Genomic DNA, 57671 nt, shown 5'->3' with positions numbered 1-57671 from the left:
GAAAAATTCGGGGATGAGGTTAAGGATAATATACTAGTAAAAGACCTGCTTTGTTTTGAAGGTAACGCGCAAGCCATTAGACTTCTACATAGTTTGCAAGACTTAAACCTATCTTTTTCACAAGTAGCCTGTCTAATCAAATATACCCGACCTGCTTACGAACCAAAGCCTACTGATAAAAGTGATCGTTATTACTATCGAAAGAAAAAGCCCGGTTATTACTACTCTGAAGAAAAGTACGTTAAAGCGCTTCAAAATAACTTAAATATTAAATCTGGCAATAGATTCCCGCTGACATACATTATGGAAGCTGCTGATGATATTTCTTACTGTATTGCAGATCTTGATGATGCGTTAGATAAAGGCATTTTAAATGTAGATCAGCTTCATAAAGCTATAAACGATATATGGGATTCTTATTTAGATGATGAAGAAGTTGATAACGAAGTAGTCAAAAAAAGATATTTGCCAAATCTTGCTGAAAAGGCATACAAGAGATATGAGTCAGAGTCTCACAATAAGAACCATTCATACATTCTTACGTTAAGAACTATCTTGGTTAATGAATTAGCTAATTATGCATCTGACAGATATATTGAAAATCATGAAGCTGTGTTCGATGGGACGCTTGATGAGTCTTTGTTAGATGGCAATGATGAATTTCACTTAGCAACAGAAGTTTTGAAAGATGTTGCTTCTAAATATGTTTTTTCTGCTAAAGAAGTAGAGCGTTTAGAGTTACAAGGCCATACGATAATATCAGGATTACTTGATGCTTATATGCCACTTCTTAAGTTAGATTATGAAAAATTTAAGTCCCTTTCCAAAACCGAGTTTTTGAAACCATGTCCTATTGAGACAAGGTTGTATCATGATTTGTCCAACAAACATAAACGCCATTACAGCGACAGCGTGAAAAGCATACACGAACAAGAAACCGTTTCTGATGAAGATAAAATTTTAGAGTTGTATTACAGATCTCGATTATTAATCGATTACATTAGTGGTATGACGGATCGGTTTGCGTTTGAAGAGTATAGAAGCTTAAAGGCTATTGATTGACGGAAATTGAAGTGGTTTGAATGTATTGGATTAAGTTGATGAGCTTGAATAAGTTTTGTCTGTTCATTTGATTAAATATAGGTCTTGTATTTTTATTCGTAATACCACCTAATATCATACTAAATATAGAAAAAAGTATCTTATCGAGTTACCGGATTCAGTTTCTCATTCAGGAATCGCGATGAGTAAAAATTAATTAAAGGGAGTTGATGTCATGAGTGAAGATAAGAAATTTGCGAAAGACTACCTTATATTCAGACAAGGTCAGGAGAGTTTGTTTGGCGAAAATGATAGTGTTGCAGATGGTATAGAAAAAATCAGGAGTAAACTTTCTGATCTTACCAACATAAAAAATCTTCACTTTTTATTGGGTGCTGGTGCAAGTTCTGATGCCATACCTGCAATGGCACCACTAATTGGTAAAGTAACTGAAAAAGTAGAAGCTACACAAACTATGACCCAGTTAGCTTTTCTTCCAGAAAACCCATCGCATGATGAGTTAAAAAAACGGTTCAAATCTGCGAAAGATGTTTCTCCAAAGAACCTAGAAAACATACTTGGTACACTGTACTCAAAGCGTGAATACCTAAAAGGTGTCGGTCAATCTGATAGCCTCAATGACTTCCTAATTAACCTTATAGAGACTGAGATCTATTCATCTATAAATATAGATTGCACCTCAGCGCAGGCAGAGCTTTCTCTCGATTTATATAAAAAACTTTATCAAAAACTAGCTCTAAGAAACAAAGATTTAGCTAGGGTTAATGTATTTACGACAAACAATGATTTGTTAAGTGAAACAGCGTTGGGTTTTCTCAACATTAACTACAATAATGGTTTTAGTAGTGGCTTGTCGCGCACGTTTAATCCTGCACGTTTCTCCTTTACCTTTTCCAGAAAAGTTGATCCTAGCGTTGAAAAGTATGAGCCATTAGAAAACATGGTATATCTTTACAAGCTACATGGCTCGATTAGTTGGATAGAGTCGGATGACAATTCGTTTTTTAATATCAAAGAAGTTGACGTTATTCCGAATCAAGAACCTAATGGTAAAAATGTACTGATCTACCCCACACCATTGAAACAAAACAAGAGCTTAGGTTCACCCTATGCAGATCTCATCAGAGAATTTCAAAACAAATTGTTACTCCAGCATGGTGTATTAATAGTAATTGGATATAGCTTTAGTGATGAACATATCAACAATGCTATCTATGCAGCACTCGCAGCAAACTCCAGCCTTAGTGTGGTTATTTTTGGTAATTATCATCCGTCTGAAAATCTTACAAGACTGACAGACCGACGTATTTATCAAATATCAGGAGAGGTAGAAGTTCCTATTGATGAAAACTCAGATCCTAAAAAAGAAAAAATTCATTATTTCAATTACATTGTGAATAATTTCATTCCCGATTTAGACCGTAGTAAGGATAGCGAAATACTAGAAGAGTTTATAAAGTCAATGAAGGCGGTCGGGGATAAAAAATGAAAATTGGAAAGATCACTTCAGTAAACTTCAACCAGTTCCGAGTCAAAATTTCTTCAGACATTAGAGGTAATTCTATAAACCTCGCTGGTGTGGTCTATTATTTTGGCAACATTGGTAGCTATCTAAAAACAACAAACTCAGTTGGTGAGCAGTTAATATGTGAAGTTGTGTCAATTTTTGATAGCGATATGAAATTAGACTCTGCCGCTTACGACATTGATAGCAATAGGGAACTGTTGTTAAAACCTGTCGGCACTATCACAAGAACTGGAAAATTTAATCTTGGTGTAGGAATTTTCCCCGGTATTTACAGCGAGGTAACTGTAGTTACGTTTGAAGATATGGAACTTATTCTTCATACAACTAAAGACAAGGAATTGAACGCGTCGATTCACCAAAGTTTCTATCTAGGTGAGAGTAAAAACTTAATCAACTACCCAATAAACATATCAGTCAATGCATTTTTCAATATTCATTCGGCAGTGTTGGGCAACTCTGGCAGTGGTAAGTCAAATACAATAGCGCACATCATCCAAGACATTCACAAGAAAAAAGATAACTCTGCCATTGGTTCGCGGATATTGATTTTTGATGTGAATGGAGAATATAAGAATGCCTTTACTGGACATGAAATAGGCCCCAATTTACAAGTAAGGCTTCTCAAACCCAACATTAATGAAGCAGAAGAAGGCTTTGAGCCGTTTTATCTTCCCCACTTTCTCATGAACATTGATGAGTGGAGTGCATTTCTGATGGCGACGGATGCGACCCAACGTCCTTTCTGGGACAAAGTGCTTCAGGAAAGCTATAAATTTTATATGATCTCAACTCGTGATGGAGAGCAGAGGCAAAAGTTAATTAACTATCTTAGATTTAAGATCTGCAACCTGCTCCATACTCTGCATGCACAGGGAGATAGCGAAACAGCAATCATCACTGCTGCAAAAAGTATCATTTATGGGATTGTGAACCTTATTAAGCTTGATGCAAACCTGAATAGAGCCTGCACGGATGAAGGAATACTGACCGACTTAGAAAACCTGTATTCCAGTTGCACAATCAGTTTTGGTGAAAATAAAGACAAGCTGAAGAAGGCTTTACAGGGAGTGAGAAATAAAGTTGACGATGCTACTCTTCGAGAGGTTATGGATTTCAGAGCATCGGGTGAAGAATATTTTGATTATCGCTTTTTGAAGCAGGCCGCAAATTTAACATTGCTGGAAGAAGATGCTAGAGGTAATGGGCGAGTAAGGGAATATACCTCTACGATGATGACAAGATTAGATTTTTTCTTAGACAACCCAGATTGTGCTTTTATGCGGCAAGCACCAATAGAGACTACCAATATCAATAATTATCTTGATTGGCTGTGGCAATCAAATCTAGCCGTACCAGCTCAAACCAACATGGTAATTATCGATACCAGCGAGTTGTCTAAAGATGCTCTGGAGACATTAACTTCTGTAACATCAAGAATAAACTTTTCTTCAAGAAGAAAACTAAAAGGTAATGCACGACGTGAAAGACCTATACATCTCGTACTAGACGAGGCTCACCGTTATATTAAAAAAGATTCGAAATACCTTCTCCGAGAAAATATTTTCGAACAGATAGCTCGTGAAGGCAGAAAATACGCATTGTATTTGCTGATATCTTCTCAACGTCCGTCAGAATTATCTGAGACAGTTTTATCACAATGCTCAAATTTCATAATTCACCGAATACAGAATGAAATAGATATGAAGTACGTCTATGCCATCCTTCCGTATTTTTCAGATGACTTCGCAAATAAGATCAAGCAATCTGTTCCGGGTGAGGCCCTAATATTTGGTAATTGTGTATCGATGCCGCTTCACGTTAGAGTAAAACAGGCATTCCCAGAGCCAAACAGCGAAAACTGCAAAGTTCATGAGGAATGGTTTAAACCATTTCCACCACCTCCTGTGCTGCCTGTTAAATGAAGTTTAGTCTATCACCTAAACATTAAGATCAGATATGAGCTACTACAACTTAATATTCATTGCATGGTTATGTTGCTGATTTCTGACTTTTATTGTTACTTAGCTCTATGTAATAATGGTCCTAGGCTTTCCAGAGACGCCCGATCTGCCACCGTGGACCAAATGGATATACTCTGTAGAAGAATTTAATTTCCCAATAAAACTCAATGCTAGTGCGGTGGGCTGGTATTTGTTGTGTTTGGTTGATTAATGACTACAGCGAATAGTGAACAATTAGATAACGTAAAAAGACAAGCTAAAAGACTTTCAAAAGTTATATCTCTTCCTCTGAAGCAGGCTCAGCAAGTACTATCTGAAGTTGTTTATGATTGTTCAAATTGGCAAGAACTAAAGCTACGCATAAAAGTACAGAGCAATGACGATTTAATTCTATTAACCAACCTTCATCCAAAAGCTGATACAAAATATATGGCAGTATTTGATAAGTATAAAGAAGCTATCTTAAGCCGGATGGATGACCACCCATCGTTTGTAAATGGACAAAATTCAAAAATTTTATTAAGTATTTTTTCACTTTAACTTATTGATTAATAGAACTTTCATTCTTTCATTTCTTCCTGTTATACATATTTGAAGTATTGACTTAAAATGACCTCTAAATTAGCCTAAATGAGGCTGTTCGGACAGCCTGTGCCTAGCATTTATTTTTGTTAAAAATAAAATACGGCAAAGCGGAGCATCCGAAAAAAATATTGTAACCACTGCAAGAACTGGCGTGCTGGGCCATCGTTCTGCTTTACGTTTGGAGCAATATTTTGATCACATATATTCACTTAGATCTCAAATTAGAAAGACAAGCAACATTACTTTCAACCTCTTTAAATCTTCCTATAGAAATTGCGAAGGACGCACTTGCCAGAGCTATTTATTGCGAAACTGACTATAAAGCACTTGAATCCTCGCTATATGAAAATATTAACTCGCTCAAAAGCAAGCACGCCATGCTACTGAATTGGCTAAAGTATTTGCTCATTGGAGAAGGAGTAAACGACAAAAGATTAATCATTGAATTACAAAAAAGTATTGATCACATGGCTAATCGACTTGCCAATATGGTTGTTATAAACATCAGTAAGTTGCAGCTTATCTCTAAAATATTTCTTTTGTTCGGTCTTGATGATGAAGCGAAATATATTTTCAATGCTAATTTCGGATTAATTTGGAAACCCATTTTTTCTGTCCTGAATAGAGATTACGAGGCACTTTACTCAACTATTAAGTTGGGAGAATTTCCATTTCGCTTGTTTGCAATAAGATACTTTGAAGAAAAGTACGATCAATTCTCAGTAAACAACAATTTTAAGAAAGCATTATTGTATTCGACGCCAAGTGAAGAAGAATTGTTAGATGAGGCAAATAAAGTTGAATTGTTGAAGCTTTGGTTTTTGAGTACACACTCTGTATTGAATAGTCAGACAATGTTTAAAGAAGAAAATCAACCACATGTATTTAATATCAAGAACAAGAGATATCTTGTTTATGGGTTTCCTTTAAGCAATAAAGCTTGTGAAGATCTAGATGAATCAACGCCATTACTAGATCTTCGAGTTAGAAATATTCGTGAAAAACAAACATTCATAATTAAGTTTGGGAAGCAAAAGCTAACATTGTTAGCTGAGAAATTAGATGATTCACCCGTTATTGATCATGTTAATTATTGTGAGTTTACTTACGCGCTCAAAGAAAGCTTACTAACTCACAAGGACGCTCGAAAATCTCCATGCCCTAAGTATGATTCTCTATTTAGTCTTGCATTGAGACCGTATAAAGATGCGGATTTGATTAATAATACTGTTTAAGTATTGAAAATTATGTTCAAAATTTATCTACAGGAAGCTTCAATAGTGACGGTAATTGATTTCAGCGAAGCCAAGAATGAGTATCTTGGAGAAGTACTGTTTGGAGTAGTCAAAGAAGATGAATCATTCAGGTATCGCCCGTTTGAGCAAATTACAACTTCTATGATAGTTGATAAGCTGGAGGTTGATGATAAATTGGAAATTAGAACTAGAAATGGAAGTCGTTACGTTGTTGATAAAAATCTCGGCTTTTATGAGATTTCAGTTAAAGAGCTAGCCATCATGAGAACAGGGCAATACTCACCTGCACGAATAATTCAGATAAGGAAAACAACGTAAACGGCTGAAGCATTCGACTATAGAGATATGTTCTATAACAATAAACAGAAAACATGATTCCAATTATCTACTTTCGTCGGTAGAGTATGAAGAGCAACATCAAGAACGGCTGAGAATTACCTTAGATAATAGGTCTATTCAGTCTGCTAGCAAATGACGACATTATAGCTAGTTACGCTGCTACAAAATTGGGTTACTTAAGCATTTTTCAATTTTGTAGAGACATTAAAAAGTGCTTCTGACAAACACCCAGTGAAGCGCACTTAGTAACTAATGTTATAAATTCAGAATAATTGCGATCTTATGTACTTAAGCTGAATAAATTGGCTTGAAATATAGAAATTTACACCAATTTAAATGAAATATAACAACAACAAGGACAGTAAATGTGGTCAGATAAAGAGTCTCCAATAGACTTTCTAAATTTTAATGAAACGGCAGAGTCGATTAAAGATTTAATTACTGAAAAAGAGCTAATGCCGATAAGTATCGGCGTTTTTGGTAACTGGGGGGCTGGGAAGTCTACTATTTTAGAGTTAACTAAAAAATCTTTAGCCGAGGATAAAAAAGATTACATTCAAATTCACTTTGATGCGTGGACATTTGAGGGATTTGATGACGCCAAGGCAGCTTTGCTTGAAACAATAGCCTCAGAGCTTTTAAAGGAAGCTGAAGGTAATAAAGGATTGGTTGATAAAGCTCAAAATTTTGCGGAGCGCGTTGATAAAATCAGATTACTTGGCTTGCTAGCTGAAGGAGGTGCAGCTGCATCCGGCTTTCCTTTGTTTGGTCTAGGTCAAAAGATAATGAATTATTTTGACGATGATATTGAAACTGGCGACCAAAATGAAAACAAAGACGAAATTGATTTTGGCGACGTAGCGGATATTGCAAAGAATGTCGAGAAGGGAGTGAAAAAAGGGAAAGGCTTAGTCAGATCTAAGAAAGTGATTTCACCACCAACTGAAATTCGCAAGTTTAGAAGTTCATATGCTTCTTTGCTTGAAGGTTTCAACAAGCCATTAATCGTATATGTAGACAATTTAGATCGCTGTTCCCCAATCAATGCAATTTCAACACTAGAAGCCATTCGATTATTCTTGTTTTTACCAAATACTGCGTTTGTTATCGCAGCGGACGAAGACATGATTAGATTGGCTGTGCAGCATTTTCACAAAGGAGCATCAGTTCGACATCAAAAAGACTACTTAGACAAGTTAATTCAAATACCTGTCCATGTACCAAAACCGGGCGTACAAGAAATTAGAGCATACTTGATGATGCTAATTGCTTCAGACAAGAAAGTCGAGCAACCAGAGTTCAATAAAATCCGCGATAAATTAGAGGAATCATTAAGACTTTCTTGGCAGCAAGATCCTATAACTATTGATGAGCTGCTTAATGACTGCAATGTTGACTACATTGAAGAGTTGAGAGCTGAATTTAAGGTAGCAGAGCAATTGGCTCCCATTTTAGCAAGTTCTGCGCATATTAATGGTAACCCGCGCATAGTAAAGCGCTTGCTCAATCAAATTCGAATGCGGCTTAAAACAGCGAATCGCAGAGGCATGCAGCTTGATGAGAAAACGATTACCAAATTAGTTATTTTTGAAAGGTGTATGGGTACTCAGGCAACTAATAAGCTTTATGAATTGATTGATAAAGAAAATGGTAAGCCAGAAATAATTGCCATGCTGGAAGATTCTGAAAGTGAACTTAGTCTCGATAAATTGCCTGAGGAGTGGAAAGAAGATCTAGAATTTCTTGATAAATGGTCAAAGTTACATCCTCCATTTTCAAATTTAAACCTTAAGCCTGCCGCTTATTTAAGTAGACAAAGCATTCCTCTTGGTGCCATTAACTCTGTTATGTCAGGTGCAGCATTGAAACTATTAGAAGGATTGTCAAAGCAAAAAAACAGACTTAGTGAAGTAAATTCAAAACTCTTGGAAACAACGCCTCAAGAGGAATATTTATCTGTCATGGATGCACTAATCGAACAATTTAAATTGGTCGAAGATTGGAAAAAGATGCCCGTTGGCTTTTATGGTGCTAGGTTACTCTCACTTAAAGATGAAAAATGCAAAAGCGTATTTGTAACATATACCAACACTATACCAAATAAGCCTTGGATGGTGCCTGTTATTAAAGAATTAAAAGGAGAAAAGTGATGGGTACTTCGGCGTCTGCTTCAGGTCCAAATAATCAAAGTCCATTGGTGCCGCCGTGGGCAGAAGAGGGAAACTCAGTACAATTTGGTTCTGGTATTGATGGTGGGTCAGATGGTTCACTAGATGATGGACAAGATGGAAATGGCGATCCTAATACTGAGACCGACAATGAGAAAGTACAGGAAAAAATACCCGGTCCCAAAAATAATGATCCCAAACCTAATCGACTATCAGGTGCTAGAAGATCATTTGGTGAATATGCCAAAGGTGGAGGCAGATCTTCTAATTTAAGAAGCTCACTTAGAAAGTATGCTAAAGGTTCTGGTGGAGGAACTGGAACGAGTAGACGATTAGTGTCCGGTATCACCGCTGGTACAAGTCTATTCAGAATGATGAATGGAGATAGTGTTAAAACTCAGTTTAAGACACTCTCCATTAATGACTTAAACGGCTTATCAACTGATCAAGCAATAGATCGAATAACAGAGCACCTTACTCCCGATAACGGTGATGCAGATGCGGTCAGAATTGCGCTTGACTATGCACTGGCAGAAGCATTAGCAGACGTTGAGGATTTTGATGCTGGAGTTTTTACTGAAGAAGTAATGTACGAAACTCTCTCGTGTTTTTTAACTGATTTAATATTTCAAGACATCGTGACAGGAATGGGTGAGGCTTGGTTCCATACGCAACATGCAAGTAAGCACCACAGAATGGAAGAAGAATTAAGGGAGTTAGTAAAAGTGGCAACCCAACAACAATTAGAAACCATTACGCATGGCAATGCGGGGAATATAACTAAGGATAATATAGACGAAGTGCAAATTGCCGTTATTAGCCAAACAGTTGAAGTTTGGGAGAGTTATAATGATTAATTATTACTTCCATAACGACCCCTCTAAGTTACCAGAATATTCTGCCGAGTGGCATCCTGTTCAAATTTATAACACACATGATTATGATGCGACTAAACACAGCAAAGCTTCAAGAACACTCCTTGAAGAAGTCAGAAAGTTGGGAGTACCAATTGATGCCGATGCGATAGATTTGGTTACCATTGCTTCTGCTGTTACCGCTGCTGATACTTTTGAATTGAGGAAAAATGCAGCAGATGCTTGGTCAAGGCAAATGCACTTACATATCCCTGTTACTGATGAAAAATTGTGGAATGCGTTATCAGACAAGCTAATTTCATTACTTAATTTTTTAACTGGTGATCAATGGGATTTCACTTTTTTTCAAAGCGAGATGACGTTACCAAAACCTATCAAAAGTGACAACGCGAAAGAAACTTTGGAATCACTAAAAGGATTGAATTCGGTATGCTTGTTTTCAGGCGGACTAGATAGTGCGGTAGGTACGATTGATATTCTTAATGGGAAGTCTAACTATAAACCGCTGCTAGTTAGCCACACATACAAAGGGGATGGCGCGAAACAAAGGGCAATTAAGTCTTTGTTAAAATCCAATTTCGCTGAAATCTCTTACAGTATTTATCCAAGCTTGATGGAGTCGCTAAAAGGCAAAACAGACATTTCCATGCGTGGAAGGAGCTTTAATTTCCTAGCAATGGCTGTGTTAGGAATTGTTGCGTTGAGAAACGCAACTGGTGATGCAAGTATTAACACAATAATAGTACCTGAGAATGGCTACATATCGATTAATCCACCATTAACTAGAAGACGAATCGGTAGTCATAGCACGAGGACAACGCACCCGTTTTTCTTAAGTAAGTTTGAAGAGCTGTTAAGGGATGCCGGATTTCATGTCAAATTTTTCAATCCTTACCAATTTAAAACAAAAGGTGAAATGTTGTCTGAGTGCAAGGATCAAGCTGCAATTGCTAAAGCAATTCCTCTAAGCGTTTCATGCAGTCATTGGCATAGAAGAAACATTCAATGTGGGCATTGTGTACCTTGCTTAATAAGAAGAGCATCTATTCATCATGGGAAATTTAAGAATGATGCAGATTATGAGAACCAACGTTTAAAAACAGTCCTTAATGAGCGTAAAAAACGGGATGATATCCAGTCAGTTCAAGCAGCGATTATCCGACTAAATAAAACTCAAGACTATAGAGGCTGGATCAGACAAAGTGGAAACCTACCTTCAGATCCAGACGTTAGAAAAAAACTGGAGTTAACGGTTAAACGTGGATTAACTGAGGTTGAGAATTTTTTAAAGGCTGAAAAACTGTAATGATGGATTTGCACTGTCATGTAGATCTCTATCCTGATCATGAAACGGTACTTAAAGATATTGAGAACTCTGGTTTTTACGTACTTTCCGTGACTACAGTTCCATCTGCATACAATGGAACCAAGAGGCTTACTGAAAAACTTAGTAATTGCAGAACAGCCTTAGGGTTACATCCACAGCTAGCCCACGTTAGAAGTAACGAATTGGAGCTATTTGATACTTTAGTTAGTGATACAAGGTACATAGGAGAGATAGGGCTGGATGGCTCAAAGGGATATATTGAGCATTTTGAATTACAGCAAGTTGTTTTTGAACATATTCTTGCAAAGTGTACTGAGTTCTCTGACAAAATCTTAACGATCCATAGTTTGAATGCAGTTAACGAAGTGTTAGATCTACTCGGTGCTTATCCTAAGGCTGGTACGCCTATCTTACATTGGTTTTTAGCAACAAAAACACAAGTATTCAAAGCTGTAGAATTAGGATGTTATTTCTCAATTGGCCCAGCAATGATTCATTCTGCAAGAGCTAGGAAGGTGATCTCTTGGTTACCTAGGGAAAGAGTTTTGTTAGAAACTGATGGCCCATTTGCCAAAGTTAAAGGCAATGTGATCTATCCATCTGATGTGACCTCAGTTACTGAATATTTAACTCAGGAATGGCAAGTTGATATTTCGGAAGTTAACTCGCAATTAAAGGATAACTTAAGAGATTTGGTAACATAACTTTTGAAGTATCATTTGAAATACGCTGCAAAAAGCATAAGTAAATTTAAGGGAAAATAATGAAGCTCTATGTCGTTGACATGAACAACGCAAAACATCATCTAAACATCACTGCTTCTTCAAGAGTTGAATTGGCGACCAAATTAGGAAGTGAAGTATTTACTATCGGATCACAAACTTTCCATGTAAAGAATGTCTTTGCTGAACGTAGTAATGATTCGATGCCAGCATCTACTGTCATTGGTGGGGCTTTGGGGCTTGTCGGTGGTATGCCCGGTGTTTTGATTGGTGGAGCGTTAGGTGCTTTATTTGGAAATGAAGCTGATAAGAAAGAACAATCGGCTATTGATGCATTTAACTAGCAAAGGTAAGGAGGCAGGTTACGTCATTATTATGGACATGATGAAAGGCAAAAATGGATTCCCTGCTGAAAAAATTGAGCATCCACTTATTGAACTACTGCTACCCAAACTAGAGTCTTATGAACATGCTGAAGAGCGCAGAATTTTCTACGTTGCTTTAACTAGAGCAAAACAACGGGTATTTATTCTTTCAATTGAAGAGAATTGTTCTGAGTTTGTAAACAAATTGCGGGGATATGGTAAGAAGTTAATTGATGAAACAAGCATAAAAGCTAGCCCAGACTCATTAAACGTTACTGATTTAAGTTGCCCTGAATGTAAAACAGGAAGACTTGTAAAGAATAAAGAAAATACTTATAGCTTTTGCGCAAATATCCCCCTATGTGATTATCGTCTCTACTATTGCAAAAAGTGCGGAGGCTCCAGAAAGCGGGTTGGTGAATTTCAAGTTTGCAAGGACAATCAATGTAATGCCAAAACACCTACATGTCCAAAATGCAGTGGAGATCTAAAACCAACTACTGGTAAATATGGTAAGTTTTGGGCTTGCTACAGTTGGGATTGCAATGGTTCCAAAGACTGGCGTATTTACGAGAAAGATGCCGATGTTTACAAGATGGAATATGAAGATAGCGTGCTATCTGGGAAGTAAAGGAATTCAATTTAATGTTACTAAGAACTAGCACGAAGCAGTATGAAATTTATTACGATGAATCTAATAATATCAGAAAACTCTATCTAGAAGGCGAGCAATACAATATAGATAAAGATCCTAATCAGGAATCTTCACCAATATTTGTTTTAGCCGGGGTTGCTTTCGATTCCAACAGTATTGAATTAGATTTTGAACAACTAAAAAAAGATCTACAGATACCTAAAAATAAGGAGAAAGGTAAGCAAGACAGAGAACTTAAATTCTCACATATGGCTAAGATAAGGGCCAAATATACGCCTATTGAAGCATTCAAGTACGCTTTAGGTAGCAAGCATTTTAAAACGCTTTTTAATCGACTTCTTTCGAACAAAATATTCATTCATTACGAGATGATCAATACCGTCTACTGGTCTTTTCTAGATATTATTGATGACCTAGTAATTTGCACTAAAGACCATAGAGATATTGTGTTACACGCAAAGTATAAAGATGCTTTGTATCGACTAATTAAATTGGATAAAGAAAATTTCTTAAATCTAATGAGTGAGTTTGATTTTCCCTATATCGAGAAAGGTAATTCGCTCGACTTCTTAAAGGCTTTTCATTCGTTAATACAAAAGAACTTAATGTTTATTTTGAAAACTGAAGGCCACGGCATCTACGCTCAGATGTTAATGATGCTAAGCACATTAACTATTAGGTGCATTAACATGTTTAGTGATGATTTTGAGTTTGAGTTGGTTTTTGATACAGAAAAAGGTGTGCTAATTAATGATCTATCTAATTTCTACATCAATCGAGTTCAGATGTTTCCGAATTCAAAGCATGTTATGGATAACGAGGAATTAATTGAAAATAAATTTAAAGAGTACAAAAACTGCGACAATAATTTTACTTCCTTAGATATTACCTTTGTTGATTCAAAACTATCTGAAAACTACCTTACGCAAATCTCAGATGTTGTTGCTGGGTTTATTCGGCTCTATTTTAACTTTTTGGAATACGCGAGTATTGATGAAGTATCTGTTTTCACATCAAACCTTAATAATCTACAAAAAGATAATTTAGAACTATTTAAAAAATTACTTGCCAGATCAATAGAGGAAAGTGAAATTCTGCTACATAGGGTCATAGTGCCAATTGATGAGCATAAAGCTTTTACATTATTAAAAATATAAGGCGGACAAGAAATGTAGCCTTTCAGTTATCAATGGACGGATATCAAAAGTGCCACTACTGTCTTTTGGTATTTCCGATTTGATGTCGAGCAATTGAGCGCATGAATTGTAATAACAGGTTGCTTTGTACTATTACCTATAATTTAGCGCTCAATTGGCGGTAATTAGCTTTATACAAAATTAGTAACATACTTTTTCTAAAAAGGTATTAGACTGACCACTATTTGTTGTTTGCCATGAACCGGACATTCAGGCGTAACTCTTTTCTGTCGGATAGACGACACCTGTTACCAAGTGTCGCCCTCCTAAGAACCGTACGTGCAACTTTCACTGCATACGGCTCAAGCCTTCACGAAGGCACCTAATTGGTACCCAGCAACTTATAAAGCAGCGAGATTAGGCTCATTCCAAGAGTTGCGGCATTGCCTCTTTGCTTTTCTCTTTGCCAAGTATTCTTGGTATAAAGGATCAAAAGGCGTAGCTTCACTCCTGATTTTCACATGTCTCTCTATTGGCACCTTAGCTATTTGAAATAGATTAAACTGACAATCCATGTTCATGTTCATGTTCATGCTCTTCTGCCAACCGTGAAATTGCCATTGGCCTCGACGGTTGATAAAGTACTTCATGGCGATCCAAGTTTTTGATTTTGTTGGATGACGCCTTTTAGCCCAATGCCATAACGCTAGAAATAGTTTGTGGCTCACATATCCGAATACTTGTTTGGCAACGCAATGGCGATAGTAATTCGACCAACCCCTGAGTTTCGGATTTATCAACTTGATTAGATCGTTAACGGGGGTAGTTGCGTGCTTTTTAATGAGTTCGCGCAAGTTACTCAGAAATATTAACGTGTTAGATTTGCTCGGTTTAATGAGCAGTTTTCCTTTGTACTTCCTATGGTTAAAGCCTAGGAAGTCAAAACCACGGCTAATGTGAGTAATGTGCGTTTTCTCTTCGGAGAGCGTTAAGCCTCTATGTGCTAAGAAGTCAGCAATCAACGGTTTGATATCGTTCTCCAGCACGTCCTTTGAAGTGCATGTGACGACGAAATCATCGGCGTATCCTATAAAGTTGGCTCTCGCCCCATTTTTAAGTGCGGTGGACTTAATGCGTTGCTCAAGACCTGCAAGAGTCATCAGCATCAAGGTTGGAGATATGATCCCGCCTTGTGGTGTTCCCTCGTCAGTGCGATAGAACAGCCCTTTGTCCATAAAACCAGACTTTAACCATTGTTCCAACATTCGTTTATCTACAGCTATATTATTCATAAGCCATTGATGCCCAATCTTGTCGAAACAGGCTTTGATATCTCCCTCAAGAACCCATTGCGCGGATTGCTTTTTACTCAAACAGAGAAAACACTGAGCAATAGCATCAGCAGTGCTTCTATTGCGCCGAAATCCGTAGCTATTTGGGTCAGCAAGTGTTTCTGACACAGGCTCTAGTGCAAGAAGGTGAAGCGCTTGTAGCGCTCTATCGACCATGCACGGGATACCCAAAGGTCTGAGCTTGCCGTTTTTCTTAGGGATGTAGATACGCTTGAGCGGTTTGGCTTGATAAGCCTTTCTGCTCAATTGATTGACTGCTTTCATGCGGCGCGTATCCGTATTCCAGATGACGCCGTCTATTCCGGGCGTTTTACTGCCTTTGTTTTGTGATACTCGCTTAACAGCAAGAAGTTTTGCCGAATGCGAGTGAGTCAGTATCCACTGCAACGCTTTCGCTTTGCTGTGTTTACCTTCTCTTGTTGCTTTTGCAATACGCATCTGAAGCTTTAAAACGTGCGACTCAACAGTTTTCCAATTTATGGATTGCCATTGAGCACTGTCAGGGGAGGCACTAATCTCTTTTGAAATCATCATTTGCGTTTCTCCTTGAATAAAGTTCTTCAAATTCTCTTGCAACGGAAGACCAGTCGGAAGTCAGCTCACTTTCGTGCCAGACAGACGTCTGTATCTGCATCATTACAATCCAGCCTTTGCTTTCTCCAACATCCTCTACCTGCATCACTATCGGCTATATAAGCTTTCCCAAAGGGAGTGATACAGGCTTACCGTGTTCCGTATGTTGCGCAATGTCAGGTTAGATGCCCGCTATAGTGCGGAGAGTTCAGTGATCACGAAAGAGCATGGGGCAATCTCTTTCCGACTCTCGTGCCTTTTGGCTACAGCGTATTAACCACTTCCGCTGTTTCATCGTATAACGCACCTTACGCGGATTCACTTATGTTCATCATACTGACTGCCTAGCACTCACCCGATTTGTGGTTATCAGGAGGATCGTCCTCTCACGATTAAGATCCCGATTGGCGCATACCAACCTTCGTTACATTGTCAGAGCCGCTACTTTATTCAGGCTCCTAGGATCATCTGGTGATACAGATGGTTCACTCATTAAGCGGTGAACAGCGCTTCATACGACTTCACGTCGCACGCCCCATTACGCGTTAACGTAAATACTCTAATGGCAGCTGTGGGGTGAACAAAGGACCTTGCTGTTAACCTCAAGGAAGCAAATCTATTCCAAACAGCTTCAGCAATAAAGAAAACAGCCAAAAGCAAATTACAGTTATTAATGAGCTGATGAGTAACGATAGCCAAAAACTGTAGCGCTGCATCAGCATGGGGAAAAGTAAAAACATGGGCAATGTGAGAAGTACATACCAAAAAGTGTACCAAGCATGATTGGCTATTTTCTCTGACGGCTGCTTTTCAACATATAACCAAATCATGGCTAAAATTGTGACTGTCGGTAAGGCCACTATGAGTGCGCCTAGTTTATCATTTCGTTTTGCTAGCTCCGATGCCGCGACAATGACCGTAGCGGTGATCAAATACTTAGTTATTAGCCAACCCATATAATACCCTTAAATCTAAAAACCGATTGCCTATCGGTTTTTGTTGTGGCAATATAGCCAGCGAATTAAATAGAGTAAAGTGTTATGCAATTAGGTGAACTAGAAAAATTAGTGCTTCAACATTTCTGGAATGTCAAAGAGGCGGATGCAAAGCAAGTACATAAAGTACTGGGGTTAGCTCGTGGTAATTCGTTAAATACTATCCAAAGTACGCTTGATAGGTTATTTAAAAAAGAATTACTTAAACGCACTAAACAAGGCCATGCGTATTGTTATTCAGCCAGAGTAGATCGTGAAGGCTTAATTGCTCAACTTATTTCAAATGTAACCAGTGACTTTGTTGATGATGGTGAAAATAGCTTAATTGCTGCGTTCAGTTCTGCTTCGGCACAGCTTAATGACGAACAACTCGATACATTAGAAAAAATGATCGAGAAACAACGCCAGCTAAGAAAGGAACGGGCTTAATTATGTTAGTTGGAGATATGGCAATCGTTCTAAATTTGCTCAGTGTTTCAGTGCTTGCATTTGTGATCGGTATTGCAACTGTTGCTGTCGTATCTCGTTTTGTGTTGTTCAGACTCAAACAAGTCAGTTTTAATAGTCAAAAGTTTATATTGTGGTCACTAGTGAGTGCACCTTGGTGGATAGCCTTTTCTTGTATTGGTTACTTTATGCCTTACTCGTTAGGGTTTGATAAAGTTTTTAACATAAGCTGGTTCGAAGATTTTGCCCATTGGCACCATATCGATATTTTTAGCTTTTCAAGTTGGCACGCGTTAACCTTACTTTTAGCACTAATCTATTTAGCTTGGCGCGTAACTAAGACTACCTTTGTTAGAACCAAACAGTCCATCGCATTATCGAGTTTACTAAGCTTTACTGATGCACAAGGTGCTAGGACGACTAATGGCAATCAATATTTATTGATGCCTGTTAAAGTGCCTGTTGCCTTTACTACAGGTTTTATATCTCCCAAGATATATGTATCAACCGGACTACAAACCCAAGTTAGCGATGAACAACTTAATATCATCGTTAATCATGAACTGGCCCATGTAACGGCAAGAGACCCGTTATTTAAAGTGCTTTTCACGGCACTTGCCAGCTTCTATCCGTCACGTATAAAACAAACCCTAATCGAGCAATATGTCTTAATGACGGAAAAGATGGCCGACAATGAGGTCACAAAAGAATACGACCACCTTGATATCGCACAGACATTAATTGATGTCGCTAGACTTCAAAAAGCACTTCCTACGGACTGCGATCAGGCGTCTGTTAGCTACTTCGGACATGATTACACGAGTCTTCGTGTTGAGGGTTTATTAAATCCAATTAATAAACCGTCACTTACTACTATCATCATTACTCTAGCATTATTGGCAACTATGCCAGTACTAGCGGCATCCACTGTCGATAGTTTTCATCACTTTATCGAAACTTTTTTCATCCATTAATTAAGGATATGGAATGAGATTTAATTTTTATAAAAGCAACGGAAAAAAACCGATCGGCAATCGGTTTTTGGCTGTTGGTCTAGTTTTAACAACGGGGGCTGGTTTAGTAACATCAACTCCCTTTTTGGCTAATGCGCAGTCCCAGCAGCAATTACAGTCATCACATCAGGTTATAAATTTAAGCAAGGCTGTGACCATGACTCTACAAAGTCATCCTGAGCTAAAAGCCTTGATAGCTCAAGAAGCTGTGTGGCAAGGTAATATCGAGCAAGCTGGCATTGGAGAGCGTCCTCAAATAGGTTTAATGATTGAAGATGCGTTAGGGACAGGTGAGCATAGCGCATTACAAAGTATGCAATCAACGCTCACATACTCTTGGTTGCTTCAACAAGATCAAATTGATGGCAGAGTTAATGCGGCAAAAAGCCAAGCAAATGCAGTAATAGTAGAGCAAAAAATAAAAGCCCTCGATTTATCTGCGATTGTTGCTAAACAGTTTGTTGAAATCTTGATAAAGCAAGAGCGCTTGAAACTCAATCAATTAGCGGTGTCTCAGGCACAGGAAGTGGTTGACGCTATTGCCAAAAGAGTAAAAGCGGGTAAAAGTTCCAATGTTGAAATGCGCTTGGCTCAAGCCGAGCTGGTTCGAAGAAATCTCGCTGTAGAAGATTTAGAGCACGAATTAAAAGCTAGTCATTATCAACTGTCATCCTTATGGGGCAAGCCTCAGGCTGAGCTTAAATTAACTGGGAATTTAATGCTTAAGCCGGAAATTCCCTCGGTAGAAAGCCAGCTAATCAAGCTTAAGCAAGTCCCACAAATACAGCAGTTTGTTAATGAACAACGTATCGCTCAGTCTCAAATGGAGCTTGCACGCATTGAAGCAAAACCTCAGTGGCAACTCACTGCGGGATTGAGACGATATGAAGCGACAAATGACTTTGGTTTAGTAGCGGGTATATCTATTCCTTGGGGGAATGACAATAGCAATGCAGGAACAATAGCGGCCTTACGCGCAAAACAAGATGTACTGGCAACTCAGCAACAAGCCTTAATGCAGAAACTGGATGCACAGCTATATGTGCTATTACAAGAAATGGCGCATTCCCACCATGTCATTGAAACGATTCAAGCTGAAATTATTCCCGTACTAGAAACCGCATTGACTGAAGCAAGTCAGGCATTTGATATCGGTAAGCTTAGCTACAACCAGTGGAGTGATATACGTAGAGAGCTGCTCAGCGCCCAAAATCAGTTACTTGATGCTTATCAATCTTTGCATTTACAACATATTGAAATTCAACGCCTAACTGGCGTGCCCGTTAGTGATAGCGAGTAAAACCATGAGTAAATTTATGAAAAATAAAAATATTCTGTCGTCATTGAGCTTGGCGATTATTATCTCATTCACAGGTGTCGTCGCACCTAATGCTATTGCAGCATCAACACCTGCGGCAGAGCAAGCTGAACCAGAGAAAGGTCCACACCGTGGGCGCATGTTACGAGATGGTGATTTTGCCATTGAACTCTCTATTTTTGAAACTGGTGTGCCACCAGAGTTTCGTGTTTGGGCGACAAATGATGGACAACCTATAGACCCAAAGAATGTCGATTTAAACGTAAAATTAATTCGCCTAGGCGATGGCACTGATGATATTAACTTCAATGCTCAAGGTGACTTTCTTCGCGGTGATATGGTGATTTATGAGCCTCACTCTTTTGTTGTTGCCATTGAAGCAACTTATCAGGGTAAAAAGTACAATTGGCGATATGACAACTTCGAGGGTCGCACCACAATTGAACAGGCAGTTGCCGATGCAATGGAAATCAACACTGAAATCGCAGGCCCTGCGACAATTCATCAAACCATACCCGCTTATGGAAAATTAAGTTTACCTGTGGACGCTAAGCGAAACATTGCTGCGCGTTTCGATGGTGAAATCACCAAATTACACGTCAATTACGGTGAAATTGTTAAAAAAGGGCAAACGCTATTCACAGTAGAAAGTAATGAAAGTCTTAAGCCCTACGTTATTAAAGCGCCCATTAACGGTGTTATTACCCAGTTATTCGCAAACGCGGGTGAGCAAACTAATGGTAAAACCTTACTCACCATTACCAATCTTAATCGCCATATTGCCAAATTAGCGGTTTATCCTTCGGATTATTCCAAGGTTAAACTGGAAACGCCAGTTACGTTAAACATTGAAGGTCATGAGGACCCCCTTGTAGGTGAGGTGTCATTTATTGAACCTAGCGTGAGAGATGATCAGGCAAGAATAGTTTGGGTCGAATTAGAAGGTCGTAACCTTGCCGAAGGCGGCTTCGTAAAAGCTGACATTGAAGTTGCAACCATTGATGTGCCACTGGCTGTAAAGCGTGTTGGCTTACAAGGTTTTAGAGACTTTACTGTTGTTTACGCCAAAGTGGGTGAGCAGTATGAAGTTCGTATGCTTGAGTTGGGCCGCACTGGAGGCGAATGGATTGAAGTATTAGGTGGCCTAAAAGCGGGAACCGAATACGTGACCAACAATAGCTACATCTTAAAAGCCGACATTGAAAAGTCTGGCGCATCACACGATCACTAGGAGTGTATAAATGTTGGAGTCAATTTTACGCTTTTCAATAAAGCGCAAATTCCTTGTCATGGTGATGGTGTTAGCTGTGTCAGGTTTGGGTATATGGAATTTTACCAAACTACCGATTGATGCAGTGCCTGATATCACCAATGTGCAGGTAATGATCAATACCGAAGCGGCTGGGTTTACGCCATTAGAAGTTGAGCAAAGGGTAACTTTTCCGTTAGAGACCGCATTGTCGGGTTTACCGGGGTTAACCTATACCCGCTCAGTTTCTCGTTATGGCCTATCTCAAGTGGTTGCAATATTCAGTGATGATACTGATGTCTATTTTGCCCGTCAGCTTGTTAATGAGCGTTTATCAGCGGCACGCGCTGAGTTACCGCTGGGCTTAGAGCCTCAACTTGGGCCAATTGCGACAGGTCTTGGTGAAATATTCATGTTCACTGTTGATGCTGAGCCTGATGCTACACATGCTGATGGCACGCCTATTACACCAACGGATTTACGAACCGTACATGACTGGACAATAAGACCACAGTTAATGCGGGTGCCGGGTGTAGTAGAAGTGAACCCGATAGGCGGATTTGAGCGTGAAATATTAGTCGCTTTCAAACCTGAAAAGTTACTTGCTTTTGGGCTGTCACAAGCCGATGTGGTTGATGCAATTTCGCAAAACAACCAAAACCAAGGTGCAGGCTTTATTGAGCAAAATGGCGCACAGTGGTTGTTAAGGCTGCCCGGTCAGGTTACTGATATGACTGCCATTGGTAATATTCCGCTTAAGTCGCTTGATGGTTCATCAATTTATATAAAAGACGTAGCCGATATTGAAAACGGCAAAGGGCTTAGAACTGGCGCTGCTACACAAAATGGTCGTGAAGTGGTGATGAGTACGGTATTTATGCTTATTGGCGAAAATAGCCGCACAGTAGCTCATGCCGTGGGAGAAAAGCTCAAGGAAATTAACGCCACTTTACCAGAAGGTATAGTCGCAACTGCTGTTTATGATCGCACTAAATTAGTAGATAAAACGCTACAAACGGTTCAGCTTAACCTGATCGAAGGGGCTATTTTAGTCATTGTCGTTCTATTTGTACTACTGGGTAATTTCAGGGCTGCATTTTTAACAGCCTTAGTGATCCCATTTGCCATGTTGATGACAGTAACAGGTATGGTACAAACTCGCGTGAGTGCTAACCTGATGAGTTTAGGCGCGTTAGATTTTGGTTTGTTAGTCGATGGTGCCATTATTATCGTGGAAAATTGTCTTCGCAGGCTAAGTCAAGCAGGAAACAAACCTCTGCCGCTAAAAGAACGCATGGAACTCGTGTTCGAAGCCACAAAGGAAGTCATACGTCCAGCGCTATTTGGCGTGTTTATTATCACCGCAGTATATCTGCCAATTTTCGCTCTTGAGGGTGTTGAAGGTAAAATGTTCCACCCGATGGCTATCACTGTAGTTATCGCACTACTTAGTGCAATGGTGTTGTCTGTCACCTTCGTACCAGCAATGATTGCCTTGTTATTTAGAAAACCTGTGAAAGAAAAGCACAGTCCTGTCATCCGTGGTGCTGTTGTACTTTATAAACCCGCATTAAAATGGGTGTTACAGGCACGATGGTTTGTGGTCATTGTCGCGACATTATTGGTAGGTTTATCTGGATATCAAGCTACTAAGTTAGGTAGTGAATTTGCGCCCAACTTAGATGAAGGCGACATTGCCATGCATGCGCTGCGAATTCCGGGTACGTCATTGTCTCAAGCAATCGCGCTTCAGGAATCTTTAGAAGATAAAATTAAACAAATGCCAGAAGTTGAACGCGTCTTTGCCAAAATAGGCACTGCCGACGTTGCAACTGATGCCGTTCCGCCAAGTGTCGCAGATAACTTCATTATCCTGAAACCTCGCGAGTTGTGGCCTGATCCAGATAAGACAAAAACTCAAGTTGTAGAAGAGTTAGCCGCGCTAGTAGAGCCAATTCCGGGGAACCGATATGAGTTTTTACAGCCAATACAAATGCGTTTTAACGAATTGTTAGCTGGGGTGAGAGCTGAACTTGCGATAAAAGTGTTTGGTGATGACTTTGATACGTTGACTACGTTAGGCAGTGAGATAGAGGGTGCAATCTCTCAGGTTGAAGGTGCCGTAGATATACAAGTTGAGCAAACCACTGGTTTACCCATGCTTAATCTTGTGCCAAATCGTGAAAAACTGATGCAGTTTGGTATTAGTATTAGCCAAGTACAGTCTCAAGTGGCAATGGCTATGGGCGGTACAGTTGCAGGTAAGTTTTATCAAGGCGATGTGCGCTCAGATATTGTAGTAAGGCTCACAGAGTCCAAACGTAATGATATCGATTCAATACCTTATTTACCGATAACGTTGGCTGATGGACATACAGTACCACTTAAAGAATTGGTTGATATTGAGCTGATATCGGGTGCTAACCAAATAAATCGTGAAAATGGTAAACGTAGATTGGTAGTAACTGCCAATGTTCGTGGTAGGGACTTAGGTAGTTTTGTTGCAGACATACAAGCAGCCATTAATGAAAACGTTGAAGTACCTGCTGGTTATTGGGTGGAATATGGCGGCACTTACCAAAAACTGCAATCCGCTTCAGAGCGCCTGAGTATTGTTGTACCTGTCACTTTAATCATGATTGTTGGTTTATTAATCCTCGCCCTTAACTCGTTTAAAGATGCCATGATCATCTTTACGGGGGTTCCGCTTGCATTAACTGGTGGTATTGCTGCGCTGTTACTACGTGGTATTCCGTTCTCAATTTCGGCAGCGGTTGGCTTTATCGCCTTATCGGGCATCGCCATCCTAAATGGACTGGTTATGGTGTCGTTTATCAGAGAACTGCGCAAAGATGGTTTGGCACTTGATAAAGCAATCTTTGATGGTGCGCTGACGCGTCTTCGACCTGTGTTAACAACCGCACTCGTTGCTTCATTAGGTTTTATTCCTATGGCGTTAAATACAGGCATAGGCTCGGAGGTTCAGCGGCCTCTGGCAACAGTAGTCATTGGTGGCATTATTTCGTCAACGATTTTGACTCTGTTTGTCATCCCTGCCTTATACAGAATTTTACATAAAGAAAAGGAGTCTATTTTGACTGATGTTGAAGTATTGGAGTCTCAAGATGCCAAGTAACATGATTAAAGTACTGACTTATCTGACGATTGCGCTGTTAGCGCTTGTCAGTATCGAAGCTTTTGCTCACGGAGTCGATGATAAAACCAGAGCATTTTTAGAGCAAAATAATGGAGTACAGTTTATCCCGTTTTTATATATAGGCGCTAAGCATATGATAACGGGCTATGACCACTTGCTGTTTTTAGTCGGTGTTATCTTCTTTTTATATCGTAGCCGTGACGTACTGTTGTACGTCACCATGTTTACTATTGGGCATAGTACAACCCTGTTATTTGGTGTGTTAAGTGACATACAGGTCAATGCTTATTTAATTGATGCCATTATCGGTTTTTCCGTAATTTATAAGGGCTTCGATAATCTAGGTGGCTTTAAGCTTTGCTTTAATTGGCAGCCTAATACCCAATGGGCGGTGCTGATTTTCGGTCTGTTTCATGGCTTTGGTTTAGCTACCAAATTACAAGAGTTTAGCCTAGCTGATGAAGGTCTTATTACCAACCTGATTGCCTTTAACTTAGGTGTTGAACTTGGTCAATTTGCTGCGCTCGCACTTATTTTGATCATGATAAATGCATGGCGAAAACTGCCTTCATTTCAACGCTTTTCGACAGTCACAAATACCGCACTAATGAGTGCTGGTGTGATGTTGATGGGCTTACAACTTGCTGGTTACTTTACCATTTAATCGATTTTTAACTTATAGAAATACAGAAATAAAAGAGAATTTTATGCAACATACAGTTAGTACCAAAACACTCGTTAAAGCGAGTATTTCAGCAGTCGTTGTCGCGGCTATTGCACTGGTTACCTTTATCTTACCAGCAGAGTACAACATCGATCCGACAGGTATTGGAAACAAGTTAGGTTTAACAGCACTTGCACAAGCGGCTGAAGTGGAAACAACGTCATTAGAGACAACTAAAGGCACGGATGAGTTTCAAACAATAGAAGTGACAGTCCCTGCGGGACGCGGCATCGAATATAAATTTTATATGAAGCAGCATGAAAAAATGACTTATGAATGGTTAACCGATGGTGTTCCATTGTACTTCGATTTACATGGTGAGCCAGAAGGTGACACAACGGGATATTTTGAAAGCTATGTTATTGCTACTACTAATGAAATGAAAGGTAGTTATACCACGCCATTTGAAGGCTCTCATGGCTGGTACTGGAAAAACAAATCAGACAAGCCAGTTTCAATACAGCTAATGGTCAAAGGGCAATACGAAGTTATTGGCCTTAAACAATAACGAATTTAACTTTACGAATTTCATACAAAATGGAGACTAAAATGAACAAACTAATATCAATCGTTGCGCTTTGTGGTGCCTTGCTAACTAGTAATGTACAGGCACATGGAGATCATGGTGTCATCAGCGGTCAGAAAGCTGTTAGCATCGCTGCAACACATATTCAAAAGATGACATTTAAAGACGCTGGTTTTGAAGTTGGTAAGTTAGATGAGTCATGGAAAAATATTGATAAGTCGCAACTTTCGATTGCTAGCGTTGAAGACAATTTCTACGTAGTTAGTGCATCTAATGCTAGCAACGAAGATAAGCTTTACTTCCAAATTGCAAAAAATGGTCAAGTTATAGCGGTTAAAAATAAAAACAACTTTTAACAAAATAAGAAGGCACCTTTTGATACATGAGGTGCCTTTGTTTTTGTACCAAGTCCGCTTTTGGCACAGAGCCACTGGTCGGCTCTAACTCATTTCTGTCCAAAAACGAGCTAGAGAGATCGTCCGATTTTCGCTCATAGTTGCTTGTCAGATAAGATGAGAACGAATTCTTCGAACCTGTAAGAGCAGATATGACTACCATAGTTAAACCATACATTCATAAATACTACATCAATAGAATGCGTAGTTATCTAATTGTCATGTCAAGAATCAGTAAAATTCAAATAATTGTAAGTGTCAGAAAGTTGTTGTTTTTTCGGACATCTGTTTGGTATGGTGTCCCAAAGTTATAATATTTGGACATGCATATGAGTGAAATTAAAGAAATTAGAAAACTATCATTCGAAGAGTTAAAAGAAATTTTAAGAGATCCATTTAGAGTAATAGTGGAAGAAGGTAATGCCACTCACATTTGTGAATATGGACAAGAAACCTATAAGGTACTTGAACGAGTGTCATTAAGTTCAGAGGCTCACAAATTAATTAAGCATTTAAGTACTAACAACATTATTTATAAATCTAAATGGGGAAGGAATATAGTTTCTGATATTCCTGACTTCGCAACGTTCTATGATATTCATCGCGGAGATATCTATGGTAATCAAACTGATGATGAGTACGAGATAGCCGCATCTTTAGAGTTGGCTGAAGCTAGATAATATATGAAAGTTGGTTTGCCAGAGTATCAACTCAAGAACAGGAGCTTGATATTCAACTTACTAAATTAACTGAATTTGGCTGTGAGAGAATCTTTCAGGGTAAACACTCTAGTACTTCAGTTAAAAAGGATGAGATGCTGAAAGGGCTTATTGATTATATAAGAGCTGGTGACGAGGTTATTCTAACTCGTCTTGACCAATTAGGTCGCTCTTTAAAGTCTATTCTGGAAGCAATAGAGGATATCCATCGTAAAGGTGCAAATCTAAAAACCATAGATGTCTCACTTAATGTAAGCAGCGATAATTAACCTATGTGGAATATTCGCTCAACTAGAACGTGATCTTATCAGAAGCAGAAATGCTGAAGGCCGCGAAGAAGCAAAAGCTCAAGGTAAGTCTAGGTAGGTTACCAGTATTATATAAAAAACAAGCTAACGATATAATGAAAGCTATATCTAGAATCCATTTCTAACTTAGCAAAAAAGTACAAAGTTAGTCGTTCAACAATCAACCGAACGCTTAATCAAATTCCAGAAGAAGGCTAAGTACACATTTTTATAGATTGATTCCACTTGAACCTTCAAGTGGGGGAGCATAATGTTTTTTTTAAATATTGAAATGGTGAGAATTTTAATTTTATCTGAGAGGTTTTATAGTGAAAAATAGTTCGTTTTTAGCATGGATACTTCGTATGAACCTCATTAAGCGCTGGTCTCCTATGCACTTAATGAAAGAAGAAAATGTTGCAGAACATAGCCATCAAGTTGCTGTTATCGCTCATCTCTTAGCAACTATAAAAAATGTGTACTGCGGTGGTCAAATAAGCCCTGAGAAGGCGGCTACAATTGCTTTGTACCATGAGGTTTCTGAAACAAAACTTCAAGATATCAATCATGTTACTAAATACAGCTCTCCAGCATTAACAGAAGAATTCAAGAAAATTGAAGATTTGGCAGAGATTGAGTGCTTAAACACTCTACCCGAAAAATTACAACCTTTGTTTAAAGAACTAGTTATTCAAAAGCAGGTAGATAAAGAATATAAGAAACTAGTAAAAGCGGCAGATGTTCTTACTGCTTATTTTAAAGCATGCGATGAACTCAAATTCCATAACCCTGAATTCGTATCTGTTAAAAAACGCTTATCTGAGAAAGTTGACGCGTATAAAGAAGAAATGCCAGAAGTAGGTGTGTTCATGGACCTATTTGAACAAAACTGCTTGGCTAGTTTGGATGATCTATCTAGTTAAACTTGACTTTTGAAATTTGTATGTGGTAAATTGTATGTATAGCTTTTTGCTTAATGTTATGTTTCATAAGGCTTAAAGCTTCCTTCCTATATTAAAAGATACAAAATTGGTGTTCTCTTCCGAATGGCGGGTGGCCAATATCATGAGCTAAACACAGGGTTTCAATAAGTGTGGGGTCGAGAGCCAAAGAGCTAGCGATATCGGGAAATTTCACCCATAGCTGTGCGGTAATTCCAGTGCCAATTTGGGCGGCTTCTAAAGAATGTGTAAGGCGTGTACGATAAAAGTCACTTAGCCCCACGCCTAACACTTGGGTCTTCGCCTGCAAGCGACGGAATGCAGCGCTGTGAAGCACGCGCGCTTTATCTCGCTGATACGGATTACGATGATCGCCGTCTCGTGTTTCGCTTCGGGGTAAACGGCGCTCGTGTAGTGCTAGTTCCCATTCGCTTGTTGCCAAAAAAACCTCGCTGCCATGCTGTGTTTGCTACTTCTGTTACGTAAGTATAGTAATTTGGGGGCGGTTCATAGCCTTACTTACATATCGTCTTGCGTAATTTCATCAAGACTCAAAGAAAAGCTTGGTACGTAGCGCGTTAAGAAGTAGTCCACTTCTTCAGAATGATATTCTTTAAGGGTTTTATCTAATCTTTTCTTTGCTAGCTTAAACTCTTGGTTGCCAGCAGCCAGTTCTTCAAGGGTTTTAAGGTAAGCGCAAAGTACGTCAGCTGCTTTTACGATAAACGCTTCTTCTTCACTATGGTAGTGGTGATCAATAAGTGCCGCATAATCTTCGCGAAACGCTTCTGGCGCCATTTCAATTAGCTTGTTTTCGGCTATTTTTTCAATCTTTTTGTATTCTTCTTTTATCGCAGGGTTAAAGTATTTTACCGGGGTAGGAAGGTCGCCCGTAAGTACCTCGGAGACGTCGTGAAAAATCGCCATTGTCGCGATTCGGTCTGGATTAAGTGTACCGCCAAAGAACTTATTTTTAATTAAGGCTAGGGCGTGGGCAACCATGGCCACCTGCAAACTGTGCTCCTGCACATTTTCTGTGCGCACGTTATGCATCAGCGGCCAGCGATTGATAAGCTTCAAACGTGCTAAATGCGCAAAGAAATGGCTTTTATCAGACACGTTATGCCCCTTGCTTATAGGTTCTAAAGAAGTTTCCAATTCGGTGAAGTGCTGGTACTAATACGTCGCTGTGAGGTAAAAACACTAACCTAAAATACGTGCCTTCGGTTAAGTTAAAAGCGCGGCCATGTACCAATAAAATCTTTTCAGAGCTCAATAAGTCCAGCACCATCTGCTCATCGTTTTGAATGTTGAATTTCTTCTCATCTACCTTGGCGAAACAATACATAGCACCTTTGGGTTTTACGCAAGAAATGCCATCAATGCCATTCAGCATATCTGTGGTTACATCGCGTTGAATGCGCAAGCGACCATTTTCTTTCACTAAATCGTCAATGCTTTGATAGCCGCCTAGCGCTGTCTGAATTGCGCTCTGGCAGGGGACGTTTGCGCACATTCGCATTGAAGACAGTATGTTAAGCCCTTCTATATAGTCAGACGCCAAACGTTTATTACCACTGACAACAAGCCAACCTGAGCGAAAACCGGCTACTCTATAGTTCTTACTTAAACCGCCAAAGGTAACAAAAAATACGTCGTCAGCCAGTGACGCAATACTGGTGTGCTTTGCTTCATCGTAAAGTATTTTGTCGTAAATCTCGTCACTAAATACTACTAAGCCGTGCTCGCGGGCTACTTCAACCACGTCTTGCAAAAGGGCCTTGTCGTACACCGCACCTGTAGGGTTGTTAGGGTTAATCAGTACAATTGCGCGCGTTTTGCTAGTAATTTTACTTTTTATATCGTCAATGTCTGGGAACCAGCCTGCTTGCTCATCGCAGCGATAATGAACCGGTGAGCCTGACGACAGACTTACTGCTGCAGTCCAAAGCGGATAGTCAGGGCTTGGAATAAGCACTTCATCGCCATGATTAAGCAACGCTTGCATCGCCATCATTATTAACTCAGATACGCCATTACCGATGTAAACATCGTCTACACGAATATCTTTGATATTGCGCTGCTGATAATACTGCATCACGGCTACACGGGCGGCATAAATTCCTGTCGAGTCTGAATATCCTTGAGACGTGGGCAGGTTATGGATCACGTCTTTTACGATGTCGTCAGGGGCTTCGAACCCAAACGGAGCAGGGTTACCGATATTTAATTTTAATATGCGGTGTCCTTCGTCTTCCATTTTACGTGCTTGCGCAGCAATGGGGCCTCTGATGTCGTAACAAACGTTATCTAATTTATGTGAGCGAGATACAGTTTTCATGGTCTATCTGGTTGATTTACATACCCTGAGATTATCGCAATACACAGCCTTATGCGATGGCATTTTTGCAGTATTTCCCTCTTAATCACGACTTTTTTTATCAAGTGCTCAATTATTGAACGCCAAACGAGATAGATCTTTCTTTTGTCACTTAAGTATAAAATTTATGTTAATGGGTTGTGAACTTTTCATTCTAGGCCTATCGTAGTAGTAAGGCGTGTAAAAAAACGCGTTAGTAACAAACAAGCTAACAAGCAGAGGTGATTAGAATATGTCGCACCATTTCAAAGAAACACCAGAGAATGCGATCACGCAAAGCGGTATAGCGCGCGTTATTCCATGTAAAGAGTTAGACGTTGGCGATCCCATAAAATGGATGTCACTGGCATTAAGAGACGCTATGCGCGCCCCGGGGCTCACCCTATTTTACGGGGTGTTGTTTGCGGTTATTCCCTGGTTCATTATGTACCTTGTAGAAATGACCGGTTGGCATTTGGTTATTTTACCTGCCATTGTTTGCTTTATGTTAGTTGGGCCTTTTTTGGCGGCTGGCCTTTACGACATAAGTTGGGAAATGGAAAAAGGTCATAAACCAACACTTCGTCATTCTTTACGCGCTATGCGCAGAAACGCGTTTAACGAATGGGGCTTTGCGATACTGCTAATGGTCATGATGATCTTTTGGTTACGCGTTGCTTCGCTTATCCACGCGCTTTATCCACCTTATATAGAGAACGATTTGGAAAGCCTATTGCCTTTCTTAATGTTGGGAACGATGGTGGGTGCAGGTTTTACCCTTGCAATGCTATTTGTAACTGCTTTTACTCAGCCCATTCTTATGGAACGCAAAGTTGATCTTGCCACAGCAGTTTTGACCAGTGTAAATGCCGTGTGGCTTAATAAGGTTCCTATGCTCATTTGGGGCGCAATAATCTTCAGTGCCGTTGCTATCGGTTTCGTTACCGGCTTTATTGGATTTATCGTTTTAATGCCCATTATTGGTTACGCATCGTGGCATGCTTATATCGACGCAATTGAAACCAAACGCGAGCGGAAATATGAGTAGATTTAGATGTTTTATGTAATTTAATTACGTAAAATGCACCTTTATTTGCTTATAAATTAAGCTTAAACATCAAATGTTTTGTTAAAATTACAGTTTTTAAGCCCCGAAAGGGGCTTTTTTATACTTAAGTCTTATATCACTTTCATCCTATAACCTTCTTCGCTATGCCCATTAGTAATATAGGATTTCCGTTTGTTTCGCGAATTCAATGGCTTACATTGCTAACAGATGTGTAACAACCTGATTTACCTGACATTTACCGCCGTTACACAATCTTTCAACAGAAAACTTTTTATTCTTGATGCATAAATAAAGGGCGTTGAGCAGGTTGATGATTTATTCAACGCTGCTCATGCACGACAAAGAGTTTGCCACAAACTTGTTTAGTACCTTTATCCACATATTGAGGATTTTAAAATGAAATTATCTAAAGCACTTAACCTTGTAGCTGCGACAGCAACGGTTGCTTTTACTATCAATGCAAATGCTGCTGCACCACAAAAAGATATTCGCTTTGTTGGTGAGACTCAGTTCGCGGGTTTTTGTAAAGCAATCGTCAATGATGACGTAAGAGTACTACGCTCAAGCCTTTCACGTAACGTGGGTCGTATTGGTGCCAGCCAACGTGAAGTATTGCGCATGGTAACATCGGAAGAAGGTTTGACTTGTAATGGAAGTAGTCTGATTGAGTTTTCAGTTGAGCGTGATGCTAACGCGGTACATGAGTACCTAACGTCGCGTAGCTAAGGCATTGACTGCTGTTACGTCAAATCCAGAAAAAGCGGGCTAGTGTTATCGCCTCATCGTTTATCAAGACGAGGATGATAAAAACTAGACCCGCTTTTTGTCTTCTTATTTTTTCAACTTTATTTATTAGTTCGCTATTTTTATGTATGTCGCCACGCGCGCCTTACTGGTTTTGAACAATCGCTGTGTTTTAAACCTAAGCTTTAAAAGCAACACATAAGCAAGAGGCACCAAAAATAAGCTGGTTAGGGTAGAGAATACCAAGCCACCAATAATTGCGATTGCCATTGGTGAGTAGGGCGGACCATCACCGCCAATACGGGTGCTGCCCATCGCAAGTGGAATAAGCCCTAGAACGGTTGTAGCTACTGTCATCAGAATTGGCCTGATACGAGTCATACATCCTTCAATTACTGCGTCATACAGCGATAAGCCTTCGTTGATGAGCTGATTAATTCTGTCTACCAATACTATGCCATTGTTAACCACGATACCCATGAGTATCAGCATGCCAATCATCCCCATGATAGACATAGATGTACCAGTAACCATAAAGGCCCAAAACACACCTGTGAAGGAAAACAGGAGTGACGTAATAACAGAGGTTGGAAGGATAAGCGACTCAAACAGTGCTGCCATCACAACGTATATCATGCAAAGGGCTAACAGCATGTTCATTTGCATAACGGCGTTGGCTTCATCCTGGCGAGAGAAGCTGCCGTCTAGCGTCCACTTATAACCGGTCGGCAACTCAATATTCGCCAGTGCCTTCTCTATGCGTTCACGAGCTTGTTCGGTGGTAGTTTCACCCTCTAGGTTTGCACCAATAGCTAACGCGGTTTGACGGTAGTTGCGGTTAATTTGCGAAAGCTGAGGTACCACAGAAAAATCTGCAATCATATTTAACGTTACCGATTGCCCCTGGGTAAATCCAATATTGATATTCTTAAGCTCGCTCAGCGACGCTTGAATATCGCTACCGAATTTAAGCTGCACTGCCACTTCGCCCGCATCACCATAACGGAAGGTACGTAAATTACTGCCTCGTAGAGCCGTAGAGATGAGCTTTGCTACATCATTGACCTGAATGCCAAAGCGGTTTGCTTTCTCTCTGTCTATGCGAATTTGAACCTCATCGCGGGTAGACCCGGTGTCGGCTTTTACATCCTCTAGTCCTTCTATAGTAGAAAGAATAGGAATGATCTGCTGAGAAATAGTCAGCAAGGTTTCTGAAGACTCGCCCAACAAAGTTACTCTTACGCCACCGCCATTGCCACTATCCCATTGGAAAGAGGGGCGAGCACGCACAAATGAAGGCATGGTTGCACGAATATCCTCTTTGATTTGCCCAACGCTTACTGGCAACTCATCGTTTAGTGTAATACCGCTTACCGCATGACCGGCAGTAAAGTAGGTATACACCTGTTTTATGTGAAAACGTTCTTGGTTTTCATAAAGGTAAGCTTCCATTTTATCTACGGTTTTTTCTACCTCTTCTAGGGTAAAGTTTTGGGTTACGTGATAATTAAGCCAAATACGCTCTTGGTTGTTATTACCTTCATCGTCTGATGTCACTGCCTGCATAGGCACAAAAGTCGACGCCAGAATGAGTAACGCAATGACGCAAGTTATTCCTTGGTGTTTCAACATCCAGTTAAGTGCTCGGCCATAGCCTTTAATGTAGGATGGCGTTTTAGGTGTTTTTACTACTGGAATTTTTACTTTTGTTGTTAGTAATGGAATAAGTGTTTTAGCAATAAAAAGCGACGCAAAAAGAGATATGCAGATAGCGACGGCTACGTGCTCTAAGAAAATAGTCACGTCTATTTTTACTCCAATAATATTGGGTAAAAACACAATCGCGGTGGTTGCAGTACCAGCAATGACCGCAAGACTCACTTTGTTTACGCCAATTTGGGTGGCCCGATTGATATCACCTTCTTGTTGGCGCTCTTGAAAGACGCTTTCGGTTATTACAACGGCATTATCAACCAGCATGCCTACGGCAAGCATAAGGCCCATCAGTGACAAAATGTTAAGGGTATAGCCCAAAAGATACATTACACCTAAGGTGATACATATTGAGAAGGGTACCGAAAGTACCACAATCAAGGTCGTGGTAAGCTGGCGCAAGAACAAGTAAAGCACAATAACTGAAAGTAGCGCCCCTAAAAGACCAGCGTTTAGCAAATCGCTTAGCGATGAGGTTACGCTTTTCGCGGTGTCGTCCATTACGAATAAACTAATGCCTGTAAACTCAGGGTCTTCCTTGGCTTTTTCGATAACTTTCATCACCGCATCAGAAACTTCAACGAGGTTGCTGCCAGACTCGCGAAATACGTTAAAGCCTACTGCAAAGGTGCGATCTAAGTGACGCCCTTCGTTACGCTGAGGAAGCTCGTAAGTGACGCTCGCGATGTCAGACAAGCGCACGCTGCGGGTAACCCACATGTTTTTAAAATCGTTTACATCAGTGAATTCGCCAGTTGGGTTAACCAGAATTTTTTCACCGTTGTTGTACATGTAGCCCGCGGTTAGCGAGAAGTTTGCGCTTTGAAGCTGCTGCTCTAAACGAGTACCGTCTATTTGGTAGGCCGCCATTTTCTTAGGATCTAAGCGAATGGTGATTTGGCGCTTCATGGTGCCGTATAGCTCAACTTTAGATACCCCCGGTACTCGCTCTAGCGGGCGCTTGAGGTTGCGCTCTAGCAAGTCATAGGCATTCGATAAGTCGCGGTCGCTCGATACGCGAAGTTGAAATATAGGCATATCATTGGTGTTAAATTTATACACCATGATCCGCTCTATATCGTCAGGAAGTTCGTGGCGAATAGCGTCAATCTTTTCCCGTGCTTCAATGCTTTTGGCTTTAAGGTTTTCATCCCAGTCGAACTCCACAATGACCTCAGCCATATTGTCGTACGAACGTGCTCTTAAGCGCTTTATCCCCGACATGGTAGCCACAGCTTCTTCAACTGGGCGGGTGATCATGGTTTCAATTTCAACTGGAGTCGCGTCGGGGTAGGGTATCTGCACCACCATTTCCGGAATATCGATTCCTGGGAACTTCTCAAGAGGAAGCAAGCGCCCAGATACGATACCGAACAGCAACATAGACAAAAACAGCATTCCGATGGTAACAGGCTTATTGAGCGCAAAGCGTGCAAGCCCAGCACCTATACCTGCAATGTTGGAAAGCTGGGGTTGTGACGCATCGTTTTTATCGTGTTTATTCGCATCGCGTGCTTGGCCGTTTTCGGCGTTGTTTTTAGAGGTGTTAAAAGGCGAACTCATAGTACACCGCCTTTCGACATGGCTTCTTCGTCATCAAAGCGCGCGTTCGTCTTTGTGTTAACAGGTGTTTTTTGCTCAACGTTTTTCTTAACGTCAAATAAGCTGTAAAGCACAGGCAGTAGGATTAGGGTAAGCAAGCTTGCAAACAAAAGACCGTAAATTACCGTGATGGCCATTGGCGTGCGAATTTCAGCGCCTTCGCCAAAACCAAACGCCATAGGTAATAAGCCTAGCACCGTAGTGAGTGTGGTCATTACGATAGGGCGTAAACGCGTTTTAGCCGCATCTAAAATAGCCGCGTCTTTATCTACCCCTTGACGGCGAAGCTGGTTAATACGGTCAACTAATACAATAGCGTTGTTTACTACAATGCCGCACAGCATTATTAAGCCGATAAATACCACTACATTAATCGGCGTATTGGTAAGCCATAGGCCATACACCGAACCCGCTCCAGCTAAGGGCACTGCGAATAAAATAAGCAAAGGGTGTAGTAATGACTCAAATTGCGACGCCATAACCAAGTAAACCATGAATATTGCAAGGGCTAATGCGAACTGTAGTGAACGGAAGCTGCTTTGCATATCTTCACTTTGTCCGGTGACCGTTGCGCTTAACGACAGAGGAAGCTGAGTCTCACTAATGACCTTGTTGGCAACGGCAACGGCTTCATCAAGCTTACCTTTGGCAAGGTTCGCTGATACCAGTGCTACACGCTGCTGTCCAACGCGGGTAATCTCGCTTGGGCCTACGCTCATGTAAACATCGGCGACGGCACTTAATGGAATAGGTTGTGCAGAGCCTGGGTTAACAACAATGGCGCGAACGCTTGCGATATCGTCTCGCTGATTTTCTTGCGTTCTTACCAGTACATCCACTTTTCTGTCTTCAACACTATACTGCGTAGCAACACGTCCGCCTACTTTAGCGGCTATAAGCTGAGAAACGGTAGACGCATCAAGTTCAAGTCGAGCCAGTTTTGCGTGATGGAAGGCTATCTTAAGCTCTGGGTTGCCATCTCGAATACTGGTGGTAACGTCTGCAAAATTACTGTAACTGGTAAGTTTGGTCGCAATCGCGTCTCCATATTGCTGAAGCTGGTTTAGATCGTAACCTGCAATTTCAATTTGAATAGGTGATGCAAAGCTAAATAGTTCTGGCTCTGAAAACGTTGCCTGAACCTGAGGTTCGAAAGCTAAGTGATCGCGAAGCGCACGTTTCACGTCGTCCATATCAGTCGCTGTTGCTGTTGGCTGCATAACAATGTTCAAGCGACCCCAATGATCGCCACCTTGGTTTGGCGCAGCGCTGATAAGACTACCTGTACCAGACATGGCATAGGTACGTAATACTTTTGTGTCGCCGCTACTAGAATCATTTACTGCAACAGCAGCAAGCTCGCTAATTACGGCGTCGGTACTAGCTAGTGGCGAGCCCGCAGGAAGGGTGACTTCTACCGAAAATTCACCTTGTGACAGAGTTGGAATAAGTTCCATGCCAAGTCTTGGTACAAGGGCTATCGCGCCAGCGGCAAGAGCAAAGGCAGTGGCTAGCACCAGTGCTTTTGCTCGAAGGCTTGCGCGCAGCAGCGTTTCATAGGCCGAAGCGAGAAGGTCGAACGCTTTATTAAATGCCCATACAAGTGGTTTAAACGCAACGCTCAGTAATTTACTGACGATATGCCATGCACCGATAAACAAGGTAACCAAAGCCGCAGGTAGAAATACAAAGACAAGCCTGAATACCCAACGAATTGGCAGAGTAATAAAGTACATGATTTTGCCGAACGTCGACGAAGGCGCCGTGGGCGCAGGAGAGGTAAAGACATCTTCGTGATCAAGCTGTTGCTTTTTCTTCTTGTGTGCCATTGCAGGGATAAGTGTAAGTGCGACGACAAGTGACGCTGCGAGCGCGAACGATACGGTCAAAGCTTGATCTTTAAACAGTTGCCCTGCAATGCCTTCTACAAATATCAGCGGCACAAACACGGCCATAGTCGTCAGTGTTGAAGCTACAATCGCGCCAGAGACTTCTTTTGTTCCTTCGCTGGCGGCAGAGTTCTCGGCCAACGTTTCGCTTTCTGCCCCTTTTAATTTTTTGTGGCGGTCAATGTTCTCAAGCACGACAATGCTATTGTCCACCAGTAGACCGACGGCAAGTGCAATACCACCTAAGCTCATCATATTTAGGCTTATGTCGTTGGCATACATCAAATTAAACGTTGCAATGACCGACACTGGAATAGACACCGAGATGATGACGGTAGCCCAGAAATCTTTTAGGAAGAGGTAAAGCACCAGCATGGCTAAAATGCCCCCCATGACTGCTGCTGACTTCACATTGTCTATGGCTTGCTTGATAAACACGCTTTGGTCGTAAATTTCGCTTAGCGTGTAATTTTCAGGAAGGTTATTGTTTATTTCGCTTAATCGGTTAGCCACTTTTTGCGCGACATTTACCGCGTTAGCGTCACCTTCTTTATAAATGGCAACTTCAATGCCTTCGCTTCCGTTGAAGCGGGTTACCACGTCACGGTCTTTATAAGCACTTTCTACCGTAGCAATATCTTTAAGCTGAATGTTTCTGCCTTCGAAGCGACCAATAAAAAGGTTCTCAATATCATTTAACGATTCAAACTGGTTTAGTGTTCTCACTAAAAACGCCTGCGCTGCGTTATCAATTCTACCGCCAGCTGCATTAATATTCTCAGCACTCACCCGGTCAATGATGCGGGTGATAGGAATAGACAGCTGACTGGCTTTTTGCTGGTCGATAAGAATGTGAATTTCGTTCTCTAAACCACCGCCTACACGTACTGCAGCCACACCCTCTACGGATTCCAAAGCGCGCTTTACCTGTTGTTCGGCATATAAACGCAGCCGCTTCATTTGCGCTACGCTCAAACTTGATGTGTCGGTTTGTGCCGTAAGACCTAACTTAATCACCGGGTCTAGACTGGGGTTGAAACGAAGAAGTCGTGGTTTCTCTATATCCAAGGGAAGTTGCAACACATCGAGCTTTTCGCGCACTTCTAAGCTTGCGAAATCCATGTCTGTGCCCCAGGCGAAAGACAAAACCACGTCAGACTGACCTGCGCGCGACGTGGAGGTGACTTTACGTACTCCTTTCACTACGCCAATGGCTTCTTCAATGGGTTTTGAAACCAATTGTTCTACTTCGCCTGGCGCTGCGCCGTCGTAGTCGGTGCGGATAGTGAGGGTGGGGTAAGACAAATCAGGCAGCAAGTTTACCGATAGCCGGCCTAACGACACCATACCAAATAATAATACCGCAAACGTAAACATGCTAACGGCTACAGGGCGCTTTACAGCGAGATCTACAATACGCATTGAGTGAATTCCTTGTAAGGCCCAAATTAGCTGTTAACTACTTCAACAGGGGCGCTGTCTTTCAAGTTTTGGTGGCCTGCAGTAACGACTTCTTCGTTTCCGCTTAATCCATTGATAACCTCAATGACATCGTTATTTTCAAATCCAGTAGCGATATCAACTTTTTTCACCTTGCCATTATCGACCACGAATACGCTGTGGCTGTTATCAATGGTGACCAGCGCTCTTCGAGGTAGCAACGTAGCGTTAGCATGAGTAGCGTATTCAAGTGATACATCGGTAAACATGCCGGCTTTAAGCTGGTTGTCTTCGTTCGGTACTTTTAAGGTAACTTTGAACGTGCCGGTGGTTGCATCAATAACTGGGCTTATACGTTCCACGTTGGCCGAGATAGTTCTATCGCCTAACGCGGCAACAGTAAGTACTGCCCCTTGACCAACCACTACGTTAGGAAGTTCGTTTTCTGGCAAGTAAACAACGCCCTGAAGATTACGCTGTTGAACAATATGAAACATTCTTTCACGTTGAAAAGACTCGGTTAAGTTACCGACTTTGGCGTTTCTCTCTGCAATATACCCGTCAATAGGCGCCGTGATCGTTGCCTCTTTTAAGTCAAGCTCAGCCAATCGGACAGACGCTTTTGCTGATTCAAATTGCGAGGTAAGTTTGTCGTAGGTATCGTCGCTTATGAGCTTTTTGGAATAAACTTTATTAACCTTATCAAGTTCGCTTTCTATGCCGGCTAGATCAGCCAGTGCTTTAGATAAGTTCAGCTCGTAGCGACGCTTATCAAGTTGCGCTAGCACTTGGCCCTTTTGCACATAGTCACCTTCTTCAACGAAGATTTCTTCAATGATCCCCGAGGCGCGAGCAACGACAAACGCTTCTTCTCGTGCTTCTAGGATGGCGGTAGTGTCATAGGTGGATGTTATGTCGCCAGTAATGATGGTTTGAGTTTCAACAGGAATAGCAAAGGCCGTTTCCTCTGCTGACTCCGACTGGGCGTTGGCGTCGATAGCATCGGCATTAGAACATGCAGTCATCGAAAGAGAGAGAGCAACAATACCGCTTCCAAGAAGAAGCTTTAGCGATGTTGGTGAAAACGAGAGTAAGGAATGTAATGGTGAAAAAGAGATGTTGCTTTGCGTTGATGTTTCCATGGTCAATAACCCTAACGTGTGTGTCGTTATATAGTAATGACCGGATACAGCAGCTAATATGCCAAAGATGTTAAATAATGTTAATTCCTAATCAATTCAATAGTTTATATGTGTAACAAGTGGTTTCAATAAAAAGGCCAACATTTGCAGTTGGCCTTTTGCACTAATGCTTAGCGAAAAATGCTAATAACCGGCTAGTTCCACTATAGTCTATTAAACCAAAGTATAGCTTGTGGTGATATCAACGTTGCCAGTAAGCATAAGCATAACGGAACAGTATTTTTCTGCAGAAAGCTGCACAGCGCGAGCAAGAGCCTTTTCGCTAATACCTTCACCTGACACCGTGTAATGTGCATGAATTTTAGTAAAAACCCGCGGCGGCTCTTCGGCTCGCTCTGCTTCTAATTCACAATTACACGCTTCGATATTAAAACGGCCTTTTTTCAGAATATCGACCACATCAACACTTGAGCAGGCACCAACGGCTATGAGTACCGACTCCATTGGAGACACTGCGTTGCCGCTACCATCCATCACAGTTTTATAACCGCTGTCTGTAGTGCCAGTAAAAGTAAGATCTTTGTCCCAAGAAACTCGTGCTTTCATTGTTTGTCCTAATATCATAAAGCTATCGAAAGAGGCTGCAAGCCACTGTTGTCACTAACGCATACGACAGCAGCGACATGTTATTCTTATTTGTTCAGACGAATGGCGTCTGGGCTTAGTGTTATTTTCTTTTGCTTGTACAATGCGCCCAATGCTTTTTTATAAGCAGCTTTACTCACATTAAAATGAGAATAAATAGCCTCCGGCGCACTTTTATCTGTTAACGTAGAAATACCACCATGGGCTTCCAAGTCATCTAAAATTGCCTGTTGAAGAGCGTCACGGCCGCCTTTATCAACGCGCTGAAGGGCAACATCAACCTTTCCGTCCTCGCGGATAGTTTTGATAACACCCTCTGTCGCTTGGCCGATTTTAAGCGGTTTAAAAGCATCGCTGTGGAAAATGAGCCCTAAATTTTTCTCGTTGATGACCACTTTAAAGCCTAAATCGGTTTTAGCGTAAACTAAGCAATCTACCGTATCGCCTTCGTTAAGATAGGCGCTGCTTTCTTTGAGAAAATAGTGAAGCTTTGTTGCACCTAAAATACGCTGTGTCTTGTCGTCAAAAAAAGCGTGAACGACGTAATACATTCCTGGGTTAACAGGTTGAGCCTGATAGTCGTTAGGCATCAACAAATCGTTGTCCAAACCCCAATCGAAAAATGCACCAAAATTCGTCGCTGAGACGGCTTTGAGTACCTTGGTCTCGCCAACTTGGATAAGTGGCTTCTTCACAGTAGCATAAAGGTCGCCGCGCTGATCTGTGGCGACAAAGACTTCAACTTCTTGACCGTCAGCCAGTGGCGTTTCCACGTCGTCAATGGCAAGTGTGACAGTTTGCATTTCATCAGCGTCATCAATTTCTATGATACCGTCGTTCGCATCATCATTTTCGACAAGTGGCGCAAGTGCGTAGCCAAAGGGGTATTGGGCTACAACGCGTAATGTATTAATTTTTCCAATATTTATCATCAGCACTGACTTTTTAAAAAGAACAGGTAACATGATACTGGAATGAAGGTAAGAGCTAAACCATTATGAAGTTAAATTGCGATTTAGGTGAAAGTTACGGTGCGTGGTCCATGCCTATAGAGTCGGCTATTATGGCAGAGATTGATCAAGCGAACATCGCGTGTGGATTTCATGCAGGCGATCCACTGGTAATGAAACAGGCGATATTTCTAGCGAAAACCCACGGTGTTGCCATAGGAGCGCATCCAGCTTACCCAGACTTGCAGGGCTTCGGCCGACGAAGTATGACGATAGGGGCCGACGAACTTATCGCCATGATTCAGTATCAGGTTAGCGCGCTAGCCGGTATGGCGGACCTTTCTGGGGCAACGGTGAGCTATGTTAAGCCCCACGGTGCGTTATATAACGATATGATGAAAAGCCTCACAATTAGACGTGCAGTGATGCAAAGCGTGGCTGAAATAAACGCGCAAATTTCACAGGAACCATTGACGCTAATGGTGCAAGCGACAGCAAGAAATGACGTGATTAAAGAAGAGGCGAAAGAGTGGGCGCTGCCATTATACTTCGAAGCGTTTTCTGATAGACGTTACACCGATGAAGGGTTATTGCAATCGCGCACGATAGAAGGTGCAGTATTAAATGAAGATGAAGCCTTAGCCCAGGCTGAACGGCTAATAGAGTCAGGTACTGTTATCACTGCGTCTGGCAGTACGCTGAAAGTAGAAGCAGATTCTTTGTGCGTGCATGGTGACACGAAAGGCGCCGTGAGTATTGCGCAAAGGATCAGAAAGTTTCTATAAACTCGCCTCATAAAAAACACATTTATTAAAAATAATAACAGTATCAAGGACAGCAGATGCAAGCTTTCGGGTGTATTAAGCTAATTGTGACAGCAGGTGCTGACGCCATAATAGTGTATTTTGACGGCGCGAACTTAGATGAAGCAAACAGCGCATGTCACCAAATGCTTTCGGCTATTGACGCTAAACAGGAGCATATCGCTCATACTGATGTTGGTAAAAAGCCAGAAGGTGATACAAGTACTCGATGGAGTTGGTTACGCGAATGCGTGCCGTCCTACGACAGTTTGCTTATCATCTTTGACATGGCATTAATTGACAGTCACGGTGTATATCTAGCCTTACGAGAGTTAAGTGCCGAAAATATATATAGGCTTCCTACTGCATCAGAACAGCGCGTGAAAAACTCGGTGGTTGAAATTCCTGTGTGGTATGGCGCACCAAATGCCAGCGATTTAAGCATCGTAAGCAAGAAAACGTCACTGTCTATTGAAGAGATTATCGCGCTGCACACAAGTACAACTTATAAAGTATACGCAGTGGGCTTTTCTCCCGGGTTTGCCTATATGGGCGATATTCCAGAAGCGTTGAAATGTGCCCGTTTAGGCACACCGCGCAAGCGGGTTCCCAAAGGAGCAGTCGCGATAGCGGACAGACAAACTGCCGTCTACCCAAACGAGTCACCCGGTGGATGGAACCTTTTAGGGCTCACTGCGTTTGATATGCTTCTGCACAAAGATCAGCACAGTGAGTCACGATTGAGAGCGGGAGACGTAGTTAAGTTTGTTTCGATTACTGAGCAAGAATACAAATCAGGGTTGCAGGTTGAACTATGAGAATTAACGTACTCAGCAAGGGACTGTTTAGCCTCATTATCGATAAGGGCAGAGTAGGAAAACAGAGAGATGGTTTTTGCGAGTCAGGCCCCATGGACAGTAACGCCTATGATTGGGCCAATTTTCTTGCCTTCAATCTAGATGGCACACCGTGCATTGAAGCGATTGGCGAGATGCAGATACGCGTTGATGAAGATTGTGTTATTGCGGTTACTGGAAGAGAGCCTTCACTTGATATAGATGGGATCGCTAAAGCGGTATATCAGAGCCAAAAAGTATCAGCAGGCGCAACGATAACCTTCAAAAGTGCGCTTTTAGGTAGCAAAGCATACTTGGCAATATGTGGTAACTGGCAAGTGCCAAAAGCAGTGGGCAGTGCCTGTACGGTGGTTCGCGAACAGCTTGGTGGATTGGACGGTAAGGGATGCGTGTTAAAAGATGGCGATTGCATCGAGGTTTTAGCTAACACAAGAGTGAAAGACAACGCTAAAATGCGAACGCTAGCGCAGCAGCACATAGATGACTATGGCTTTATAGAATCAATCCGAGTTATTCCCGGTTATCAGTTTACAAGCTTTAGTAATGTTGCCGTACGTACATTTGAAACCAGTACTTATACGGTTTCATCATCAATCGACCGTATGGGCTTCAGACTAACAGGTGAGTCAGTGGCCTCCGATATAGAGAATATGCGCTCTGAAGCCATCCATCTAGGCGCCATTCAAGTTCCCGGCGACGGGCAGCCTATTGTGATGATGCGCGACAGGCAAACGTTGGGGGGCTATCCGAAATTAGGCTGTGTGAGCCCCTGTGATATAAGTCGCTTGGCACAAGCCGTGCCCGGTGAAAAGGTAAATTTTGTTTTTCAAGATGAAGAAGAGGCAAGGGCCGACTGGCTACTTATGACAAGTAGACGCCGCCAATTGCAAGGAGAAATATTGTGACAATTGCGTTTTTAAACGGTGAGTATATGCCTCTTTCTGAGGCGAAAATTTCTCCAATGGATAGAGGCTTTCTATTTGGTGACGGTATTTATGAAGTCATACCAACTTACGCTGGTAATCCTGTCGGGTTCAAAGGACACACCACGCGCATGGCTCAAGGTTTAGAAGCAATCGAAATCACCAATCCGTATACCGCAAAACAATGGCAGGATATTCTGTCAAATCTGGTTTCAAAGAATCAAACATTCATTGAAAGCGGAAACATTGGCGTTTATTTTCACGTAAGCCGGGGTACCGATACTAAGCGGTTCCATGCTTATCCTAAGCATATAGCACCAACGGTGTTTGGCTTTGCGTTTGAAATCGCGCCACCTCAACCTACGTCCAAGACTGATGCCAAACCTTTTAAAGTTGCACTCGAGCAAGATAAAAGATGGCAGCGATGCCACATTAAATCAACGTCGCTGTTAGGTAACGTTATGCATTATCAGGCGGGAGTAGACGCGGGCGTTAACGAAACTATATTGTACAACGGCGACGGTATGATAACCGAAGCAAGCTCATGTAATGTGTTTATGGTTAAAGACGGTGCTATATCGACGCCGCCACTCAATCACGAACTTCTTCCTGGCATTACTCGCGCTATAGCCATTGAAGCGTTCAAGCAAGCTGGGCTAGTTGTCTCCGAAACGTGGTTTAGTAAAGACGATCTTTTGAATGCTGATGAAGTATGGCTTACCTCATCGAGTAAAGAAGTAGCACCTGTGGTAGAGGTAGACGGGCACGTCATTGGGAATAGTGAAGTGGGGGATGTGTGGGAGAAAGCTATTGCTGCCTATCACTCCTACAAATTTAAAGCGTAAAAAACGAAAGAGGCCCGCATAAAAGCGGGCCTCTTCTTGAATAAATACAAATAATTTAGTCTGGTACGTTATCGCAGTTACCGTCGGTGCATTCGCCGTAAAGATAAAGGCTGTGATGTGTTAGCTTCATCTTATGTTTTTTGGCAATCATTTCTTGGCGTTCTTCGATGATCTCGTCTTCAAACTCGATAACTTTGCCGCACTTGAGGCATACCAAGTGGTCGTGATGATCTTTGTGGCTTATTTCGAATACTGATTTTCCGCCTTCAAAATGATGACGATTAAGGATACCTGCATCATCGAACTGGTTTAAAACGCGATATACTGTCGCTAAACCAATTTCTTCACCCTGTTCAATGAGTATTTTGTAAACGTCTTCAGCACTGATGTGTTGGTTTTCTGGCTCTTGCAGAATTTGTAAAATTTTAAGGCGAGGCAGAGTGACTTTAAGCCCTGCTTTTTTCAATTCTTTATTTTGATCCATTACAACCTACTAAGAACGAGTGAATAAATATTTGGGGTTATTATAGGTAAGTTAAAACAATTTAAAAGGAAAACCGTGGAAACTTTGTCTTCTCGACGAAAATTTACCCATTGCTTCAAGAACGACCAAATTTGACCCAGTGTGGTCGAGTAAATTAAGCAACTCCGACCAGTACATAAGTCTCAGATAATGTTACTAAATAACTAAAATAAATAAAACTTTTGACGTATTGCATTAACATCCTGTTAAACTAAACTTAATGAAGTGACTCAACGCTCCGATATTTTTGGCATGCAGTTTTAATGGAAGTGCCCATGCAGTTAACAATTATAAATAAAATCACACTAGGCTTCGGTCTATTCGGCTGCTTACTTTTACTTACCAGTACGCTCTCCTACTTTGGACTCAGTAGTATAAAAGACTCTGCGTTAGATGTTGTAGAACAGAAAATGCCGGTGCAAACCAGTATGGTAAAGGTGAAAACCGAGATTCTCTCGTTATCGGTGATTACGGCTAATGGCTATCACGTAGTAGATATTGCTGAGTTAAATGCTAATAAAGCGACCTTTGACTCATTATCGTCAGCATTCGAGGGCGACCTATCGAAGTTAACCTCCCTTATGCCCAAAAACAATGTAGCATCCAATGCCGTTGACGTAAGTTTGGCCTATGTTGATAGCAGCAATAACATGTATGCGGCAATTAATGAGAGGATGAATATTGAAAAGGCACTTGCCACCCAGCTTGAGAAGGTTCTGATGACCGCCGACGAAGCCAGTGCTCTTATGCTTGATCTTTCTTATTTAGAAGGTAATAACCCTAGCATCGAAACGCTTATTGGGGCTGGAACGGCTATCGATAATAAGCTACTCACAATGAACGACTCTTTTGTTGAATTGGCGGAAACAAACGATGCGGCACAAAGTGCCAATATTATCGAAGATTTAAATTATCAATTGAGCAATTTGCAAGTTGATAAGGACTACGTTAACCGCTTAGCAACAGATGTTGATGACGGTGGCACAATAGAGGCGTTTAACGAGCAGTATGACCTGCTTATTGAGGCGGTAAACGGGGCAAATGGCCTGATTGCTCTTCAACGTCAGAAACTGTTAGAGGTAGAAAAAGCTGCGGTTGCGCAAAAGCAAGCAAAAGAGGCGTTACAGACGGCACTTACCGATATTAATACCTTGTTCGATTCAGTACAGACGCAGTCGCTTGATGGACAAAACGCCATTCTCGAATCCGTTCAGGAAAATTTAGTTCGCAATATTATTGTTGCAGTCTTAGGGCTAACCGCAGCGATATTCTTAGCGGTAATTGTGACGCGTAGTATTTCAAAGCCTTTAGGTCGAATAAACCAAGGGCTGAGCCTGCTGAGTAAAGGCGATTTAAGTACGAAACTATCTGAAGAAGGCAACGATGAGTTTTCAGCACTATCAGCAAAGGTGAACAGTTTAACTGACAGTTTAAGAGAGCTGGTGGGTAATATTTTAGAACAAGAAAAGCGGCTGATTGAAATTACAAAAGAAAGCGTTGAGCTAGGTAACAAAAGCCTTTCGGAGGTGGATAAGCAGCGAGAGCAAGTCACTGTTACCTCAACGAACACGAAAAATGTCCAGGATAAGAGCCGCAGCAACCTTGCTCAAATTCACGATGCAATGGATGCGCTTAGAGAAATAACCCAACAGAGCACAGACATCGGTCATTTAGTCGATAAGAACCGTCAGCAAGTAGGAAATCAAGCTAGACAAGCTGAATCATCTTCACAAATTATAAGCAGGCTAGACGATAACTCTCGCAGTATTGGCAGTATTTTAGACGTCATTAAGACAATAGCTGAACAAACTAACTTGTTAGCGCTGAATGCTGCCATAGAAGCAGCCAGAGCCGGTGAGCAGGGCAGGGGATTTGCTGTGGTTGCTGATGAAGTACGAACGTTGGCAAATCGCACACACGACTCAACGGAAGAGATAGAGCAAATGATAGGTAATTTGCAAAAAGATGCTGCTGAGGCCGTTAAAGCGATTAATGCAGGGCGTGAGCAAGCGCAAGAAGGGGTGCAAATTACGCAGCAAGTTTCACAACAAGTTGAAAGCATTCGCCAGATTATTGAACGCTTAAGCGATATCAACGAACATATTGTCACGGATACTCAGCAACAAGACATACTGCTTGGTGATGTTGCCGAGAGTTTGAATAAAATTGTGGCCTTGGCAGATTCGAGTGCACAGAGCACTAGGCAGTCTAATGAATCAACGATGATGCTGGATGCACAAACTGAAAGCCTAAGAAAGGCAGTAGAGCGTTTCCACTTGTGATTTTCATTAGGTACTGTCTTGTACGCAACGCAATTCGCTTGAATGTAAATCAAATAAAAAAACCGCTCGTCTGAGCGGTTTTTTGTATGCCTATTTGTGCACGCTAATGTATCGCGTTCAAACTAGGCCAGTTCTGCCAAGCATAATTCGTCGTGAATTTGCTTACACCACGCTTTAACGCGAGACTCTGTTAGTTCAGGTTGGCGGTCTTCATCAATTCCTAGACCAACAAAATGATTGTCGTCAGCCATACCTTTAGATGCTTCGAAGTCATAGCCATCAGTTGACCATTGACCAACTAAAATCGCGCCTTTGGCTTCAACGATGTCTCTAACCATACCCATCGCATCTAAGAAGTATTCAGCATAATCTTCTTGATCGCCACAACCAAAAATTGCAACCAACTTATCATTAAAGTCGATTTGCTCTAACTCTGGGAAAAAGTCATCCCAGTCGCATTGCGCTTCACCGTAGTACCACGTAGGGATACCAAAGATAAGCAAATCAAAATCAGCGATGTCTTCTTTACTGCTCTTGGCAATGTCTTTAACATCAATTAGCTGTTTACCCAATTCCTTCTGGATCATTTTCGCAACATGTTCGGTATTACCCGTGTCACTTCCGAAAAATAGGCCAACGCTTGCCATATCTAACCTCTATTAATCGTTACTAATTAAACGCCTGTGCTTAACCAAAACCATTCAATAATGCCTTTCGCAAGAAACCCCAAGGCTCCTAAACCTAGCACACCATAGGTGACGACACGCCCTATGAGCGGTACATCGTTCTTACGCAGTACATCGTGTACAGCGAAACCCATCAATACGAAAAGTATAAATAAGCCGCCATACAACATGATGGACTCAATGAGTTCGTAATTTTCTGCAAGCATAGTGTTGTTACTTCAAAATTCTGGCGCAATGATACCACAGTATATACGCCTGTAAGAGCCTAAAACGTTCAAAAAAATGTAATAATAGTCATTCTCATCTTTTATGATGACGAAACCTTATTTTTAGGACGATTTCTTGAGCGTTCTCTCAACTATCGAATTAAATGCCGCAGGCTTTTCTGCATGCAACCAATGGCCCGTACCCTCGATAATATGTGCTTTCGCATTAGGGAAATAACGACTTATCTCATCGCGGTAAGCAGATGTTATGTAGTCAGACTCACTTCCCTTAATAAATAATGTTATGCCATCAAACGTCTGATTAGTTTGTTCCCAGTCAATAATATGGGAATAACTTGCCATGAGACCTTCTACATTAAATCGCCATTTCCATGCGCCGCTATCATCCTGATACAGGCTTTTCAAAAGAAACTGGCGCACGCCAAGTTCTTTTACATGCGCCGCCATTTCTTTTTCTGCGTCCTTTCTACTTTGGATGGTGGTTAACGGAACAGAATTCAAGCCGTCAAATACCGCTTGATGGCTATGGTCGTATTTAACCGGGGCAATGTCGGCAACAATTAAGTGGGATATTACATCACTGTGACTTAGGGCTAATCTCATTGCAACTTTGCCACCTAAAGAATGGCCCAATACCGCACTACGACTTATTTCAAGCGATTGCATTAGTTCGAACACCGCTTCAGCTGCATCGTCTATTGAAAACAATGAAGTCCACGGTGATTCACCATGATCCGGTAAATCAATGCTAAGGACATTAAAATCTGATTCAAAATGGCGTTTAATTCCCGCTAAATTATCGGCATTGCCAAAAAGACCGTGAATTAATATTAACCACGGAGAAGATGTTTGGCTTTTTGAAAGTTTATAGTTTAACTCCACAGCTTTATACCTATTTTCCATTTAAAAATGCGCTAACTGACGTGTGGTCAAAATAAAATAAGGCCTGTAAAACAGGCCCCATTATAATGGTTAAGCAGATAATTTAGTTTATAGCGTAATCGTCAAGTGACTTGCCGCTGTCGAGCGCATCTTTATATATGCGAGGCATACGACCTATGCCTGTCCATAAATGTTCTTCGCCTTTTTCATCTACCAGCTTATATTTGATTGGGCGCTTTTTTCCGGCCTTTTTATTTGTGTCGAGATTTAACGCCTGTAAATCTTCTACATTTAAGCCAGCTTCTTCCATTTGCTTTTTAATTGACGCTAGCTTTTCTAACTTTTCTTTTTCTAGTTTTTCTTGCTCAAGAGCTTTTTCTTTTCTTTTTTCTATTATACCGCTAAGTTTTTCTTGAACCTGCTCAAGTTCTTCTATGCTTAATTCCTTAACAGCACCTTGTAAACGTCTTCCATGGGTTAAAATATCTAAAAATTCGCTCATTAATTAACCTTAATACGTTGTACTAAATTTCAATTAGATAATAATTAAAAGTAGCACAAAAAAAAAGCGAGCTACGCTCGCTTTTAAAAATTATCCGTTTAATTGCAGAAATTATTAAATGTTGTTTCGCAAAGGTAGAGGAAATTTACATATTTGGATAATTGGGGCCGCCTGCACCCTCTGGTACAACCCATTTAATATTTTGGCTGGGATCCTTGATATCGCAGGTTTTACAGTGAACGCAGTTCTGTGCGTTAATTTGGAAACGAGGTTGTCCTTCTTCTTCAATTACCTCATATACCCCAGCAGGGCAGTAGCGCTGAGCAGGCTCGGCAAATTTAGGTAAATTAATTTGAATAGGAATAGAAGGATCTTTCAGTTTTAAGTGACAGGGCTGATCTTCTTCATGGTTGGTGTTAGATAAAAATACCGACGATAATTTATCAAAACTCAACACGCCATCTGGTTTCGGATAGGAAATCTCTTTCGCATCTTTTGCTTTTTTAAGTTGAGCATAATCTTTATGTTCATCTTTCATAGTGAAAAACAAATTGCCGTTAAAGAAATTTTGCTCAAGTGTATTAAATGCGCCGCCCCAGAAATTACCTAGCTTATGAATCGCAGGACCAAAATTACGAGAGCGGAACAATTCGTCATACAGCCACGATGATTTAAATTTCTCTGTAAAGCTGGTTAACTCTTTTGTGGGGGCTTCAGAATTCTCCACAATTGCATCAAAAATACTTTCAGCGGCTAACATGCCTGACTTCATTGCAGTGTGATTACCCTTTATCTTCGCAAAATTGAGGGTACCTGCTTCACAGCCTACTAATAAGCCGCCAGGAAAGGTCATTTTAGGCAACGAATTAAAGCCACCCTTTGCAATTGCACGAGCGCCGTAAGAAATGCGCTTACCACCTTCCAGGTACTGTTTAAAAACAGGGTGATGTTTGAGGCGCTGAAATTCATCAAACGGGCTTAAATAGGGGTTGTCATAATTAAGGTCAACGATTAGGCCAACGAACACCTGATTGTCCTCAGCGTGATAAAGATAGCTGCCGCCGGTGGCATCATCAAGGGGCCAACCCGCGCTGTGAACAACCAAACCTGGCTGATGCTTGGATGGATCTATATCCCAAATTTCTTTAAAGCCAATGGCATAGTGTTGAGGAGAAGCATCTTGATCTAACTTAAAGTGAGAAATGAGCTCTTTGCCTAAGTGACCGCGACAGCCCTCAGCAAACACGGTGTATTTAGCACGTAACTCCATGCCTGGCATATAGCCGTCTTTAGGTTCGCCATTTTCGCCAACACCCATGTCTCCGGTAAGCACACCGCCAACACTGCCATCTTCATTATAAATAACTTCAGAGGCAGCGAACCCAGGAAATACTTCAACCCCTAACTGTTCAGCTTGTTCTGCTAACCAGCGGCTAACGTTCCCCATTGAGACAATGTAATTGCCGTCATTGTGCATGGTTTTTGGCGTTATGCCGTTTGGTAGCTTTCTCGATGACGTTTCATCGTTAAGTAAATAGATATGGTCTTCAGTGACTGGCGTGTTGAGCGGTGCACCTTTTTCTTTCCAGTCAGGAAAAAGCTCGTTGAGTGCGCGAGGTTCGAACACCGCGCCAGAAAGAATATGCGCGCCTACTTCGGAGCCTTTTTCGACCACACAGACCATTAGCTCTTGGTCTTTCTCATTTGCAAGCTGCATAAGCTTGCAAGCCGTTGATAATCCAGCTGGGCCGGCACCGACGATGACTACGTCAAACTCCATCGATTCTCGTTCCACGGGAGGCTCCTTATGTTTGTATTTTTATAGTGCACTATTGATGAAACAAATAATGCTTTGTGTCAAAAACATGTAAATTAATTGTCGTTTTGCAAGGTAATGCAGGTTGACGTTTACGTCAACAGTAAGTACATTGCAAAGCAGTTTACGTTAACGTTAACTGGCGGTTCATTATAACTGCTCGTAAACGTGGTGTTAACGTCGTTTTAAGGCTAGCCTTTTAAAAACGTACGTTCCACAGTTTCTTTTTTAACGTAGAAGCATTGTTAAAGTTTCAAAAAGCGTGGTGATGTAATACGTTTTTAATTATTAATAGTTAATTATTAATGAAACGTAATTAGCACCGACGAACTCAACAATTGAGGTAAATATGAAAATACTCGTACCGGTCAAACGCGCGATCGACTACAACGTTAAGGTAAGAGTGAAGGCCGATGAATCAGGCGTAGATCTTACTAACGCGAAAATGGCCATTAACCCTTTCTGTGAAATTGCTGTTGAAGAAGCCGTTCGTTTAAAAGAAAAGGGCGTGGCCACTGAAATCGTTGTCGTTTCAATTGGTGACAAAAGCTGCCAAGAACAAATACGTACAGCACTAGCCCTAGGTGCTGATCGCGGTATCCAAATCGATACCGATCAAAATCTTGATTCACTTCAAGTGGCAAAGCTATTAGCCAAAGTGGTAGAAGAAGAGCAGCCTCAGCTTGTTATTCTTGGTAAACAGAGCATCGATTCTGACAACAACCAAACAGGCCAGATGCTTGCCGCATTAACTGGTATGCCTCAGGGAACTTTTGCCTCTGAAGTGGTTGTAGATGGCGAAAAAGTGAATGTAACTCGTGAAATCGACGGTGGTCTTCAAACTGTTGCGCTCTCGCTTCCAGCTGTAGTCACAACAGACCTTCGTTTGAACGAACCGCGTTACGCCTCGCTTCCAAATATTATGAAAGCAAAGCGTAAGCCTCTTGATGTTAAAGCGGCCGCAGACTTTGGTGTTGCATTAGAGTCAAACGTAAAAGTGCTTAAAGTCACGCCTCCGCCTCAGCGTGAGGGTGGCATTAAAGTGGCAGACGTTGCTGAGTTAGTAGATAAGTTAAAAAATGAAGCAAAGGTGATCTCATGAGCGTACTCGTATATGCAGAACACGATAACACAAGCTTAAAGACGGAAACGCATAAGCTTGTGAACGCGGCACAGAAAATGGGCGGCGATATCCACGTTTTAGTGGCAGGCGAAGGTTGCCAAGCGGTTGCTGAAGCTGCTGCTCAGATTGATGGGGTTGCGAAGGTACTTGTTGCTGATAATGCAGCTTATAAGCATCAACTGGCCGAAAATACGGCTGACTTGGTTCTTGAACTAGCGGGCGACTATAGCCATGTCATTGCAGCTGCAACAACTACAGGTAAAAACTTTATGCCTCGCGTAGCGGCATTGTTAGATGTTGCCCAAATCTCTGACATTATTGGCGTAGAAAGTGAAGATACTTTTGTACGTCCAATTTATGCAGGTAACGCAATTGCTACCGTTCAATCATCTGACGCAAAAAAGGTGATTACGGTTCGTGCAGCATCATTCGATGCAGCTGCAACTGGTGGTAGTGCTGAAGTAACCGCAATTGATGTGGTTAAAGGCAGTGAGAAATCTGACTTCGTTTCAGCAGAGCTTACTGAATCTGAGCGCCCAGAACTCACAGCAGCAGAAGTAGTTATTTCAGGCGGTCGTGGTATGCAAAATGGCGACAACTTCAAGCTTCTTGAAGGTATTGCAGACAAGCTTGGTGCAGCTATTGGCGCATCGCGCGCTGCGGTAGATGCTGGCTTTGTTCCTAACGATATGCAGGTTGGTCAAACGGGCAAGATTGTTGCGCCTCAATTGTATATCGCTGTAGGTATTTCAGGCGCTATTCAGCACCTTGCGGGTATGAAAGACTCTAAAGTTATTGTTGCTATTAACAAAGACGAAGAAGCGCCAATTTTCCAAGTTGCTGACTATGGTTTAGTGGGAGACCTATTCGACGTTCTTCCAGAGCTTGAAGGCTCACTTTAGTCATATCGCTTAAACGACAAAAGGCTGCATTAATGCAGCCTTTTTTGTAGGGATTGGTTTTTCAATACGCGCGGTATCTTATAGGTATAATGCTTGGATTTGAGCTAGTTGTTATACTCGAACAACAGAGTTGTCCTCAATGCTCACCGGTGAGGGGATGTACGCATCGGCATCCCAGTCATTTTCCCATTTTTCCCCGTCAAGAAGATATCTGAATTGGTATTCATTATCTTTTTCTAGGTCTACCGTTAACGTAAAGTCGCCGCTTTTTAGCTTTTTCATTGTTAATGGTTGGGTTTTCCAATCAGTGAAATCTCCACATAGAGATGCTTCTTTGGCGTCTTTTGCCGCTTCCGCATTTAGTCGAAATGTCACTTTACACAGAGGTTTTGATTTAAGGTATTGTTTCTTAAGGCTCATAATCTGTTTTCCCTTCAACGTTGCGAATTCAATCCCGAGGCGAATGAGCATGCAAGGCAGTGCTCAAGTGATAGCCGCCGGTTAACTCATAACCAATGAGTGCTTAAATAATCAACGAAAACCTCATAATTATCAATCATACTTTGTATTCTTTTGATATTTTTTTATATTAGTAACGCTTGATTTTTTTGTGCTCTTTTTTTTAATAATTCGAAATAAATTTTAACAATCTTAAATGAGTACTCTACCAATAAATTCAGTACACTAGTGTTGATACAATAATAATAGAAATTTTGGGGTATCTGAGTGGCAAGACATTGCTTTTACTTTGGTTACCTTCGTTCCTAGGGATAGTAAATGAAAAACTCCATGTTAATGAAAAGTGGTATTCCACTGTTCATAGTATTAATCGCGTTTGTTGCAGCGGCGGTTATGATTAAATCGCGCAAGCCACCTGAGCAAGTCCCCGTAGAGATCCCTGCTTTCTTAGTTGATGCAAAAGCAGTGAACGCAGAGCAAGTAAGCTTCATTGTAAAATCTCAAGGTAATGTGGTACCCCGAAATAAAACCGGGCTAAGTGCACAGGTCAGTGGCAAGGTAGTGAGTCTTTCCGATGCGTTTATCGCGGGAGGAACATTTCAGAAGGGCGACATACTCGCCACGCTAGAGCAAGATGACTATCGCACAGATTTAAAGCTTGCAGAAGCTGAACTCGCTCAAGCGCAAGCTGCCTTACAGGAGGAAATAGCGCGAGGAAAGGTTGCAGAACAAGAATGGCGCTCAGTAAGCAGCGTCGCGCCACCTGAGTTGGGCTTAAGAAAGCCCCAATTGGCAAAAGAACAGGCAAACGTTAAAGCCGCAGAGGCTAAACTAGAGCGTGCAAAGCGCAATTTAGAACGAACTAAAATCACAGCGCCATACAACGGTATCGTTGTAGAGCGAAATATTGATCTTGGACAGTTTGTGGCTGCGGGTTCAATGCTGGGCACTGTATATTCTACCGATACGGCGGAAGTAAGATTACCTATTCCAGATAGCGACCTCATGTTTATCGATATAGCTGGGCAGTCGAGCGAAAGCGCCCCCGTTTCTCTCTTTGCGTCGGTTGGTGGCGTTAAGCGCACATGGGAAGGCAAGCTAGTTCGTTCAGAAGGAATTTTAGATACGGGTAGTCGAGTAGTCTACGCCATTGTTGAAGTTAAAGACCCTTATAATCTTAACGATTCTCACCCTTCGCCACTGCGTTTCGGTCAATTTGTGGAAGCAGAAATTACCTCTCGCCAAAACGAAGAGCTTGTGGTGCTACCTCGCAGTATTTTGCGGTTAGATAATACCGTAGTTACCGTTAACGATAATCGAGAAATTGATATTAAGCCGGTTGAAATTGCTCGTACCACCGCGAAAGATGTGTTTATTCGCTCTGGTATCGAAGAAGGTTCATTGGTCGTCACCAGTGCGGTTCCAAACCCTTATAACGGTATGAAAGTCCGTTTGCCAGGTGATGAGCCTGTGTTATCTGAAGCAGCTGAATCTGATACGTCGAAAAACACTGACAAAGTGGAAAGCAAGTCCTCTGAAGGAGGCAACTAATGAGTCGCATTGATACAAACAAAGGCTTAATTGCCTGGTTTGCAAAAAATAATGTTGCCGCTAATCTACTAATGATATTGCTTGTTGTTGGCGGTATATTCAGTGCGTTCAGTATTCAAAAGCAAGTTTTTCCAAGCTTTGAAATAGACGTCATTAGTGTACGGGTTCCCTACTTAGGTGCTGCGCCACAGGAAGTAGAAGAAGGCGTACTGCTAAAAATAGAAGAGGCAATTAAAGACTTAGAGGGCATTAAGCAAATTAACGCTACCGCCGTTGAAGGGATGGGAACGGTAAGCATCCAAGTCGAAGAAGATTATGATGTGCAGTCGTTGCTTGATGAGGTAAAGGTACAGGTGGATGCAATACCAAGCTTCCCCGCTGATACTGAAAAACCAGTAATTTATCGCCAAAAAATTCAACAGGATGTGATTTGGATTTCAGTTTATGGTGACGCGTCAGAGCGAGAGTTGAAAGAGTTTGCCAAAAATTTACGCGATGACATTGCTAATTTGTCAGGAATTTCCAGTGTTCAAGTAGTGGGCGCGCGCGACTACGAAATATCGGTAGAGCTGTCTGAAGTCGATTTACAAAAGTACAATCTTACCTTTGCTGATGTTGTAGGGCGCTTAAGCCAGTCTAGTGTGGACTTACCTGGTGGTTCAATTCGCACCGAAAACGGCGATATCTTGCTAAGAACAAAGGGGCAAGCCTATACCGGCTGGGACTTTTCTCAAATTGTACTGGTCACTAATTCGAATGGAACGCGAGTAACTTTGGGCGATGTTGCATATATAAACGACGGCTTCATCGAAAATAATCAATACGCCTTATTTGACGGTAAGCCAGCCGTTAGCTTGCGGGTACAAGCCGTTGGTGATCAGAATGCGTTAGAGATATCTGAACAAGTAAACAATTACATCGATAGTCAAAAGGCAGAATTTCCAGCCCACATTACGGCCGATACATGGGGAGATAGCTCATTCTATCTTGCTGATAGACTTAATATGATGCTCGAAAATATGTTTTTCGGCGCGCTTCTTGTTTTTCTGGTTCTGTCTCTATTTTTAAAAATAAAGCTCGCATTTTGGGTTATTGTAGGGCTACCGGTGTGTTTCCTTGGCACTTTATTTGTCATGCCGTTAGATGTAGTGGGTGTATCTATTAATATGCTCAGCTTGTTCGCCTTTATCCTTGTCTTAGGGATAGTGGTAGACGATGCCATCATCATGGGCGAGTCAGCTTACTCTGAAATAGATAAAAAGGGTCACAGCGCTGACAACGTCATTGCCGGTGTTAAAAAGGTTGCTATACCCGCCACTTTCGGCGTACTGACTACTATCGCTGCATTTATGCCAATGCTTATGGTTTCTGGCCCTTTCGGTATTATTTGGAAGACCATCGGCATGGTGGTGATTGTCTGTCTAATATTCTCACTTATAGAGTCTAAGCTTATATTGCCTGCCCACCTTGTGCATATGAAGCTGAAGCCCTATGACCCAGCAAAAGCTAATAGCTTTCAAAAGTTTAGAGACTTTTTCAGTGAAGGTATAAAGACCTTCATTCAAAATAAATATGCACCTTTTTTAGCTAAAGCCATACGCAATAGGTATACCACGGTTTCCGTTTTTGTCGCGATGCTGATCTTAACAGTTGGTTTATTTGGCGGTGGTATCGTGCGTTTTGTATTTTTCCCTAATATCCCAAGCGACTTTATGGTTGCCAGCTTCGAGCTAGAACCAGGCTCGTCACTACAGCAGCGTGATAATGTGCTTACAACGCTTCGTGAAGCTATGCATCGCATGGACGAAAAGATTGCTGAAGAATCTGGAGAAAATGTAATTAAACACGCCATTGCATTTGATAATGGCAATTTAGGCGGAGAGATTTTTGCGGAGCTTACAAAAGGGGAAACACGAACGCTGACTGATTTTGAAATTCAGGACATGTGGCGTCAGGAGCTTCCTGAAATACCTGGTGTTAAGTCATTCAATATTAGTTCTCCTGGCGGTCCGGGTGGTGGTGCAGACCTTAGCTTTGAGTTTAGTTCAGGCGATATCAAAGC

General features: G+C 41.4%; 52 protein-coding genes and 1 pseudogene (2 of these 53 only partly in view). 36 read left to right on the top strand and 17 right to left on the bottom strand.

Annotation, left to right across the window (positions count from 1 at the left end; translation table 11 throughout):
• From dgt to ACM0P2_RS11535, 13 genes are all read left to right on the top strand, one after another.
• Positions 1–1062, top strand: partial view of a dGTPase gene (gene dgt, locus ACM0P2_RS11595; RefSeq protein ID WP_130051674.1) — the 3' portion only. The gene continues 417 nt to the left of window position 1, outside the view; 1062 of the gene's 1479 nt are visible here — the last part of the coding sequence; its start codon lies beyond the left edge, outside the window; it ends in the stop codon at positions 1060–1062.
• A 214-nt stretch (positions 1063–1276) separates the two neighbouring features.
• Entirely contained in the window at positions 1277–2551 is a 1275-nt protein-coding gene (locus ACM0P2_RS11590; RefSeq protein WP_130051673.1) for an SIR2 family protein, read from the top strand.
• Positions 2548–4512 carry an ATP-binding protein gene (locus tag ACM0P2_RS11585; protein ID WP_130051672.1) on the top strand — a complete coding sequence of 655 codons (1965 nt, stop codon included), beginning with the start codon at positions 2548–2550 and terminating at the stop codon, positions 4510–4512. Before ACM0P2_RS11590 ends, ACM0P2_RS11585 begins: the two co-directional genes overlap by 4 nt.
• 249 nt (positions 4513–4761) lie before the next feature.
• The gene (locus tag ACM0P2_RS11580; RefSeq protein ID WP_130051671.1) at positions 4762–5091 is read left to right on the top strand and encodes a hypothetical protein; all 330 of its coding nucleotides are present in this window, start codon (positions 4762–4764) and stop codon (positions 5089–5091) included.
• Positions 5092–5327: 236 nt separating this feature from the next.
• Entirely contained in the window at positions 5328–6371 is a 1044-nt protein-coding gene (locus ACM0P2_RS11575; protein WP_130051670.1) for a hypothetical protein, read from the top strand.
• A 45-nt stretch (positions 6372–6416) separates the two neighbouring features.
• Entirely contained in the window at positions 6417–6710 is a 294-nt protein-coding gene (locus tag ACM0P2_RS11570) for a hypothetical protein (RefSeq protein WP_240701317.1), read from the top strand.
• A gap of 386 nt (positions 6711–7096) precedes the next feature.
• Positions 7097–8881 carry a KAP family P-loop NTPase fold protein gene (locus tag ACM0P2_RS11565; RefSeq protein WP_335679738.1) on the top strand — a complete coding sequence of 595 codons (1785 nt, stop codon included), beginning with the start codon at positions 7097–7099 and terminating at the stop codon, positions 8879–8881.
• Positions 8881–9756 carry a hypothetical protein gene (locus ACM0P2_RS11560; protein WP_130051668.1) on the top strand — a complete coding sequence of 292 codons (876 nt, stop codon included), beginning with the start codon at positions 8881–8883 and terminating at the stop codon, positions 9754–9756. Before ACM0P2_RS11565 ends, ACM0P2_RS11560 begins: the two co-directional genes overlap by 1 nt.
• A complete protein-coding gene (gene qatC, locus ACM0P2_RS11555; protein ID WP_130051667.1) occupies positions 9749–11080 on the top strand; it encodes a Qat anti-phage system QueC-like protein QatC in 1332 nt (443 codons plus the stop codon). The genes ACM0P2_RS11560 and qatC overlap by 8 nt, the downstream gene beginning before the upstream one ends.
• The gene (qatD, locus tag ACM0P2_RS11550; RefSeq protein WP_130051666.1) at positions 11080–11805 is read left to right on the top strand and encodes a Qat anti-phage system TatD family nuclease QatD; all 726 of its coding nucleotides are present in this window, start codon (positions 11080–11082) and stop codon (positions 11803–11805) included. The genes qatC and qatD overlap by 1 nt, the downstream gene beginning before the upstream one ends.
• A 59-nt stretch (positions 11806–11864) precedes the next feature.
• Complete coding sequence (locus tag ACM0P2_RS11545; RefSeq protein ID WP_130051665.1) at positions 11865–12167, top strand: hypothetical protein; 303 nt, start codon at positions 11865–11867, stop codon at positions 12165–12167.
• Complete coding sequence (locus tag ACM0P2_RS11540; RefSeq protein WP_417671573.1) at positions 12154–12819, top strand: 3'-5' exonuclease; 666 nt, start codon at positions 12154–12156, stop codon at positions 12817–12819. Before ACM0P2_RS11545 ends, ACM0P2_RS11540 begins: the two co-directional genes overlap by 14 nt.
• A 14-nt stretch (positions 12820–12833) precedes the next feature.
• The gene (locus ACM0P2_RS11535; RefSeq protein WP_130051663.1) at positions 12834–14000 is read left to right on the top strand and encodes a DUF3800 domain-containing protein; all 1167 of its coding nucleotides are present in this window, start codon (positions 12834–12836) and stop codon (positions 13998–14000) included.
• A gap of 380 nt (positions 14001–14380) precedes the next feature.
• On the opposite strand, the gene ltrA is transcribed toward ACM0P2_RS11535, so the two are convergent.
• Together ltrA and ACM0P2_RS11525 are read right to left on the bottom strand one after the other, a co-directional pair.
• Entirely contained in the window at positions 14381–15865 is a 1485-nt protein-coding gene (gene ltrA, locus ACM0P2_RS11530; RefSeq protein ID WP_130051662.1) for a group II intron reverse transcriptase/maturase, read from the bottom strand.
• Between the two features lie 641 nt (positions 15866–16506).
• Positions 16507–16860: a DUF3147 family protein gene (locus tag ACM0P2_RS11525; RefSeq protein ID WP_130051661.1), complete on the bottom strand. Its 354-nt coding sequence runs from the start codon at positions 16858–16860 to the stop codon at positions 16507–16509.
• Positions 16861–16944: 84 nt separating this feature from the next.
• Between ACM0P2_RS11525 and ACM0P2_RS11520 the strand changes: the two genes are divergently transcribed.
• The 12 genes from ACM0P2_RS11520 to yfbR (ACM0P2_RS11465) all read left to right on the top strand — a co-directional run bounded on the left by ACM0P2_RS11520 (position 16945) and on the right by yfbR (ACM0P2_RS11465) (position 27657).
• On the top strand, positions 16945–17328 hold the full coding sequence (locus tag ACM0P2_RS11520; RefSeq protein WP_028834938.1) for a BlaI/MecI/CopY family transcriptional regulator: 384 nt from the start codon (positions 16945–16947) through the stop codon (positions 17326–17328).
• A gap of 2 nt (positions 17329–17330) precedes the next feature.
• Positions 17331–18320: a M56 family metallopeptidase gene (locus tag ACM0P2_RS11515; protein ID WP_126873597.1), complete on the top strand. Its 990-nt coding sequence runs from the start codon at positions 17331–17333 to the stop codon at positions 18318–18320.
• A 13-nt stretch (positions 18321–18333) separates the two neighbouring features.
• Entirely contained in the window at positions 18334–19659 is a 1326-nt protein-coding gene (locus tag ACM0P2_RS11510) for a TolC family protein (RefSeq protein WP_126873595.1), read from the top strand.
• Positions 19660–19675: 16 nt separating this feature from the next.
• Entirely contained in the window at positions 19676–20908 is a 1233-nt protein-coding gene (locus ACM0P2_RS11505; protein WP_126873594.1) for an efflux RND transporter periplasmic adaptor subunit, read from the top strand.
• Positions 20909–20918: 10 nt separating this feature from the next.
• Positions 20919–24062 (top strand): efflux RND transporter permease subunit, encoded by a 3144-nt coding sequence (locus ACM0P2_RS11500; RefSeq protein WP_419226614.1) that lies wholly within the window; start codon positions 20919–20921, stop codon positions 24060–24062.
• The gene (locus tag ACM0P2_RS11495) at positions 24052–24747 is read left to right on the top strand and encodes a HupE/UreJ family protein (protein WP_126873610.1); all 696 of its coding nucleotides are present in this window, start codon (positions 24052–24054) and stop codon (positions 24745–24747) included. Before ACM0P2_RS11500 ends, ACM0P2_RS11495 begins: the two co-directional genes overlap by 11 nt.
• Before the next feature lie 43 nt (positions 24748–24790).
• Complete coding sequence (locus ACM0P2_RS11490; RefSeq protein WP_126873590.1) at positions 24791–25315, top strand: hypothetical protein; 525 nt, start codon at positions 24791–24793, stop codon at positions 25313–25315.
• Positions 25316–25356: 41 nt separating this feature from the next.
• Positions 25357–25689, top strand: coding sequence for a DUF6488 family protein (locus ACM0P2_RS11485; protein ID WP_126873588.1), 333 nt, complete (start codon positions 25357–25359; stop codon positions 25687–25689).
• A 368-nt stretch (positions 25690–26057) separates the two neighbouring features.
• Positions 26058–26408, top strand: coding sequence for a hypothetical protein (locus ACM0P2_RS11480; RefSeq protein ID WP_130051660.1), 351 nt, complete (start codon positions 26058–26060; stop codon positions 26406–26408).
• A complete protein-coding gene (locus ACM0P2_RS11475; RefSeq protein ID WP_346654652.1) occupies positions 26405–26716 on the top strand; it encodes a recombinase family protein in 312 nt (103 codons plus the stop codon). Before ACM0P2_RS11480 ends, ACM0P2_RS11475 begins: the two co-directional genes overlap by 4 nt.
• The gene (locus ACM0P2_RS11470; RefSeq protein WP_335679317.1) at positions 26709–26813 is read left to right on the top strand and encodes a recombinase family protein; all 105 of its coding nucleotides are present in this window, start codon (positions 26709–26711) and stop codon (positions 26811–26813) included. The genes ACM0P2_RS11475 and ACM0P2_RS11470 overlap by 8 nt, the downstream gene beginning before the upstream one ends.
• A 250-nt stretch (positions 26814–27063) precedes the next feature.
• Complete coding sequence (gene yfbR / locus ACM0P2_RS11465; protein ID WP_130051659.1) at positions 27064–27657, top strand: 5'-deoxynucleotidase; 594 nt, start codon at positions 27064–27066, stop codon at positions 27655–27657.
• A gap of 118 nt (positions 27658–27775) precedes the next feature.
• On the opposite strand, the pseudogene ACM0P2_RS11460 reads toward yfbR (ACM0P2_RS11465), so the two are convergent.
• The 3 genes and pseudogenes from ACM0P2_RS11460 to ACM0P2_RS11450 all read right to left on the bottom strand — a co-directional run.
• Positions 27776–28117, bottom strand: a pseudogene (locus ACM0P2_RS11460) (HD domain-containing protein); the annotation flags it as partial.
• Between the two features lie 77 nt (positions 28118–28194).
• Entirely contained in the window at positions 28195–28794 is a 600-nt protein-coding gene (gene yfbR / locus ACM0P2_RS11455; protein ID WP_012519109.1) for a 5'-deoxynucleotidase, read from the bottom strand.
• Between the two features lies 1 nt (position 28795).
• Positions 28796–30016: a pyridoxal phosphate-dependent aminotransferase gene (locus ACM0P2_RS11450; RefSeq protein ID WP_014976750.1), complete on the bottom strand. Its 1221-nt coding sequence runs from the start codon at positions 30014–30016 to the stop codon at positions 28796–28798.
• A 271-nt stretch (positions 30017–30287) separates the two neighbouring features.
• Here ACM0P2_RS11450 and ACM0P2_RS11445 point away from each other — a divergent pair, with 271 nt between their 5' ends.
• Positions 30288–31082, top strand: a complete 795-nt coding sequence (locus ACM0P2_RS11445; RefSeq protein ID WP_105930094.1) for a DUF2189 domain-containing protein — start codon at positions 30288–30290, stop codon at positions 31080–31082.
• A 417-nt stretch (positions 31083–31499) separates the two neighbouring features.
• Positions 31500–31829 (top strand): DUF3718 domain-containing protein, encoded by a 330-nt coding sequence (locus tag ACM0P2_RS11440; protein ID WP_173359962.1) that lies wholly within the window; start codon positions 31500–31502, stop codon positions 31827–31829.
• Between the two features lie 126 nt (positions 31830–31955).
• Here ACM0P2_RS11440 and ACM0P2_RS11435 read toward each other — a convergent pair whose 3' ends face one another.
• From ACM0P2_RS11435 to ACM0P2_RS11415, 5 genes are all read right to left on the bottom strand, one after another.
• On the bottom strand, positions 31956–35123 hold the full coding sequence (locus ACM0P2_RS11435; RefSeq protein ID WP_419226613.1) for an efflux RND transporter permease subunit: 3168 nt from the start codon (positions 35121–35123) through the stop codon (positions 31956–31958).
• On the bottom strand, positions 35120–38473 hold the full coding sequence (locus tag ACM0P2_RS11430; protein ID WP_419226612.1) for an efflux RND transporter permease subunit: 3354 nt from the start codon (positions 38471–38473) through the stop codon (positions 35120–35122). Before ACM0P2_RS11430 ends, ACM0P2_RS11435 begins: the two co-directional genes overlap by 4 nt.
• A 26-nt stretch (positions 38474–38499) precedes the next feature.
• Positions 38500–39633 (bottom strand): efflux RND transporter periplasmic adaptor subunit, encoded by a 1134-nt coding sequence (locus ACM0P2_RS11425; protein WP_419226611.1) that lies wholly within the window; start codon positions 39631–39633, stop codon positions 38500–38502.
• A gap of 213 nt (positions 39634–39846) precedes the next feature.
• Positions 39847–40239: an OsmC family protein gene (locus tag ACM0P2_RS11420; RefSeq protein ID WP_105930089.1), complete on the bottom strand. Its 393-nt coding sequence runs from the start codon at positions 40237–40239 to the stop codon at positions 39847–39849.
• Positions 40240–40325: 86 nt separating this feature from the next.
• A complete protein-coding gene (locus ACM0P2_RS11415) occupies positions 40326–41210 on the bottom strand; it encodes a S1 RNA-binding domain-containing protein (protein ID WP_159117713.1) in 885 nt (294 codons plus the stop codon).
• Positions 41211–41275: 65 nt separating this feature from the next.
• Between ACM0P2_RS11415 and ACM0P2_RS11410 the strand changes: the two genes are divergently transcribed.
• Genes ACM0P2_RS11410 through ACM0P2_RS11395 form a run of 4 tightly spaced genes read left to right on the top strand, consistent with a single transcriptional unit; the run spans position 41276 to position 44656 of the window.
• Positions 41276–42013: a 5-oxoprolinase subunit PxpA gene (locus ACM0P2_RS11410; RefSeq protein ID WP_159117714.1), complete on the top strand. Its 738-nt coding sequence runs from the start codon at positions 41276–41278 to the stop codon at positions 42011–42013.
• 56 nt (positions 42014–42069) lie between these two features.
• Complete coding sequence (locus tag ACM0P2_RS11405) at positions 42070–42849, top strand: 5-oxoprolinase subunit B family protein (RefSeq protein WP_419226610.1); 780 nt, start codon at positions 42070–42072, stop codon at positions 42847–42849.
• Positions 42846–43793, top strand: a complete 948-nt coding sequence (locus ACM0P2_RS11400; RefSeq protein ID WP_159117716.1) for a biotin-dependent carboxyltransferase family protein — start codon at positions 42846–42848, stop codon at positions 43791–43793. The genes ACM0P2_RS11405 and ACM0P2_RS11400 overlap by 4 nt, the downstream gene beginning before the upstream one ends.
• Positions 43790–44656 (top strand): D-amino acid aminotransferase, encoded by an 867-nt coding sequence (locus ACM0P2_RS11395; RefSeq protein ID WP_159117717.1) that lies wholly within the window; start codon positions 43790–43792, stop codon positions 44654–44656. The genes ACM0P2_RS11400 and ACM0P2_RS11395 overlap by 4 nt, the downstream gene beginning before the upstream one ends.
• Positions 44657–44711: 55 nt before the next feature.
• Here ACM0P2_RS11395 and fur read toward each other — a convergent pair whose 3' ends face one another.
• Complete coding sequence (gene fur, locus ACM0P2_RS11390; protein WP_105930083.1) at positions 44712–45140, bottom strand: ferric iron uptake transcriptional regulator; 429 nt, start codon at positions 45138–45140, stop codon at positions 44712–44714.
• Positions 45141–45454: 314 nt separating this feature from the next.
• On the opposite strand from fur, the gene ACM0P2_RS11385 reads away from it, so the two are divergent.
• Positions 45455–47461: a methyl-accepting chemotaxis protein gene (locus ACM0P2_RS11385; protein WP_159117718.1), complete on the top strand. Its 2007-nt coding sequence runs from the start codon at positions 45455–45457 to the stop codon at positions 47459–47461.
• 122 nt (positions 47462–47583) lie between these two features.
• Here ACM0P2_RS11385 and fldA read toward each other — a convergent pair whose 3' ends face one another.
• The 5 genes from fldA to ACM0P2_RS11360 form a co-directional block, all read right to left on the bottom strand.
• A complete protein-coding gene (gene fldA, locus ACM0P2_RS11380) occupies positions 47584–48108 on the bottom strand; it encodes a flavodoxin FldA (RefSeq protein ID WP_105930082.1) in 525 nt (174 codons plus the stop codon).
• Between the two features lie 26 nt (positions 48109–48134).
• Positions 48135–48353, bottom strand: a complete 219-nt coding sequence (locus tag ACM0P2_RS11375) for a DUF2788 domain-containing protein (protein WP_014998613.1) — start codon at positions 48351–48353, stop codon at positions 48135–48137.
• Between the two features lie 123 nt (positions 48354–48476).
• On the bottom strand, positions 48477–49256 hold the full coding sequence (locus ACM0P2_RS11370; RefSeq protein ID WP_419226609.1) for an alpha/beta fold hydrolase: 780 nt from the start codon (positions 49254–49256) through the stop codon (positions 48477–48479).
• Between the two features lie 103 nt (positions 49257–49359).
• Positions 49360–49758 (bottom strand): H-NS family nucleoid-associated regulatory protein, encoded by a 399-nt coding sequence (locus tag ACM0P2_RS11365; protein ID WP_105930081.1) that lies wholly within the window; start codon positions 49756–49758, stop codon positions 49360–49362.
• 145 nt (positions 49759–49903) lie between these two features.
• Positions 49904–51553, bottom strand: a complete 1650-nt coding sequence (locus tag ACM0P2_RS11360; RefSeq protein WP_419226608.1) for an electron transfer flavoprotein-ubiquinone oxidoreductase — start codon at positions 51551–51553, stop codon at positions 49904–49906.
• 370 nt (positions 51554–51923) lie between these two features.
• On the opposite strand from ACM0P2_RS11360, the gene ACM0P2_RS11355 reads away from it, so the two are divergent.
• Positions 51924–52676 (top strand): electron transfer flavoprotein subunit beta/FixA family protein, encoded by a 753-nt coding sequence (locus ACM0P2_RS11355; RefSeq protein ID WP_039216447.1) that lies wholly within the window; start codon positions 51924–51926, stop codon positions 52674–52676.
• On the top strand, positions 52673–53599 hold the full coding sequence (locus tag ACM0P2_RS11350) for an electron transfer flavoprotein subunit alpha/FixB family protein (protein ID WP_159117722.1): 927 nt from the start codon (positions 52673–52675) through the stop codon (positions 53597–53599). The genes ACM0P2_RS11355 and ACM0P2_RS11350 overlap by 4 nt, the downstream gene beginning before the upstream one ends.
• A 111-nt stretch (positions 53600–53710) precedes the next feature.
• Here the strand turns inward: ACM0P2_RS11350 and ACM0P2_RS11345 are convergent, their stop codons facing one another.
• Positions 53711–54019: an isoamylase early set domain-containing protein gene (locus ACM0P2_RS11345; RefSeq protein ID WP_105930141.1), complete on the bottom strand. Its 309-nt coding sequence runs from the start codon at positions 54017–54019 to the stop codon at positions 53711–53713.
• A 357-nt stretch (positions 54020–54376) separates the two neighbouring features.
• Here ACM0P2_RS11345 and ACM0P2_RS11340 point away from each other — a divergent pair, with 357 nt between their 5' ends.
• Complete coding sequence (locus tag ACM0P2_RS11340) at positions 54377–55609, top strand: efflux RND transporter periplasmic adaptor subunit (protein ID WP_159117723.1); 1233 nt, start codon at positions 54377–54379, stop codon at positions 55607–55609.
• On the top strand, positions 55609–57671 hold the 5' portion of the coding sequence (locus tag ACM0P2_RS11335) for an efflux RND transporter permease subunit (protein ID WP_419226607.1). The gene runs 1072 nt beyond the window's last position; only the first 2063 of its 3135 coding nucleotides appear in the window; its start codon is at positions 55609–55611; the stop codon falls past the right edge of the window. The genes ACM0P2_RS11340 and ACM0P2_RS11335 overlap by 1 nt, the downstream gene beginning before the upstream one ends.

It is taken from the genome of Alteromonas sp. OM2203, from assembly GCF_048517045.1.
Classification (GTDB): Bacteria; Pseudomonadota; Gammaproteobacteria; order Enterobacterales; family Alteromonadaceae; genus Alteromonas; species Alteromonas gracilis.
Note: the sequence above shows the minus strand (reverse complement) of the source record. Positions and strands in the feature narration are given on the sequence as shown.

What these genes read in the sequence shown, in the direction of transcription:
- ACM0P2_RS11590 (WP_130051673.1), top strand. Translation starts at nt 1,277, where the DNA reads ATGAGTGAAGATAAGAAATTTGCGAAAGACTACCTTATATTCAGACAA.
- ACM0P2_RS11585 (WP_130051672.1), top strand. Translation starts at nt 2,548, where the DNA reads ATGAAAATTGGAAAGATCACTTCAGTAAACTTCAACCAGTTCCGAGTC.
- ACM0P2_RS11580 (WP_130051671.1), top strand. Translation starts at nt 4,762, where the DNA reads ATGACTACAGCGAATAGTGAACAATTAGATAACGTAAAAAGACAAGCT.
- ACM0P2_RS11565 (WP_335679738.1), top strand. Translation starts at nt 7,097, where the DNA reads ATGTGGTCAGATAAAGAGTCTCCAATAGACTTTCTAAATTTTAATGAA.
- ACM0P2_RS11560 (WP_130051668.1), top strand. Translation starts at nt 8,881, where the DNA reads ATGGGTACTTCGGCGTCTGCTTCAGGTCCAAATAATCAAAGTCCATTG.
- qatC (WP_130051667.1), top strand. Translation starts at nt 9,749, where the DNA reads ATGATTAATTATTACTTCCATAACGACCCCTCTAAGTTACCAGAATAT.
- qatD (WP_130051666.1), top strand. Translation starts at nt 11,080, where the DNA reads ATGATGGATTTGCACTGTCATGTAGATCTCTATCCTGATCATGAAACG.
- ACM0P2_RS11545 (WP_130051665.1), top strand. Translation starts at nt 11,865, where the DNA reads ATGAAGCTCTATGTCGTTGACATGAACAACGCAAAACATCATCTAAAC.
- ACM0P2_RS11540 (WP_417671573.1), top strand. Translation starts at nt 12,154, where the DNA reads ATGCATTTAACTAGCAAAGGTAAGGAGGCAGGTTACGTCATTATTATG.
- ACM0P2_RS11535 (WP_130051663.1), top strand. Translation starts at nt 12,834, where the DNA reads ATGTTACTAAGAACTAGCACGAAGCAGTATGAAATTTATTACGATGAA.
- ltrA (WP_130051662.1), bottom strand. Translation starts at nt 15,865, where the DNA reads ATGATGATTTCAAAAGAGATTAGTGCCTCCCCTGACAGTGCTCAATGG.
- ACM0P2_RS11525 (WP_130051661.1), bottom strand. Translation starts at nt 16,860, where the DNA reads ATGGGTTGGCTAATAACTAAGTATTTGATCACCGCTACGGTCATTGTC.
- ACM0P2_RS11520 (WP_028834938.1), top strand. Translation starts at nt 16,945, where the DNA reads ATGCAATTAGGTGAACTAGAAAAATTAGTGCTTCAACATTTCTGGAAT.
- ACM0P2_RS11515 (WP_126873597.1), top strand. Translation starts at nt 17,331, where the DNA reads ATGTTAGTTGGAGATATGGCAATCGTTCTAAATTTGCTCAGTGTTTCA.
- ACM0P2_RS11510 (WP_126873595.1), top strand. Translation starts at nt 18,334, where the DNA reads ATGAGATTTAATTTTTATAAAAGCAACGGAAAAAAACCGATCGGCAAT.
- ACM0P2_RS11505 (WP_126873594.1), top strand. Translation starts at nt 19,676, where the DNA reads ATGAAAAATAAAAATATTCTGTCGTCATTGAGCTTGGCGATTATTATC.
- ACM0P2_RS11500 (WP_419226614.1), top strand. Translation starts at nt 20,919, where the DNA reads ATGTTGGAGTCAATTTTACGCTTTTCAATAAAGCGCAAATTCCTTGTC.
- ACM0P2_RS11495 (WP_126873610.1), top strand. Translation starts at nt 24,052, where the DNA reads ATGCCAAGTAACATGATTAAAGTACTGACTTATCTGACGATTGCGCTG.
- ACM0P2_RS11490 (WP_126873590.1), top strand. Translation starts at nt 24,791, where the DNA reads ATGCAACATACAGTTAGTACCAAAACACTCGTTAAAGCGAGTATTTCA.
- ACM0P2_RS11485 (WP_126873588.1), top strand. Translation starts at nt 25,357, where the DNA reads ATGAACAAACTAATATCAATCGTTGCGCTTTGTGGTGCCTTGCTAACT.
- ACM0P2_RS11480 (WP_130051660.1), top strand. Translation starts at nt 26,058, where the DNA reads ATGAGTGAAATTAAAGAAATTAGAAAACTATCATTCGAAGAGTTAAAA.
- ACM0P2_RS11450 (WP_014976750.1), bottom strand. Translation starts at nt 30,016, where the DNA reads ATGAAAACTGTATCTCGCTCACATAAATTAGATAACGTTTGTTACGAC.
- ACM0P2_RS11445 (WP_105930094.1), top strand. Translation starts at nt 30,288, where the DNA reads ATGTCGCACCATTTCAAAGAAACACCAGAGAATGCGATCACGCAAAGC.
- ACM0P2_RS11440 (WP_173359962.1), top strand. Translation starts at nt 31,500, where the DNA reads ATGAAATTATCTAAAGCACTTAACCTTGTAGCTGCGACAGCAACGGTT.
- ACM0P2_RS11435 (WP_419226613.1), bottom strand. Translation starts at nt 35,123, where the DNA reads ATGAGTTCGCCTTTTAACACCTCTAAAAACAACGCCGAAAACGGCCAA.
- ACM0P2_RS11430 (WP_419226612.1), bottom strand. Translation starts at nt 38,473, where the DNA reads ATGCGTATTGTAGATCTCGCTGTAAAGCGCCCTGTAGCCGTTAGCATG.
- ACM0P2_RS11425 (WP_419226611.1), bottom strand. Translation starts at nt 39,633, where the DNA reads ATGGAAACATCAACGCAAAGCAACATCTCTTTTTCACCATTACATTCC.
- ACM0P2_RS11420 (WP_105930089.1), bottom strand. Translation starts at nt 40,239, where the DNA reads ATGAAAGCACGAGTTTCTTGGGACAAAGATCTTACTTTTACTGGCACT.
- ACM0P2_RS11415 (WP_159117713.1), bottom strand. Translation starts at nt 41,210, where the DNA reads ATGATAAATATTGGAAAAATTAATACATTACGCGTTGTAGCCCAATAC.
- ACM0P2_RS11410 (WP_159117714.1), top strand. Translation starts at nt 41,276, where the DNA reads ATGAAGTTAAATTGCGATTTAGGTGAAAGTTACGGTGCGTGGTCCATG.
- ACM0P2_RS11405 (WP_419226610.1), top strand. Translation starts at nt 42,070, where the DNA reads ATGCAAGCTTTCGGGTGTATTAAGCTAATTGTGACAGCAGGTGCTGAC.
- ACM0P2_RS11400 (WP_159117716.1), top strand. Translation starts at nt 42,846, where the DNA reads ATGAGAATTAACGTACTCAGCAAGGGACTGTTTAGCCTCATTATCGAT.
- fur (WP_105930083.1), bottom strand. Translation starts at nt 45,140, where the DNA reads ATGGATCAAAATAAAGAATTGAAAAAAGCAGGGCTTAAAGTCACTCTG.
- ACM0P2_RS11385 (WP_159117718.1), top strand. Translation starts at nt 45,455, where the DNA reads ATGCAGTTAACAATTATAAATAAAATCACACTAGGCTTCGGTCTATTC.
- fldA (WP_105930082.1), bottom strand. Translation starts at nt 48,108, where the DNA reads ATGGCAAGCGTTGGCCTATTTTTCGGAAGTGACACGGGTAATACCGAA.
- ACM0P2_RS11375 (WP_014998613.1), bottom strand. Translation starts at nt 48,353, where the DNA reads ATGCTTGCAGAAAATTACGAACTCATTGAGTCCATCATGTTGTATGGC.
- ACM0P2_RS11365 (WP_105930081.1), bottom strand. Translation starts at nt 49,758, where the DNA reads ATGAGCGAATTTTTAGATATTTTAACCCATGGAAGACGTTTACAAGGT.
- ACM0P2_RS11355 (WP_039216447.1), top strand. Translation starts at nt 51,924, where the DNA reads ATGAAAATACTCGTACCGGTCAAACGCGCGATCGACTACAACGTTAAG.
- ACM0P2_RS11350 (WP_159117722.1), top strand. Translation starts at nt 52,673, where the DNA reads ATGAGCGTACTCGTATATGCAGAACACGATAACACAAGCTTAAAGACG.
- ACM0P2_RS11345 (WP_105930141.1), bottom strand. Translation starts at nt 54,019, where the DNA reads ATGAGCCTTAAGAAACAATACCTTAAATCAAAACCTCTGTGTAAAGTG.
- ACM0P2_RS11340 (WP_159117723.1), top strand. Translation starts at nt 54,377, where the DNA reads ATGAAAAACTCCATGTTAATGAAAAGTGGTATTCCACTGTTCATAGTA.